The sequence below is a fragment of the Methanofastidiosum sp. genome (genome assembly GCA_020854815.1).
Taxonomy (GTDB): domain Archaea; phylum Methanobacteriota_B; class Thermococci; order Methanofastidiosales; family Methanofastidiosaceae; genus Methanofastidiosum.
In genome coordinates, this window is sequence record JAHKLW010000029.1 from 57,672 (window position 1) to 101,199 (window position 43,528).

Here is a 43,528-nt window from a genome sequence, read left to right on the forward strand (position 1 = left end):
CCAAGTAGTAATATTTACTTATTATGCCGATACTCTGAACTATATTTACAAAGAGATAAATTCTGATCCACAGTTTTCCAAGATAAAAATCCAAGCAATATCGAGCTCAGGCTTAACTTCAAAGAATCCCAATGAACGAGTGAGAATTCTTGAAGACTTTGCATCACATAAAGTTGATATTTTAATGAGTACGGATGTTTTATCGGAAGGGCAGAACCTCCAATCTGCACAGTTTTTGATTAATTATGATCTTCACTGGAATCCAACTAGAATGATCCAGAGAGCAGGTAGAATAGATAGGATAGGATCCCCATTCTCAAAGATTCATGTATATAACTTCTTTCCTGAAAAGGAGCTTGAAGCTCTTTTGAGATTATTAGAATATCTTCAAAAAAAGATATTAGATATTGATCACTCTGTTGGATTAGATCAAACCGTATTAGGTGAACAAATACATCCAAAAGTATTTGGAATAATGAGAAGGATAAAGAATAAAGATAATACGGTAATTGATGAAATTGAATCTGATGCATTTGGTGGTGGGGAGCAGTTCTATCAACCCCTTAAAGATTATTTAAAATCAAAGGCGAAAGAAGAAATTGAATCGATACCTAACGGCGTTTATAGTGGATTAAAAACTAAGAAACTAGCAGGGATTTTTTTCTATTACAAATATGATAATGATTTCCACTTCTGGTATCTTTATGATTTTAAGAATAATAGATTAATAAAAAACAAGACTGAGATACTTAATTATATAAAATGTCCTCCCGATGAAAAAAGAGTAGTGCCTGATTTCTTTGAAAAGGTCTACGAAGTAAATCAGGTTATTGTTGAGGATATAAGAAAAGTATATGAAAACTTATCATCAAGTCAAGAACAGGACTCACAACTAAAAGAATTGGCTAGCTCAAAGAGTACAAAATTTATTAGAGATATAAGAAACGAAATAGATAGATATATTGATGAATTCATGGATACTTATCAAGAGGGCAATGAGTTAGTAGAAAAATTAGAACAGATTAACGCTAAATTAGTAAAGATTCCTTATACAAAACAGAGAACTAGAGAGATAAGAAGATTGTGGTCTACTTACAAGAAAAATAATAATTTTGATCTATTGATAAAAGGGTTAGGAGAATTTCTTAAAGACAAATCAATTTTTGAACGAGTTAGTATATCCCCTTACAATGAAGATAAATTAAAATTGATTGTTGTGGACTTAGTTTCTTAAGTCGTATAAAATATTTAATAATTCATAATGCCTATATCTCAATCAATTATACTCAAATTAGTATCGTTTATTTTTCTTAATTAATCTAAGTTGATTCCTCGTTTTAATTTCTCCTTTAATTAGCTTGGATTCACATTCTTTTCTGAAAGAATTATCGTTAATATCTAATAATTCTTTATATTTGTCCCAACTGATTTTTTCGTTTATAGATTCTAACTTAGGATAAGTTGTTCTAAATTCAATTAAATAATTAATTTGTCTTGTAGATATTTCTAAATCTCTGGATAAAGCCTCTGTAATGTTGGCAAAGATAAAATCTTTATTTTCTAAATCTTTTGCAAATCTGTAAATATTGTCCGCTAAATGCCATTTCAAAATTGAATTACCTCTAGATTTATTATTTTGTTGGGTTTTATTGATAATATCTAATGATTTTATTATAAATTCTTGATACTTTGATTGAATTATAAAAGATTCTTTCTCTAAACTATTATTAGCAATTGCATGACTTAAGGATATTTTAATTTTATAACTATTTTTTTCATCATTCGATTTATGAATCTCTATAGGAATTTTCATGCGGTTTGCCCCCTTAGTCTTATTTGATGCCATTTAGTCAATAAATCAGAGGTAAGTCTCTTCGAATTTTGTTCATCTACTTCATTGGCCACTATACCAAAAACAGTAGTTACTAAATGATACACCCTAACATGCTCTGCCCTAGATTCTTTAGATAGCCCGTCAGCAATTTTCCATGTAGGATGTGCGACATTAATTGTTATACTTTTACTAAGTGGATCTACCCATCCTTCGGATAAGTTATCTGGTCTATCGTCATAGCTAATGCTAATTCCACCTTTGACTGTTCTTCTAATTCGTTCTATAGGAGTGTCGCCATCATCTTTATTTTCAACAATCCCTTCTTTTTCTTCATCATCACCGATTGTGATGATTCCACCACCATGATGACTTCCTCCAATCGTTCCCCTTGTTGTTTGTCCACCAGTAGCAATATTTCCTAATGATCCACCTTCATTTGATTTAATAGAAGTTTGTTTAGATATCAGATTTTGGAATAATTTGTCCGTGATATCATTAAACTCAGGCATTTTTAAAACATCGTTTATTGTTGATTCAACATCTTTATACAGTTTATCAATATCATCAACAGTAGTTTTTGGTTTTTGTATTGCTCCTACCTCTTGAAGCCATTTACCAAAAATACCCCCTACTTTATTATGATAATGTTTCCAGAGCATAGAAGTTTTATCGAAATCTGATTTAGAAGTTCTTAGCACTCCAATCAAATAATCAGATTTACATATGCCAGTTATACACTCTCCACATGAAGGATAAAGATTAAACCAAAAATTAGTCAATACTGTTTTCCCATGAACAACGACACTAATCCCTTGATATTTTTCAGGTAACTTATCTTTAGTTTTATATACATATAGTATAGGATAATTATTTCCGATTTTAGTAGTAATTTTTTTAGTGGATTCTATATCCTCTTTTTTAGGCGCCCAACCTTCAATTAGTTTATCATTAACATATACTTTTTTAACATTATAATGTCCTAAAAGGATAGTATTGTAATTATCCAATAACGCATTCTCAACAAATTCTTGATTAAAGTTTTTTTTGTCTTCTGGATGTTTTATTTTAACTTCTACATAAGTTCCATTTGATTTTAATTTATTAGAAGTTTCAATAATCTTCCATTCAGGTATTTTTTCAATGAATTGCCAAAATGAAGCTCCTTTGAATTTTTCAGATTTCGTTTCAGTTATAATATATTCCGCTCTGTCTAAATAAGTTTTTGCACCGACTCCTGCAAATCCAATTCCCTCACCTTTAGTTTTTGTTAATGATGCGATGTTGTGATATTGAGAAAACTGAAATTCATTCATTCCACAACCATTATCTATTACAATGAATTTATCTTTTTCAATGCATATTCTAATTTCTGTAGCCTTCGCGTCTATTGAATTGGCAAATGTTTCAACAATTAAGGCAGTGAGTGGATCGTAGGGAAATTGATCTCTAAAATCTATTATTAATTTTTTCCAATCACTTATCATGGACTGACGTATTTCTCCAACTTTCCAATTTTGACTCATTATAATCCCCAAAATTATTTTAAATTACAATCGATTTATTATCATTTTTCATATATAAGGATATGGAAAAAAATATGGGAAATAGAGAAAAAAATTTCTTTTCCATTGGAAAATTCACAAGCAATCATATTTATTACTCCTTGGAAACTTCTTCCCATGATTTCATAGAAAGAGCCTCTTCCTCTTCCATTCTTCGCTCGTGCTGCTTTCTTGATTCCTCTATTTTTCGTCTCCTCTGTTCTTCATTCGCCAGGTATTGTTTGTAGCCATCAGGATCTAGCTCTGTGTAAATCTCCTTGAAATCTAGAGGGTATTGATCCTTTTTTGATTCATAACTCATGCCTGCAATATAGTTAAGCTTTTCGCCTGATATCGCCCGCTCAAGAAACATCAGATCCTGAATATACTTGGCATTCTCATCATTATACTCCAATCCTTTCAGTTTGTTTCTAACATATCCAGTTTTAATATTCTTAAAATCTGTCATTCACTCATCCTCATGCATCCTACTCACAATCTGATTTCTGACTTCATCCAAATTATTTCGATTTTTCTTTATATTAAATTGAATCATCTTAATCTCATCCTCAATACTCATAATCTGCTCCTTGATTGACTTTATTTCTTCTTCTTTTAGACCACCTGCTTCAGATTCCTTTAATCTTTGTTCTTTTAATTCAAATTTGGCCCTTAGCATTTCTAACTGTTTCTCCCTCTTCATCATTTCATGGATTAGCTGCCTCTCCATTATATGTAGGTCCTCACTGGGGTCATTTTGGATTTCAATCATTTTGAAATTTTTTATCCACGGTTCGTAGGAGTACCCATCAGAGGAAAGCGATGTTATTATTATTTGCTCTTTTCTATCCAAAAGGTATTTCAAGAAAACAACACTTGCATCGTGATCAAGTCTTTCAAGTCCCTCATCAATCAAGATACACCCCCCATTCAAATTGATTCTTTCCCCGTAGACTTCACAGGTAAGTTTGTCTATCTGGTTAAAGGTGATTTTTATCTCCTCAGGCCCACCAAGGTAGTCCTCATAGGAGAAATCCTTTAGGCTATGGCTATTATCAAAGAACAGGAGGATGGATCTTACAATTGTAGTTTTCCCAGATGCAGTGCCCCCTACCATCATGTTATTCTGCTCAAAATCGATATCTATTTTTTTTAGAAATCTGTGATTGTCTATTTTTATTTTACTTATCTTGAAAGGTATCCTGTATGCAAGCCCCTTCTTTCTAAGATTCTCAAGGTATTTTGACGGATCAAACCTCTTGTTGTATCCGTTTATATTCAATTTTGTCTTGATGGCCTCCTCTGCAAGCTCTGATATATTGAAATTCATCTCTTTTGCCAGCTCCACTAGATTCTCATCAAGGTAGAGCAGGGTATTTTTCTTAGTTGATTTAGATTTCTTATCCATACTTTACATATGGACATATGGATATTTAAGGTTATCTGTTTATAAAAATTAAATTCAGGCATAGAGCTAAAAATTAGTAACATAGCATCAATCCAATATATCAGAAATTGGCTTATGCCCTTAACTACTTTTGATTTATCTCCTGAAGAACTGAAATCTCAAACTTGAGGCGATTTATCTCTGCATTCAAGGAGTCAATCCTTATATTCTGATCCAATATCGTTCCGTTTTTTGAAATGACTAAATCGTTTAGTCTTAGATTATCCTCTGAAAGCCTTCTATACGAATCCTTTAGAGCCTCAGCCTCTGAATCTGTCAGGCTGCATCCACCTATCTTGACAGTAGGCTTTTGGGCAGGCTGTTCTGAACTGCTCTGGGTAGTTGTGGTAGGTGTATAGCTATTTTGAGAGGGGTTTGCTATCGCGCTACCGACAAAAAGCCCTATTATAAATCCAATTAACATTAGAATCACAGCTATTTTAGTTATGTCATTAGTTGCCTCCATAATCACGCCCATTGAAAAGACCTCCCTACAATATCTTCACTATTGTTTTGTATTTGTCCTTTATAAAAATATGGAAAAATATCAAAAGAAAAAAGTAAGGCCAGTTATTTCCTGTATTCAACTGCCCCGCCGATTGCCGCACCCATTGCAATACCAATACCTATGCCAATAGATAATCCAATTGCAATGTCTTTAATTAAAATCCCGACTATAACTCCAAGGACAGCACCCGCTCCAAATCCAATAGAAACGCCCAGCGCCATCCTGTTCTTCTTTTCTTCCATAGGCAATATTAAAAATAATTATTATTTAAATCTTTCATTTTTCTTTTGGCCCTAAAAATAACTACTTTACCCCGGTAAAGATGAAATACCCAAATGAATCTCCTTCCAGCGCCTTCTGGAACTTCTTAACAAACTTTAGCATCGGGCCCAACTTCCGCCTAAGCTCTCTGTTTACCGCCATATGGTAAAGCACTCTAATCGAGATCATTATCTTCTCAGCAAAGGAATATTCCCTTACAAAAATATCTTCATAGTAGTCATTTATCTTGATATCATTAAATCCAGCTTCTTTGAATATATTCTCCCATTCATTAAGAGTTCTGATATCAGTTTCTGGCCCAATAATATTGGACATGATCATGATATTCTTCATCTCTTGATAAAATTCAGAGTCTAAAGATTCATTAGTGAAAAGATCAAGTGTGGCAACTTTTCCGCCTTTTTTTAGAACTCTTTTATAATCCTTCAAAACCATTACAGGGTCGCTGACTAATGCTGTTATTGCCTCCCCATAGACTATATCAAAGGAATTATCGACAAATGGAAGGCTCTCAGCACTTGCCCTCTCAAAACTAACATTTTTTAGATTTAATTTTTCTGACTCTTCCCTAGCGAGCTCTATAAGTATCTCAGATAGATCCACACCGACAATTTCACAATCGAACTTTTGGGCCACATGCCTTGTGATATAACCTGTTGAGCATCCAACTTCCAATATCCTTGGCCTTTCCATATCTTTGATATTAAGTAGCTCCAGTAATCTATCAGTTCCCTTCCAGCCACCAAATGTTGGCGAGGTCATAGCCCCGATGTAACCCTGAAACTCGTAGAGCCCAATCTTTCCAATTTCCTCGTTAGTTAACTTTCTCATTCCAACATAATAATGGAATTTATCATATAAATAGGTAATCTAAATTTTGCACTAAAAATAAATCCTATTAAAAAAATACCCGATTTTGTTTAATAAGAAGTGATCATATTAAAGGATCCTTTTGCATTCCCAACTTCTGTTAAAAGAAAAGGCCAGATCTAAAGATGAACTCTTAATATACGTCAATTTTATATATTCTTTATTAGTAATTAGAATGTATGAAGCTAACAGTTATTTTGGAACCTCAGGAAGAAGGAGGATTCACTGTTTATGTTCCGTCTCTTCCCGGGTGCATCTCTCAAGGAGAAACAAAAACTGAAGCGTTAGATAATATCAAAGAGGCCATAGAACTATACTTGGAGCCGGATGTAAATGAGCTTGTGGAATATTCCGGAGAAAGGCTCGAAGTGGCTATATGAACTCTGCTGTCCTTTCAGGCTTAGAAGTTATCAAAATTCTAAAAAAGGCAGGATTTATTGCAGTAAGGCAAAAAGGCTCCCATGTTAGACTTGAGAAACTAGGCGAAAATGGGCTTATCAAAGTCACGGTCCCACTTCACAAGGAACTTAAAAAAGGGACATTGTTAAAAATCATCAAAGATTCTGGATTAACACAGGAAGAGTTTGAACAGTATAGATAGTTTTTCTTATTAAAGGATCCTTTAAGATTCCCAACTTCTATTAAAAGACAGGGTCATTTTCTTTAATATGATCTGGCCTTAAAAATAGAGCAAAGATTTAAATGAGATAAGAATTATTGATAAATAGTATAATGGTGAAAACTATGAGAAAAATAATATCTTTATTGGTTAGCTTGTTATTTGTTGGAAGCACCTTTGGGGTGGCATCAATAACTGCCAGCGCCGTTGATCCAGACATTGAATGCTCTTCATGTGATGGTTCAGCTCCATGCCTATGTGAAGGGTCCTCTTATGGGATTAGTATGGGGACAGTTAAGGTTGGGGAAACATTTACCATTACTCATAACAAACGAGAGTCATATTGGCAATGGATAAAAGTCGATGATTCTACACGTACGGATATTTGGTATAATGAAATCGTTCCGAATGGACTTCCAGTTCGTTTGGGCCTTGTAGAACTAATAGACTTTAGAGCATATTATACTGATGGGTCATCATATAATTACAAAGAAGCGCCCAAAAAAGGAATCGGCGTTCTTGATCACACAGTATACACATTTAGGACAGTTCGCCCCGGTACAGTGTATTTCACATTCAAATGCAATCCCCGAGAAGAGCCATGTAGTTGCTGTGATAGGGTAGTCCCAGTCGAAATAACTCCAAAATCACATCCAATCGACTGGATACTGAGGAAGTTCGGGCTTGGCAAATTCAAAGAATAAATTTATTTTTTATATTACAATCTTTTCTAATCAATTATTTTTTTTTACCGGTAAATTTAGAAGATAAATCTTCATTAGGAAAGTGATTATAATGGATTGCGTATTGTGTAAGAAACCAATTGAGAAGTATAATGCAAAATTAAATCAGTTAAAGATTGATGAATCTAATAGGGTAGAGATATGTTCAGATTGCATTGATAAATTTCTCAACTGGCAAAAGACCATATTTGCAACTCTTTTCCCCACAAAGGCAGCCAAGAAGTGGGCCAGTAAGAAATGAACTTATGAAAAATTCTATAGTGCCCTATTTTGACTTTGAATCTCTCTTCTTCCCTTCACGATTGCACCCATAATGGTCATATCCGTCCCTATCATAGCCATCCTTGTCAAAGCCGCTGTACGCATATTTTGTCCCGTTTCTGTGAAGGCCGTTCCTATCAAATCCATTTTTGTCATAACCCTCTTTGTCAAAGCCTTCTTTGTCCCGGCCGAATCTGTCATATCCGCTTCTGTTATACCCTGCCCCATCAAATCCCTTGTCATCATATCCGTCTTTGTCAATATTCTGAAAGTTAAATTTCCTGCCTGTGTATCTATGGATCCCCTGTTTGTTGAAGTCACTTTTATCAAAGCCCGCTTTGGAATATCCAGATCTGTTGTAGCCCTCTCTGTCATAGCCAAGCTTATCATAGCCTTCCAAGTCATAGCCATGCTTGTCAAAGCCGTCTTTAGAATAGCCGCCGCTATCAAAAACTTCTGTATCAGAAATAGTCTCTAGATAAACATTGCATATAGGGCATTTTTCTATTTCCTTGACAAATTTAATCCCGCAGCTTGGGCATTTTTTGCCTAAAATATCGGACATGTTAGATCATTCTCTTAATAATTGCAATGGCAATTTGATATAAATTTCTTGTTATAGAGCACGAAAAAGTTGGCCCTAAAAATAAATCCTATTAAAAAAATACCGTGTTTTGTTTAATAAGAAGGATTCTTATTAAAGGATCCGTTAATATCTCCAACTTCTATTAAAAGAAAAGGCCTTTTTCTTTAATAGAAACTACTCCTATTAAAGAAATAATAGAAAATTTTAAATAGAATGGCCGCCTATATTAATATGTGGAAGAAGAATACTATAAAGATGCATTTGGTAAAATAGAGGCGGCAAAGGGTGAGGCCGGTAAAGAATACAACGTATTTATACCAAATCCCTTGCCCCCTAAGATTGAGTTTGACCAGGAGCTCGTCTTGATACTGTCAAAGGCTGAAGAGAAGCTAGGAAAGCTATCTGGTGTTGGTTTATCTCTTCCAAGCCCTAATCTACTGATCATTCCCTACCTTAGAAAAGAAGCTATAATGAGTACAAGAATAGAAGGTACAAGAATCTCTCTGCAGGAAGTATTGCTTTCAGAGACTAAAGAGGGGGAAGAAAAGACGCCTGATGCGAAAGAGGTAATAAATTACATCAACACGGTAAACTATGCTTTAAAACATGTTGAAGATAATCAGATTGATTTAAGCCTTATAAAAAAGATGCACAAAATACTGATGGGGGGCGTAAGAGGGGATGAGAAGTCTCCTGGAAAATTTAGAGATGTGCAGAACTGGATTGGATCAGAATTTTCTAACGTATCAGACGCCATCTTTGTTCCGCCAAATCCCGAAGCCGTTCCAAAATTGATGGATGACCTAATAGATTACCTAAATACGGAGCACAATATTCCAGTTCTAGTAAGATGCGCATTGATGCATTACCAGTTTGAGACCATCCACCCATTCTGTGATGGCAATGGCAGGATAGGGCGAAGCCTGATATCAGTTTATTTGTGCAAAAAGAAGAAGATAATAAAACCATTACTATATATCAGTGAATTTTTTGAAAAGTATAGGCTTAATTACAATGAACTCTTGCTTAAAACTGGGCAGACGGGAAAATTTGAAGAGTGGATCAAATTCTTCTTAAAGGCCATTGAAGTTCAATCTGAAGATGCCCTGTTAAGGGCGCATAAACTCCTTCTGCTAAGAGAATCTTATAGGAAGCGGATACAAAATGAAACACAGACCTCTGAGATTCTAAACATAATAGACTACTTGTTTTCTAATCCATTTGTTACAGTTGCTAAGGCTGGAAAGGTATCGGCCGTTACCTATCCCACAGCAAAGAGGTATATCGATAAATTAATCAAATATGGAATATTAAAGGAAACAAAACATCTGCAGAGAGAAAGAACTTATGTTGCCCATGAGATCTACGAGATAATAAAAGAGATTTAAAACTATAAAGTTGTTCTAATTTTAAAGTAACTTGGCCCTAAAAATATATCCTATTAAAAAAATACCGTGTTTTGTTTAATAATAAGTGATCATATTAAAGGGCCCGTTAATCTCCTCAACTTCTATTAAAAGATAGGGCCAATTCGTTTTAATGGAATCTGGCCCTAAAAATAAGGTCTGATTGCTTTCTGGTAATCGATTTGGAAACTCCAAATGAAAGAAAGGGGTATAAAAATAAGGCCAAAAAGAAAGCGTGGCCCATATCAAAAGAAATAAAAGTCAATTACGTCTTTAATAATAGAACATAAACTTTACAGGAGATAAAAATATGTCAGTTACTGATGAGCTAAAGAATATAGTTTCAGGAATACCTGCAAAAATCAGCGAGAAAAAGGGAATTTATGGATTTGAAGTGCAGTTAGCTGAAAGGAAGGCATTTCTAGCTAAACAAAAGTTAATTTATTCAGCAAAGTTTAGAGTCGATGAGCAGAATAAGGAAGTTAGATTCACTGAAATGCTAAAAGAATCAGGGGCAGGGATGTCGTCTGGTGGCATTGACAGTGGAATGAGCCCTGGATTTGGTTTCAAGAAAGAATCTTACAACACAATGTCTGGTGCAAGAGAGGGAACAATAGAAGAACAGTCTAATCTTTTTGGAAAAAAATATGAATATAAATTTGACTATGGGGCTATCAGAAAAAAATTTGAATCGAAGGCAACAGAACACGGATATAAATTTACCTACAAAGTTACAAGCGTCGGATTGTAGCAAGAGAAGATTAATTTATTTTTTATATTTCAACTTAGAATAACTGGCGCTAAAAATAAGGCCAATTCCTTTTCTATATATTTAAATATGAGAATAACAAATCTTTAGTAATTGATGGTGTTTTAATTGAAATCTGATTTACTTACTGAATTAAACTCCCAACAGAGGAAGGCCGTTGAATCAACAGAAGGGCCAATACTAATCATTGCCGGTGCTGGTAGCGGAAAAACTGGCGTTATAACAAAAAAGATTGCCTACCTCGTAGAGTCAGGGATACCTCAGGAGAATATTCTGGCTCTGACATTTACAGACAAAGCTGCAGCTGAGATGCTTGACAGGGTGAACAAGCTTGTTGGCTCGACAGAGGATATAATCATAACAACATTCCACTCATTTTGCAAAGAGTTAATTGAAGATAATATCTTAGAACTCAAAATGAACTCCCCACTAAAGGTCATAGAGGATACGGCGCAACTAGTGTGGTTTATCAAAAACATAGATTCGTTCAATCTTGAATTCATCAAAGTCGGGTTTAAGCCCGTCACTTTAGTTGAAGAGCTAAGAAAGATTATCTCAAAGTTTAAGGATGAGTTTGTTACAATTGAAAAGCTTGAAAATTATATCGAAAACAAATCAGAAGAAAAACTAGACCTTGAAAACTACGAGCGACTTGAAACTCTAAAGGATATCCTAAAGGCCTACAAATTCTATGAGGATTACAAGGCGAAAAATAATCTCGTGGATTTCGGGGACATGCTTACAAAAATCTATGAGCTTTTTAAAACTAGACCAACTATCCTAAAAAAGTACCAGGAGAGGTTTAAGTACATACTCATAGATGAGTTCCAGGATACAAACTTCATCCAGCTTCAAATTGTAAATCTTATAGCAGGAAAACACCAGAATCTCACAGTCGTTGGTGACGATGACCAGAGCATATACCGGTTTAGGGGTGCATACCTCACAAACATCTCTGAGTTTAGGCAAACTTACCCCTCCCATCAAGAAATCGTCCTGGAGCAGAACTACCGAAGCACCAAGAAAATCTTGAGCGTTTCAAACAAATTAATATCGAACAAGCCTGATAGATTTGTGAAGAAGCTTTTCACAGAAAATGAGGAGGGTGAAAAGGTAACGGTGGCCCGGCTTGAAAATGAAGAGGAGCAGTCGCACTTCACATTAAATCAAGTTGAAACTCTTTTGAAGGACCATGACTATAAGGACATTGCCATCCTAGTTAGAAGGAAAAAGGATGCGCAGCCAATAATAGACACATTTGACAAGCACAAGATGCCCTACGAGTTTGTCGGGAACTCTGATTTCTTCAGAGAGCCGCTGATAAAGGATGTCGTCTCATTTATCAAAATCGCATCAAAACCTATTGAGTCAAACATTGAGATAGCAAGGGTCCTGCAAAGAAAGCAGAGCTCGATAAGACCAGTTGAAGTAACTAGATTCACAAGGTATGCCTACAAGAACAAGTTAAGCCTATATGAAGCGTTTGATAAGATTAAAGAAATAGATATAGAACAGGAAAAGTTTAATCACATAAAAGAAAAGCTAAACTTGATAGTATCACAAAAAAAGGTCCTTAATCTTCCTGAGTTAATTTACAAGATCCTCTTTGATATTGATTTTTACAGGTATGAGTTAAGCCTTAATAACAAGAGGAACATATCGCTTCTAAATCAGTTCTATAAGTTCACAGTTGACTACTATAATCTTTACAGGGATAGCGAGCTAGAAGATTTTATTGATTTTATTAATTACGCATCAAACTTTGAGATAAAGACCGAGACTGGAGAGGAAAATAACGTCATCCAGATCATGACTATACACACTGCAAAGGGCAAGGAATTCCCGGTCGTCATTGTCCCAGACCTTGTGAGCGGCAAGCTTCCAACAAGATATAGGAGTGACAAGTTTGAAATTCCAAGAGAGCTACTAAACGGAGCAGAGAGCGAGTTTGATGAGAGGGAGCTGCACCTGCAAGAAGAGCGGCGCCTGTTCTATGTTTCTATGACCCGTGCTATGAAAAAGCTTTTTATAACATATGCCAATAGGTACGGCGATAACAAACGTGATTCAAAAGCAAGCCAGTTTCTTGAGGAAATAGAATATACAAAAAATCCCGATATAAATTTCCTGACTCCAAAGACAGATCCCATCTCAATAAAGGAAGATTCGGTCAAGGGGTTAATAAGGCAGAACTATATCGGTGAGATAATATCGGATCTCCATAGAAAGGATTACAGAGGGATTATACCAAAGCTCATGCTCCTAGAAAAGCTAGAGGGGAATGATCACAAATCAATTGTCCAAAATCTAAAGGAGCTTGACTACGATGCGATACTAAAGCAGATAGAGGATGGCGAGATAAAAAAGGAAAAGATTATAGAAGAGGAGCTGACATTTTCAGCCTCACAGTTTAACACCTATAAGAGGTGCCCAAGGATTTACAAGTATAACTATGTATACAGGATCCCTACACTCCCAAAGCCTTACTTTGATTTAGGTGGCACTGTCCACAGCGTCATTGAGGAGCTCTCTAAAAAAATAATGGAAGGGGAATCCATAGATCTAGAGCTTGCAATAAAATACCTTGATGCCTTCTGGAAGAGCAGCGGGTATTCAACAGAGCTAGAGGAAAAGCAGGCAAAGAAAGATGCGATTGATATTTTAGAGATATTTCTTAGAGAGCAGGAAAAGATGGATACAAAGATAGTTGAAACAGAAAAAAGATTTACAATAAAGCTTGATGAATACAGCATAAACGGGGTTATTGATAGAGTTGATAAGGATGGAAATGAGTACATAATCTGGGACTATAAGACCTCTAAGACCCCTATTTCAGAAAGCGATCTAAGACGAGACATTCAGCTTTTAACTTACGACATGGCAGTAAAAGAGCTTTTTGGGAAGAGGCCAAAACAGGTGGGGCTATGGTATTTACGGCAAAACAAGAAGGTCGCTATTCAACCAAAGGATGAGGATATTGAAAAGATAAAACAAGAACTCCTTGAGACAATAAACAGGATAATGAATGAGGAATTTGATCCAAAGGCAGGCTGGGAGTGCTACAACTGTGACTATGCTCTACTGTGCGATCTTAAGGAGAAGAGTGTATGACGTATCTTTTCATTGACACAGAGACTACCGGCCTTCCAAGGAAAAGGTATGCCCCTTATACCGATACGAATAACTGGCCAAGGCTCGTCCAGATTGCCTGGCTCTACTGTGACCAGAACGGAGAAATATTGTCCTCAGAAGAGTACATAATTAAACCGGAAGGTTTTGTCATCCCATTTGATTCTCAGAATATACACGGAATATCAAATGAGCGAGCCCATATGGAAGGAAAAGAACTGATATATGTCTTGAACAGATTCTCTGAATTTTTGAACAGATCAAATTACCTAGTTGCCCATAACATCGATTTTGATTTCAATGTGATAGGGGCAGAGCTTGTTAGAAAAGGCATTAACACTAGATTAAACTCCATCAATAGATTCTGCACGATGGTTGGCACAACGGAATATTGCCAGATCCCAGGTGGCCAGTATGAGTTTAAGTGGCCAAGTCTTTTTGAACTTTATTACACCTTATTTAATCAAACTTTTGAAGAAAAGCATGATGCCCTTTATGATGTAAAAATTTGCAGAGAGTGCTTCTTTGAGTTAAAGAAAAGAGGAATTATATAAAGTTACTATTTTGAAAAAGAAAAAATATTTGAGTTTAAGGAACAACAGTTACTCTGACGCTTGCGTATTTGGCCACATCTTCTGCAACGTGGCCCATTGTAAGTCTCTTAATTCCAGTTAATCCTGTTTTCCCAATGATTATATGATTGCAACATTTTTCATCTTCGGCTGTTTGTATTATGGTGTCGACAACCTTTCCAAGTTTCATGTCTGTCTTGACTTTCACGCCTTGTTTTTCTGCATACTTTGACATCTCTTTTAGAATATTGCTGCCTCTTTTGCATAGTGGGTCGTCCATCATGCAACTCAGCTGCTCTTCAAAGAATGGGGAGTACCTCTTTATGTCGTCTGTTCCTTTTATTTTATCTTCCCATTCAGGAAGAAATCTGTCCATAGCTTCATAGGATAGCTTTAATTTATCTACATCTACTACATGGAGCAGCATTACACATGCTCCAGTTTTGCCTGCTACCCATGCTGCATACTCTACAGCTTTTTCTGAAGCTTTAGATCCATCTACTGGGACCAATATTCTTCTTATCAATTCAGTCATTTTCTCACCGGATATTATAGAATATTTATCTATTTAAATGTATCGATTTTTAATAATTATTTGAATTTAAAATATTTCTTATATACTGGATATAAATAATAACATTTTTTTATCTAGAAATTATGGTAAGATAAGTAAAGCTTGAAAAGAACAAAAACGAATAATATTAGAGACTTTATCTCGATGACCTTAAAGGTCCTTTAAATTTAAATACCCTAAAATTCTCTCTAAAACTGGAAGATAAAATGGAAGATGAACAATTAGAGATGTACAGGAACCCAACAAAAAAAGAAATTGAAAAACTTGAAAATGCAAAGCCTGGTGACACAATCTCTTTTGGGGATGAAGTGGAGCACTATGAGCCCAGATGGCTCAAAGAAGATGAAACACCGTTTGGCGCCGTTCTATTTGACACAAGAGAATATGCAATTAATATGAGGTCTCACACAACGAATAAGGATATCTTAGAAAAATATATCGCCATGCAGGCCTCAGACGGGAAAGAATACCTAAAGGATAATTTTGAAAATGGTGTCAAGATAAAGTGCAATGTTGATTTTCCCTTTCCGGATGCTTCCCTCCCTGATGGAATACTTTTTAGATCAGAGGCTATGGAAGAAAAGTGGAACATCTACAAGTATGACGGCCACATATTTTTTGTAAGGAGCTGGACTGGTGAACTTAGATACATTGCAGACTACGAAGAAACAGAAGAAGGTTTTCTAGTAAAGGAAATCGCCATGGGCAAAGATGCATTCCATGAAGATAAAATCGGCTTTTATGTGAATGAAGTCCACTTTCTAATTGTAAGCCATGCACTCGGGTATTTGATCCCGCACCCCCTCCCACATGACATTCAGGATAAGCCTGAAGAAATACTAAAGTTTTCATTTGGGGAGTTCGGGAACAGAGGATACTTTGGGTATTTCTCATTAGAATGATTGCCATAAAATCTACACCAACAGCAAAAGGCATAACATTAAATACTTTTCTCTCAAATAATTAATGTTTCTTATGCCTCAAGAATCTGTCCTGCCAACGAAGGAACAGGTCTATAAGATCCTGGAATATCTCCCCTACTTTGAAGACAAGGAAAACGGCTTCTTTGAATTTTTCCCCAATAGGGAAATAAAGCCTAGCATCATACACCGTCCGTACTATACATACTCCAGCGTTGTCAGTGATTTCATAAAGTGTCTAGAGGATCACAAATTCTTAGTCGCCCCATACGACCACAAATGCGTCAGAAAGTACTTTAGTCTTCTAAAAGGGGAATTGGATTTTTCTGATCTAAATATGCTTGATATCAGAAACATATTTTCATTTGTATTGAATGCAGAATACTTCTGCGAAGGTCAGATCGCAAGGGCGATTGACAAAGATATTTTCCGAAAGATGCTCCAGAGGCTAAACGAGATAATTGAGGAAATACAAATTTCCTCTGATTAATCATTAAAATGGCCTTGCGTGTTCTGATACAAGACCCAGATTACTATCATCTCGTAAACTCCCCGATTTATATCTGGGCCTTTATATCAAATATTCTTTATGGTTTCCATATTTTAAATAAATCTAAATTTTCAAAATCTTTATCGTTAGTTGCTATATTTGTAATTTTGTATTCCTTGCATGTAGCTGCATGTATTGCATCTGAAAATAATAGTTTAGAAGAAAAAGACAATGCAATTTGTAATGTTTCAGGAGCGATATTTGCTATTTTCAAATTATTAAAAGCCATTATGTCTTCAATTGTTTTTCTCGGTGTATTCACTTCTTGTAAGACTTCAGACTTGTTTTTTATGTAACTTGGAACATCTAGCGGGGCAATATTATACTTCTCCGATATTTCCATTATGAGTATCTTATGATAGATTTCATCCAATACTATCCCGTTAATTATTCCATTTATCTCCATTTTCATAAGTTTAAAAAGAAAATTCTTAGTTTTTTCCTTTAGCGGATGGGAGTGGGAGTTTGAATAAATAAAAATATTTGAATCAATGAAAATTTCTCCAGAAGTAAAATTTACTAATCTCTGAAACATTAATCCACCAAAAGATCTATGTCTAGATCTACTACTTCATCAATTATTTTATTAGATGCATTTATAGATTGCCTAAAGAGTTCCTTATTTTTTGTCTTATACTTGGGGGTTTTAATCTCTAAAATAACTTCCCCATCTTCAATCCCTAGTTTAGAGATATCCTCAAGTGGTTTTAGTACTCCTTTTTCTACTTTTGCATGAACAATAATTGACATATGAACTAACTATACAAGTTAATATAAATAGTTTATGTATCTATTTTCAAAATTGATGTTAAAAGTATTGGCTCCTATCTAAATATTTTCCCCAATATGTAATATATTTTTGACAAAATCGAAACCTTTATAAATAAAATGTAATATATTTTTTACATATTGGAGGTATGTAAAATGACGAGCAAAAAAGTTGTGACAAAGAAAGGTATGATTTACAGGATCATCTTCATAGCAGTTTTGATGATTTCGGGAATGCTATTAAATTTCTACAATATTGGGGAAAACGAGTTATTTGGGTATTCCACTGTTGGGAATTACCTCATCTTCATAGGATTTGTTATGATCCTTGCAACTGCAATGATCTACTTCACAAAGCGAGAAAAGATTGTTGACGAAAGGATAGAGATGTTAAGGTATAAGGCCGGGACAATGACCTTTATGGTCTTTATCTTCGTTGCTTTTGCCATAATAATCCTTGATGGCATACAGCCGATTACGATGAGATACTCGCTATTCATAAGCTACATGGTATGTGCAATACTTGTCTTCTATGTCATTGCATACAAAGTCTTAGATAGGAAGTATTAAAGTTAAAATGAGGACTATATGAAAACAAAGATCAAGGAATTCCGAAAAGAGCAAAAGATTACCCAAGAAGAGCTTGCGGCGATTGTAGATGTAACAAGGCAAACCATTAACTCTCTGGAGCAGGGGAGGTATAATCCATCGCTAGAGCTTGCCTATAAGATTACCAAAGCACTTAACAAAGATAAAATAGAAGATGTATTCATAATGGAATAAAGAGTATTAAAGTTTATAAAAACTCTAAAAAATCTTCTTTTTCTATTTCTGCTTCCTTTAAAATTTTTCTTAGAAGGCCTTTTCCAATCTCTTTGTCATGAATAGGAACGATTACAATTTTTCCTTTGGCATTACCTAATATTAAATGACTCCCTTTTTGTCTTATTTGTCTGAATCCAAACTTTTCTAAAATTTTAATAATTTTTTCAGGATTTAAAGGTATTAGTTTTTCAGACATTTACTTCGACTCTCTGAATGCCCAAAAATTTAATATCCTCTTTTTGTTCTTCCTTGACTTCTAAGTAAAGTTCTATAGCTTCTTTAATCCTAATCAAAAGCTCGTCTATTGATCTGGCTTGAGTATGGCATCCAGGGAGTAGTGGTACACTTCCAACATAATACCCATCTTCGTCCATCTCTATTACTACATCATAAGTTTTTCCCATGATATCATATTTTTATGATGACAACATGTATTTAAGATTAATGAACCACTTATTTGGCAAAATAATTACTCCATAAACTGGTCTAGTGTTTTATCTATACCCCTCTCATCGACTATGTGCTCTATTATTATATCATAGCTATTTTCCAAGATTATTTTTTCTAGGTCTTCAGAGATAAATCTCCTGTGACAGTTATTATAGTCTCTCTCGCTGCACATTAGCGCAACGGTCTTGTTTGACATCAATATTTCTCTCAGAAGCTGATGCAGTGCATCGATGTACTTTTGAGTTCTGCGATAGTTATCAAAGCCTTCAGGATGAAGACCACCAAGTATATCGCCCCTGTAGAGATATTCTATATCGTTTCCTTTTAGAAATCTGAAGAGATTTTCTTTGTTGTAGTCAGGGACATATTTGCTCGTTGGATAGGTCCTTATATCTATCAAGAGCTCAATATTGAATTTTTTCAAGATGAAAATAAAATCAGAGATCTTTCTATTACTATGGCCTATAGTATAGATAACTAATAGGTCTCTAGCTACTTTTCCTCCAAATAGTATCTTTGATCCTCCGATTTCACCCTTCTCTTCAAGTATTTTAATATCCACGTAATACTATTAAGAATGATTGTATATATTTTTATGCATTTTGAAAATATTTATCTGAGTTGCATATGCTTATATATTTAGAATGAAAGTACTCTACGATGAAAACTCTTAATAAGGTTCTGATTATATTTGCAGTTTTCGGGGTATTGATTAGTGCAGGGTGTCTTGGGTCAACTCAAACTGGGACAACAAAAACTGCAGAGTCATATTACACTGCAGGCGAGCTACTTTTCAATCAGGCGAGATATAAAGAGGCAATAATAATGTTTGATTCTGCTTTGGAGATTAATCCAAATTTTAAAGAAGCTTGGGCCTACAAAGGCGTGTGCCATGACCAACTTGGCGAATACCCTGATGCCATTAAATCCTATGACAAGGCGATTACATTGGATCCAAATGACCCTCTTCCCTGGTACAATAAAGGTGTGATACTTGGAGGCCAGGGCCACTACCTTGATGCAATCACCTGTTTTGACAAAGTTATCTCCATAGATCCAAAGGATGCAGGGGCATGGTATAACAAAGGTGTTGCACTTCAACTTCTTGGTAGACCTTCTGAAGCTCAGGTGTGCTTCAATGAAGCCAAAAGACTAGATCCTTCTCTAACATAATTTATTTTTCCATGTTTTACCTGATTCTTTACATATTCCTAAATATAGGTAAAGCTATCGTTAAATTTACCGGAGATTTGATTAAATGATGGAGAAAGAAAATCCCATATGTAGCTATTGCAGCTCTAATAAAGTAATCCCGATATTTTACGGATACCCAACTTCTAGAGACTACCAGCAGTATGAGAGGGGCAATCTAAAGTTTGGCGAGAGTATCATTTTAGGGCCAAAACCTGACTGGTACTGCAAAAAATGTGGCAGAAGCTTCTAAATCTCTTATCTTTTTTGCATAAATTTTTATAGGGGTAAATTAACTTATAAATGGACTAATTTGTATTAGTGTAACTGGAGGTAAAGAAAATGAAGGAAGAAACAGAGTATATGTTGTTAAAGCTTATGACGGAGATCTTAAAGGAAATGAAGGCGATTAATAAAAACCTTGAGACTATGAATGAAACTATTGAAGATGTTGGATTCATTGATTTCTACGACGATGACGATGACGAAGAAGAGCCAGAAGATCTGGAAGAAAATTAAAAGACATCACAATTTTAATAATAATAGACTCTGCAACAATGATTGGGTGAAAAGAAAAGGCCCGGTTAAAGGGGGTAGTTAAATTAGAGGATGACTCTATTTTCCGGGCCTGTATTCGTTATATGTAAGATATTTTAATTAGTAATCGTGGCGTATTTGTACTTTCACTATTTCTATCCATAAAACTTAATAAAATGACTGCCTTTGGTAGAGTATGGACGAAAGAGAGCTCTTCTATGTAAGGGAAAGGAGAGAGCCAAGGCTAGTCCCAAGAAAGACTAAAGAAAAGATACTCACCGACCCATTTATTTTGACGTGCCTTATAATTCAGCTTATTATGATTGTAATTGTCCTTATTCTTCATCTTACATAGTTTTTACTGGCGCTAAAGGTAAAATTATAATTGTTCTGACTTTTTCTTGTTCTTTAGAAAAATTTTAAATAGTAAAAACATCTAATAGATACAGCATAATAGCTTCTAAACGGAGACTCAAATGACAAAAATATCTGATCCTAAAAAAATCAAGAAGAAATACGAGGTTATATTTTCTCTACTTGATGAACTAAAAATAAAAGAAGCTAAAGAGAAGATTGACAAACTCTTAATCAGGAATAAAAAGGATTCTTTTCTCCATTGGCTAAAGGGTTATGTTCTTTTGTATGAAGGAACAGATAACTTTGAGGATGCGATAGTCTCTTTTAATAAGGCGATAGAAATTGACCCAAACAATACCTTTGCCTGGGAGTTTAAGGCTATAGCTTTGAGATCCCTTGGGAGATATGAAGAGGCCATAGAGTGCTATGACAAATCGATGGAGTTTGACCCTCTTGACTATGCAGCAATCTATAACAGGGCAGTCCTTTTAGAGAGAATCGGGAAGAATGAAGAAGCCCTTGACTACTACTCTCTTGCAACTAAGATTGATCCAGAAAATATCCTTGCCTGGGAAAGTAAAGCAAATCTTCTGGAAGATCTGGAAAGATTTGATGAGGCTGAGGAGTCTAGAGGCAAGATAGAGAAGGACTACACAGCAAGGATCGTTGAGAAGGATCCTGCTACGCCTGAAGAATGGATTCACAAGGGTGAGACGCTTGAAAAACTTGGGAAATACCTCTGGGCAAATCAGTGCTATGATATGGCCCTAAAAATTGACGAGAATCATCAGAAAGCCCGTGACCTAAAATATATGCTCCTTGAAAAGCACAGGATTGACGCAGGCTCAAGGAAAAGCTATCTCAGATCCATAATTGGTTCAGATAGGTTTGCAGTTTAGTACTTTAAAGAAAGATTAATTATTATTTTAGATTCTTAAATTGAAAATTTTTATTGTTAATATCTCGCTTTAACTTCGTTATATTTTGTATCGACGTTATTCTGGATTTTATTTAATAGTTCGTATAACTTTTGGATATCTTGATCGCTAAGCCCATAAAACAGCGAGCTTATGAACGCAACATCATCAGTGGATTTTGACTCCCAGTACTCTGTATTTTTTTCAGTTAATCTTATCCTCAAGACTCTCTTGTCTTTTTCATCCTTATCAATTGAAATAAATCCCTTCTTTTGAAGTTTCAGTGCTATCTGCTTCACATTTTGATGTGTTGTGCTTAGTACCTCTGCTACTTCACTCACGGAAGGGGGAAGGGTAAAATATTTTCCGGTGACTGCAATCAGCTGCCACTGCTTTGTTGTGAGCCCTTCTTTTCGTAGTTCGTTATCACCTAAATATTCTAGCCTATTGCTTAAGAAAAATATTTTACCAAAGATTTCAAATGCTTCAGGTTTTAGAATTTTTTCCATTTTAATCTCCCTATATCCTGCCTAGAACATATTTAGCAACTACATACGGCCCTACAGTTGTCCAGATAAGCACAAGTGACCAAAGTCTTCCTTCCAAGAAATTATAATCGTGCAATAGTTTTGCCCAGCTGTGGCCCATGATATAATGTCCAAATATGAATTCAAATATAATTGTTGCAATCAGGAAAGATATACCTATGACTATTAAATTATTTCCGGTATAGGATGAACCTGTGAACTTAAGCCACAATAACATGACCAAGAAAAACAAAGAGATCCCTGTAAAGCAGCTTATCTGGTGAGCCGTAAGTTCATTTACTCTTGGCAATATTAAGAATTGTCTTATTGTTCCATTTAATATCGCCACAAAAACAAATAATATCCATATTCCAATCGCCTGTAAATATATTTTTTCCATGATTTTCCTCCTAAATAGGTAATACATTACCTTTATCAAGCTGATATATGACCTATTTATAAATCTTTCTATTAGGTAATATGTTACCTATATTTAGAATGAATTTAGCAAATTTTATTAACTAATAATCCTATGCTACTTTGGAATGGATTTATGAGGAAAAAAGAAGAAGGCACGTCAACGCTAAAAAGTCAAATACCTAAAGATATTGACGAATATATCCAAATCTTTCCCAAAGAAGTTCAAGAAAGATTAAAGAAGATAAGAGAAATAATTAAAGAACTGGCACCTAGCGCAGAGGAGACGATAAGCTATGGAATACCAACATTTGTTCTTAAAGGCTATAACTTAGTTCACTTTGCAGCTTATAAGAATCATATAGGATTTTATCCTACGCCCTCAGGAATTGAAAAATATAAAAGTGAGATCTCAGTTTATGAATGGTCAAAAGGCACAGTAAAATTCCCTCTCGATAAGCCAGTTCCATTTGATTTAATCAGAGAAATTGTAGCCTTTCGAGTAAGGGAAAATTGCGAAATTGCAAAATCAAAAAAATAGTGAATCCTGAATAGTATAAAATCCAAAAAGAATTTTAACAAAAAAAACAATATTTTTTTATGAAAGATAATGTCTTTGATAGGGCTAGAAACGATCTTTATCTTTTACTGAATAGAAACTATCCGAAAACCTATGCCTTAAGGTTTGTAGGTGATCACTATGGCCTTAAAAATGAGGAAAGATATGCTCTGTCTAGAATTGTTTTCTCCAAGTCTTACATTAAGAAAACCAAAGAGAAAAAGAGGAGTTTAAAGGACATCAAAGGGAAATCTCTATTCATTGACGGCTATAATGTCATAATTACAACTGAGTCTGTTCTTATGGGCAAGGCCTTTGTTTCTATGGATGGTCTTTTAAGAGACACACGGAATGTTTCTAAAAAACATAAGATAACAAAAGAGACTTTGGAGTCAATTGATCTTATATTGGGCCTTTTGAAGAAATATCCACCAGAAAATACTCAAGTTTACCTAGACAAGATGATGAGCAAGAGTGGGAAGATTTCTGAAACTATAAGAGATGGGTTAGAAGAAAGAAATCTAAGAGGAGATTCGGAAACTGTTTCAAGCGTTGATCATATCCTAAAGAATAGTCGGGGTATAGTAGCAACAAATGACTCGGCCATAATACTGGAGATAAACGAATTTATTGACCTGCCATCAAAAGTTAAAATTTCCAGGGGAACTTAACGCATCCCTTAAACTCTTCTAGGGAGTAATCGCCCTTGCCAATTAGGACAAGAGATTTTATTTCAGAAGCGCCTTTTTCTATAAGAATCTTTTTTGCAAATTCTATTGTTTCTCCTGTTCTCGAGAGATCGTCAACAATGAGTATCCTTTTGCCATAGACATCATGATCAAAGGGGCGCATGAGTTTTGGTTTCTCATGAACTTTTTCAGGTGGCATCCCCTCGCCATAAAGATTCAACCATAACAAGAAAAGCTCTTTTTCGTAAATAAATGATAAAATTGAGGAAGGGATTATCCCGCCTCTTGCTATTCCAACTATTATATCAAAATTAAATGGGATTTTAGTTTCCTTTAAAGAATAAAAAATACTATGGAAAGTATATTCTTCCACAGTTTATGCAGCCTCTTTTGCTTTTGGCTGGTCAATGAGCTTTATCTTTGTGACCTCTACCCTCTTTAGTGGGAAGACCTTCCTTGCTTTCTTGTAAATTTCGCTTGACATCTTGCCGCTTGTGACTTCGTCCAAGAACTGTGCGAAATCGTTGTTTGTGCTAATTGTTGTTAGCTCTTGATTGATTATTTCTCTTATAGCCTTCTTCTGTGAAGTAAGTATCCTTGTTGTAAGTATTGCTGAAGTGGATGCCCTGAGGGTGTATCCATCCTTTGTCTTTATGTTGAAAATTGAGTCGACTTTTGAGTTTCTTCTTCTTATCTGACTTCTAAGGTATGATCTTGAAAGTTCCTGTCTAAAGAATTCGGTGTAGGCATTTTCGCCTGTGACCTCTTTAACTCTAAAAATTAGTTTTATGTGACCTTTCTTCATGTCCCCAGTAATTTCCTTCATATTTGTCTCAATCTTTCTCCCCAAAACCTTCTCGGGTTTATCAGATATCGTCTCACCAATCTCTCTTTTATCAAAAATATCTGGAGCGTAAATAGTGTACCATGATTTTGCCTTCCATGGATCTTTTCCTGCTACTCTTTTTCTAGCCAATAAAATTCCTCCTATAATACTAATGTTTTTCTAATTGCCTCAACACATGCGATAACATCATCTACAGTATTTTTAAGAGTCCCTATAGATTCAGACTCAGACTCTACCTCTAAGGTCTCTTTATATATTCTAGTAGAGATGGAAGTTCCTTTAAAAGGTTTGTTATCAACGTAAATTCCGTTGTAATAAGCCTGAGCCATCTTTTCGCTGTCTAAAAAAAAAGAAAGTTTAACTTTAATTCTAGACACCAGCTGCTTCCATTTCTCCGCTCTGGCCCTTAAATGAAAGTACCTTTAGGTTAACTGACTTCTTTGTTATATTCCCAGTCTTTACGCCTACTAAGAATTTGACACCTTTCTCACCCGCTATATCGACAAGCCTCTGTGTTACGACTCCATCAAAGACTACTGCCTCGTAGTCCTCAGTGTATCTCATTGCATCAACTAAATCCCTTACTGAAACCTTGTGCTTTACATTGCCATCTGCGTCCAATAGGTATGCGTCTAGTGTTCCTGGCAACTTTTCAATTATCTCGCCAAATCTGTCTAGGTCGGAGTATGGTTTTTTTGGCTGTACCGGCTCTACTGGCTTTTGTGACTCATGATTTTGATGCTTATGTTGTGGCTCTTTTTCTTCAGGTTTTGCGTGAGGTTTATGATTCTCTGTTCTTGGTTTATCTAAATTCTCAACAATCCACTGCTCTGCTGGGATCTTATTTCTTAAGGCCTTAATTATCTCTTTTTTTGTAAGATCTTCTACTTCCTTCCCCATTGGCGCCCTTGCAATGTAGTCTATCTCTGCTATCTGAAAAAGCTCTCTTAGTATTAGTTCTCCGCCTCTGTCTCCATCAACAAATGCTGTGACTGTCTTTTCATGAGATATCGCTGATATTGTCTTTGATACGCTTGTCCCTTCAACGGCTAGAGTGTTCTTAATTCCGTATTTCAATAAATTTAAAACATCAGCCCGTCCTTCGACAACGATGATTGCGTCACTTTCCTCAACGTTAGGCCCTGCTGGGAGCTGATCTTCTCCATAGGCCTTAATCTCTCCCATCCTCACAGATTCCTTTACCTCGTCTGTAAGCTCAGAGCTTTCAGGTGTTATCTCATCAACCATTGTTGTTAGTATAATCTTGGCTCTATCAATGACGTAATTTCTTTTTGATTTTCTGACATCTTCTATTGTTGATACATCTATCCTGGCGTTGCACGGACCAACTCTATCGATTGTCTCTAAGGAAGCAGCAAGTATTGCAGTCTCAACCTTATCAAGACTTGATGGAACTATTATCTCCCCAGTGCTTTTCCCATTTTTTGAAGTGATATTAACTCTAATCCTTCCTATTCTCCCTGTCTTTTGTAACTCCCGTAGATCCAGATCATCGCTTAACAAACCCTCAGTCTGGCCAAATATAGCCCCTACAACATCGGGTCTTTCGACGATACCGCTTGCTGTAATTTGTGCTTTGATGATGTATTTAGTTGTACCAACCTCTTCTTTTATATCCTTAAAATAATCCTCACTTTTCTTCGATACAATATCCTCAATAAAATCTTTATCACTCATAATTAAATTCCCTCCCTCAAAAGAATTATAGAATGCCCATAGCCTTGTTTGTCATTTCGATTGACTCATCTCTCTTCTTAAGGTCAAACATGGCTCTTATGGCATCTACATTTTCTGGGACAATGTCTGATTCCTGATGAATAGCCTGGATATAGTAAAGTGTTCCGTCTTTAATATTAATTGAATCTTTCCAGACATTAATTTCATACATGTCCCCTCTATTTCTACCCAGATTCTTTGCAAATTCCATTATATCTGCGGTAGAATCAATTCCATCTTCTTTACTTACTAGAATAACTCTCGATCTGTTATTGAATAAGTCTATTACTTCCTCCCTCTTAATGTCTTTCTTTAAATCGACCATTATTGTGTGAAGGTGCATCAGTGTTGTTGGCACCTTTACAGCTATGGTTTCAATATCTATCGGAAGAACAGTCTTTAAATCAGGGCCGTGATGGGATGGTACCTTAACTTCAGGTACGATAGCATTTATAGGGCCTCTTTTGTTATCTCCTGGATCTGCTGCCCTTCTTATCATTACAGCCTTCACCTTACTAATGGCGTCGGCCTCGTTTAGGCAGCTTAAGGTCCTTGCAAGTCCAGTTGTATTGCAAGAAACAACCCTTATGTATTTTTGACCTACATTTTTATCAAAATTAGCGTGAGCATTAAAAGAGGTACCAATAGAAGCGTCTTCTCCTCCTTGGAAAATGGCATTTAACCCAAGTGATTTATAGAGCTCCATGTTCTTGGCACCCTGTTTTCCAGGGGCGCCGTCTATGACTACGTCTACGGAGTCTTTGATATCCTTTAGGTAACCGCTTGTTTCCAATCCCCTCTTCTTGAAGGCATCAACATCGGCCCCCTCAACACAATAAAGGTCAAAGCCCTTCTTTATTGCCTGTTCTGCATCAAAATCGGGCGTTCTCTTTGAGACGCCAATAATCTTCATATCTTTCTGGAGGGCGACTGCATCTGCTACCCTCTTCCCAACTGTACCGTATCCATTTATGAATACATTGATCATGAAATTCACCTTTGTTAGAAGTTATTGATAAGTAAATTAATTTCACCTTAAAGATATTTGAAAGTGGACGTTTATAAGCGTTTGCTATACAATTTTTGGCAAAAAAGTTCTATATCAATAACAAATTTTATATAAACTATACTTCATTGCAAAGTTTATGAAAAGTATAATGGTCTATGGTACAGTTCAGGCTGTAGGTTTTAGGCCGTTCGTTTATAGGATTGCCATTGAAAACCGAGTCAGTGGCTATGTAAGAAACAGGGGCGAGTATGTGGAGGTTGTAATTGATGGCTCGGTAGAACAGATAAATAATTTTATCAACGACCTTAATCAAAAAAAACCTCCTTTGGCTAAAATTGATAGGCTTGACATATCTGACAAATCCTCTGATGAAAACTTTAAACCTAGCCTCTTTTATATTAAGGAGAGTAAAAGCGGGAGCTCTGGCTCAGCTTCTATGATACCTCCCGATATATGCTTGTGCAAAGACTGTGAGAGGGAGCTTTTCCAGAGGGCAGACAGAAGGTTTCTTTACCCATTTATTAACTGCACAAACTGCGGCCCAAGATTTACCATAATCAAAAAGACCCCATATGATAGAGAAATGACCACTATGGGTAAATTTAAGCTATGCCCTGACTGTCTTAGGGAATATAAGGATGTTCTTGATAGGCGTTATCATGCGGAGCCTGTGGCGTGTCCTGCATGCGGCCCCCATTACTCGCTATTTGACCGATCGGGGAAAGAAATAGAGAATCCTATTGAGGCTGCAGCAAAGTTATTTGAGAAAGGCAAAATTATCGCTATAAAAGGTCTTGGCGGGTATCACATCGGATGTGACGCCCTAAACGAAGAAGCTGTAACAGAGCTTAGGAGAAGGCTTGGGAGGCCATATCAGCCTTTTGCAATTCTTGCTAGGGATATAAAGTCTATAGAAAAGGCATGCCATGTAAGTGATGAGGAAAAGAAGTATCTCTCATCTCATGAGAGGCCGATTGTTGTTCTAGAAAAAAAGAAAGCGGAGCCATTTGAAAAGGCTGCACCGTATCTGCATAACGTCGGCATAATGATCCCATACTCTCCCCTCCACTTTCTATTGTTTAATTACACTTCACTTGATTTTTTTGTCATGACCTCGGCCAATATGCCAGGAGACCCAATGATAATCGAAAATAGCTCTGCTTTTAACTCTCTTGATGTTGATTACTTCCTTTGCCATAATCTAAATATCTACAACAGATGTGATGACTCAGTCATACGCGATGGGAAGTTCATCAGGAGATCGAGGGGTTTTGTACCACAGGGGATTGAGATACCTCATGACAAAAAGGTATTGGCCTTCGGTGCAGAACTTAACAATGCTTTTACACTTACAAAGGAAAAGAAGGCATTTATCTCACAACACGTCGGAAATACTACACACTATGATACACTGCTTTTTTTTGAAGATGCGATAAAAAAACTGATGACCCTTCTGAATATGAAGATGGATGAAATTGAGCTTTTGGCATCTGATCTGCACCCACAATATGAGACTACTAAAATTGCCGAGAGATATTCTAAAGAAACTGGTATACCTTTGATGAAGATTCAGCACCATATCTCTCACGCAAGGGCAGTTTTTACTGAAAATGGACTACAAGAGGGCATTGCAATAGTGTGTGATGGAACAGGCTATGGCCTTGATGGTAACTCTTGGGGGGGAGAAGTCTTCTATGTCACAGAAAATAATGAAGAAAGAATAGGCCATTTGAAGGAATACCCACTTTTAGGTGGGGACAAGGCTGCAAAAGAGCCATTAAGGGTACTTGTATCCCTTCTAAAAGATGAAGATTTTTCTGATTACTCAGACTCTTATAGATATGGATCTCAAGGTATCGATGCATTAAAGAAAATTCTAAAAGATGAAAAGAACTTTTCAACTTCGTGCGGCAGGATACTTGATATGTTTTCAGTTATGCTCTTTTCATGCTCTGAAAGAACATACGAAGGTGAACCTGCGATGCGGCTAGAATCTCTCGCATGGAAAGGGGATGACCTTAATATACCGATCGAAATTGATAACAACATAATAATGGTAAAAGATTTTGCAAAAAGAATATTTGACTTAAGAGATAAGCACAGCAAAAAAGACCTTGCAAAAACTGTGCATGTTTCCCTTGCTAGGGCATTTTCAGAGATTGCAATTGAAGAGGCGAAAAATGATCATCTTCCTATCGCTTTTTCAGGTGGTGTGGCCTACAACAAAATATTTTCAGATACTATCAAAAAATATGTTGAATCAAATAACCTAAAGTATGTCGAGCACAAACTCATCCCGTGCGGTGATGGAGGCGTTTCCTTTGGTCAGTCTCTTTTCGCACACAAAAACATATAAGATTTTAGTCGAAGTATTATTTTATGGAGATAGAGTTCATCGAGATTGAAAAACTAAATACACATGAGCGTATAGTTCCTAGTGTTCTAAACAGGTTAATGATTAAGATAGAGAGGGAAAAGAAGTTTTCTGTTGCCATCATCGTGGATTTAAATACTATGACAATACTCGATGGACATCACAGATTTGAGGCCGCAAAAAGACTTGGTTGCAAGAAGGTACCGTGCCTCCTTGTAGACTATAATGACCCTGAAATAAAACTGGGCCAGTGGTTTCCAGTTATATATGGGGATATAGGGAAGATAGTAGAAATACTAGAAAAAAATGGTATGACAGTCAGGTATGAAAAGACTTTAAAAAAAGCCTACTGGTTACTCTACTCTGAAAAAGCCGATGCTATTCTAGTTCCAAAAAGAGTAACAAAGGAAGAAGTTGTGAAGACTGCAAGGCGCGGAAACCTATTCCCCCCTAAGACTACAAGGCATATGCTCCCAAAACTGAATAAGTTTGTTGATATACCGCTGGATGAGTTGGTATAGCTATCTTGCCGCTGAAACTATCTTTATTATGTCACCATTTTGAAGCTCGTAGTCATCTTTTATCCTTCTTTTAGTTCTTGCATTGACTGCATAAAGGAAGTTCTTCCCTATGTCTGTGTGTACCCTAAAGGCAAGGTCTCTTGGGGTTGAACCTTTATCCATTAGATATGCATCAGGCAAAATATTGCCTTTACCGTCCTTCATGTGGGTCTCATCCTCGACAGGGTAGACCACTATTTTATTCAAGATATTGAACACTACCTGATTTATAGTCTTCTGAACGCCAGTGCCATCATTTTTTTCCATGAAGTTTTTGATTCTGTTTAGGGCCTCTTTCTGTTTGTCATTTAGATCTCCAGTTATCTCAAAAGAGGGTTGGGAAGGCACGTATTTAACTAATCCCGCACTTGTTGCCTTTCTTAAGACCAATTCTGCCTCAGCGCTTATTGTAAAAATATCCCCTAGTTTTTCTTTCAAAGCTTTAATATTCTCTTGTGGGGCTATGTCTGTCTTGTTTAAGACAATCGTTATTGGCTTTGATATCTTTCTAAGCGATTTGGCAAAGACCAATAGCTCTTCGTCCTTCCAGTGTATGCACTGCTCAGGGTTTAGCTCAGTCTCCCTTATTGATGCTATGACATTGCCCTCAGTTATCCCAATCCCGGTAAACTGCTCAGCAACTATCTTGCAGAAATCATGATGTCCGGAGCATATCTTTCTTGCAAATCTAAACCAGTTGTCATTTAGTATCCCAAAAAACCAGAGGTTGATTTCTTCCTCCAAGAACTCAATGTCTTCTATTGGGTTATGGGTCCCTACGGGAACTGGATTTCCTTCTATATCTGTTGAGCCTGAAGCATCAACTATGTGGATTAAGGTTTCAGCTCTTGAAAGATCATTTAGGAATTTGTTTCCAAGACCTCTGCCTGTATGCGCACCTTTTACAAGACCTGCAACATCTATTATCTTCAATGGTACAAGTCTTGTCCCATCAATGCACTTTGAATTTTGGGGTGAACATTTTATATCAAGCTCCTTGCAAGGGCAGTTATAAGTAACATAAGTAGCCCCTATGTTTGAGTCAATTGTTGTGAAAGGATAATTAGCAATTTCTGCCCCTCCGAGTGTGACTGCATTAAAAAAAGTTGATTTTCCTACATTTGGTTTTCCAATAACACCTACATCCATTAAATTCCTCCCTTAAGATAAATAAAGACGTGGAAAATTCATAGTTGACACTGCACTTGCCCCATAGAAATCCCTTATGTATAAAATTGATTTCAGATGGAGGTCTTTTTTGACATCGCAACATGCGTTTGTCAGCATGATGCACTTATAATCCCGATAATATGCATCTGCAGCAGTATGTCTTACAGACAGTGATGTTGATAGACCCGAGAATACAAGATTTTTTATATCCTTCTTTTTCAAAAGCTCATCAAGTTCTGTGCCGAAAAATCCACTGTACTTTTCTTTCTTTACGATGAAATCCCCATCACTTGGGGCAAGATCATCTATTATCTTCTCACCAATATCTTTCTCTCCACAATCATTTGTTTTAGAATCACATATGTATACCACAGGGAACCCATTCTCCCTAAAAATAGAAGATATCTCTTTTATTGGTCCTATTATCTCTTTAGGATTTTCGCATTTTTTATTCCCGTAGACAAACTCATTTATCATGTTAATGATGAGAAGAGCGTATTTTTCCATGTTAGTTAATCTGGATGGGGGATATATAAAATTTGGCTTTATAAAAAGAAATAAAATTAAAAATATTTTATTGAACTACTTCCTTGTCAGAAATCTCAAGGGCTTTGTCAACTACATCAAGCGCTTCATTTATCTGTTTCTCATTGATTGAAAGGGGTGGTGCAAATAAGAGGGTTGAAACCATCTGCAAGAAAAAGACTCCGTTCTTCATACATTCTCCGGCAACTTTGGCAGGGATTGAAGCATGACCCCTCATGAACTTTTCTTCTCTAGTTCCGGCCTGCTCTTTTGTCTTTGTGTTCTTGATTAATTCGATTCCCCAGAACAATCCTTTTCCTCTTACATCTCCAACTGACTTGTGATCTTCCTTCATCTCGTTTAATCTCTTTTCCATTACCTTTTCCATCTTTGCAGCGTTTTCAACTAGGTTATTGTTCTTCATGTAGTTTATTGTCGCAACTCCTGCAGCACATGCAAGTGGGTGGCCTGCATAAGTATGACCCTCAACAAACCAGTGATCTTCAAAGTAGTCAGAAATCTTCTTTGAGTATGTTGTTCCACCAAGAGGAACGTAAGTTGCAGATAAGTTCTTTGCGGATGAGATTATATCGGGCTGGAAGTTATAATGTTCAAAAGCAAGCCATTTTCCAGTTCTACCAAATCCGGTCATTACCTCATCGGCAATTATAACTACATTGTACTCATCACAGATTTCCCTCAACATCGGGAAGTATTCTTTAACTGGAGGAATTATACCGTTTGAACCCACAATAGGCTCAGCAATAAATGCGGCTACTGTTTCCTTTGCCTCAAACCTGATCATGTCCCCAATATATCTGGCGCACATGATATCGCAGCTTGGGTATTCCAATTTGAATGGACATCTGTAGCAGTAACAGTCAGGACCGTGTAATATACCTGGGTAACCTGGCTCGTTTGGATATCTCCGTGGGTCCCCTGTTAGCATCATGGCTATACCAGTTGCACCGTGGTAAGACTGGTAACGAGAAATAATTTTGTACTTTCCTGTGTACCATTTTGCCGCTTTGACTGCAGCTTCATTTGCTTCGGTACCGCTTGAAGAAAAGAATGTTTTTCTAAAGTTTGGGCCTGCTATGTCAGCTACCATCTTTCCAAGTTTTGCCCTAGCATCGCTTCCAAGCCCTGGACCGATGTAAGCATATTTATTAAGTTGCTCTACAATCCCATCATTTATTTCTTTCACGTTGTGACCACAGCTTGTACTCATAAGCTGGGAAGAGAAGTCTGAATATTGTTTACCTGATTTATCCCAGAAATAGATTCCATCAGCCTTCTCTATCATGTTAACTTTGACATCAGCTTGGCACGACCAAGACCTCATGACATATTCTTTTTCCATCTGTGCTAAATCTTCCATAAAAGGCCTCCTATATCATAATAGGCACATTTACTTAATGTTATTACAGATTTATATAACTTTCGATTATAACTTGGAATATAAAGAAAATAGTTTAATAACATTTAATTAATTAGTCAATTATCCAATGAAAAATTGGTATTTTAAAAATTAAATAAAAATTAATTATTTTATAAAGGATAGAATCTTTCTCTCTTTATGAATTTGCCCCATCCTTTTTCGCCCGCGAGTTTGCCATCTTCAACAACTACCTTACCTCTTGAGAGTACTGTAACTGGATAACCCTTTACTACCATACCCTCCCAAGGGGTATAGTCTGTATTTTGATGGAGATTCTTCACAGAGATTGTGACTTCTTTTTCTGGATCGAAGACGACTATGTCTGCGTCTGATCCAACTGCTATTGTTCCCTTTTGTGGGAATAATCCAAAAAGCTTTGCAGGGTTTGTTGAGTTAAGTTCAACAAACTTGTTTAGCGTAATCCAGTCCTCAAGAACTCCTGCAGTGTACATTACTGGCATCCTTGTTTCAATTCCTGGAGCGCCATTTGGTATCTTGGCAAAGTTGTCTTTACCCATCTCTTTTTGGCCTTTGAAGAAGAATGTGCAGTGGTCAGTTGATACTACCTGAAGATCTCCCCTCTCAATTGCAAACCACAATGCGTCTTGGTCGAACTCTGACCTTAGTGGTGGAGACATGACATACTTTGCACCATTGAAGTCAGGCTCAGTATATCTTTCTTCGTCCAGAGTAACGTACTGCGGGCATGTTTCTCCATAAATTGGAAGCCCTCTTTCTCTTCCTTCGTGGATGGCTTCAACTGCCTCAAGGCAAGAATTATGTACAATGTAAAGTGGCGCCTCTGCCAAATCTGCAAGGGTAATTGCCCTCTGACATGCTTCCCCTTCTAGAATTGAAGGTCTTGATACGGCGTGGTACATAGGCTCAGTCTTGTTCTCAGCCAATAGCCTTTTTGTGTATAAATCTATTATATGGCCATTTTCGGCGTGAAGCATGATAAGCCCACCAAATTCGCCTGCCTTTTCAAGTGCCATATAGAATGCATCGTCATCTACCATAAGTGCCCCTTTGTAGGCAAAGAATAGTTTAAAACTTGGGATACCCTCTTCTAAGATCATAGTTTCCATTTCTTTTAGTGTATCGTCATTTACATCTGTCATGGCCATATGAAATCCATAATCGATGTAAGCATTACCAGTTGCTCTTTTGTTCCATTCATCAAGGGCTGCTCTTAGAGTTCCCCCCTTTGATTGAATAATAAAATCAACGACACAAGTTGTTCCACCAAAGGCTGCGGCCCTTGTTCCTGTTTCCCATGTTTCAGAAGAATATGTGCCCATAAATGGCATTTCAATATGTGTGTGCACATCTATAAATCCTGGGAACACCATCATTCCTTTTGCATCAATTTCCTTAGAGCCAGAAAGCTCTTTGCCAATGGCAACAATCTTTTCTCCTTCAATACCAACGTCTGCTTCATAAATATCTGTTGCAGTCACTATCGTTCCGTTCTTAATAACGAGATCCATAACTATACCTTCCCTATACTTCTGCGCCTTTATAATTTATAAAACTTGTGATTTCTAAAATTTAAAAAAAATATTCTATTTTTCTAGTAGAATAATATTATCTTCGGTAAGAAAATTAAAATGATTTCCATTTCTTAGAGAATTCCCTTTTCCTTTTATGATTCTCATTATCTCTTGAATAGTTTCTTCAACGTTCTCACTCAAGACTTCATAGATATCTTCATCACTGAATATCTCTTTTACAGCATATATTTCATAGTCAAGAATCTCTGACAGAAGATTATCCTTTATTTTTTTCTCTGAGTATCTTCTCTGGTGAAGCCTTTCAATAAGAACATTAGGATTGCAACGCAAGATTATTGCTTTGTCAGCTTTGAAGGGAATATGAGAATCAATAACTATGTTGTCTAATTCTTTCAATTTTTCATCAACTAAAGATTCTTCTATTATGACCTCACCCTCTTCAATTGGGAAGTCAAAGTTCTCTTTTGCATACTCACCTATGTTAATATAGACGAAATTTAACAGCTCGGCTATTTTTTTTGAGATAATTGTCTTACCTGTGCCGGGCACACCTGTGATCAAAAGCTTCATAATTATAAATATGAACGAAAATCTTAAATACGTTGTTAATATTTGCGTGATATACATGGGCCCGTGGCTTAGATTGGTTATAGCGTCCGGCTGATAACCGGGAGGTCCTGAGTTCAAATCTCAGCGGGCCCACTATCTATTCTTTTATCTATGCTTTGTTACGCCTATCTTTGGGCAGTATCTATCGATTGGGCAGATACTGCATTTTGGACTGATGGGTGCACAGACATTTTGCCCATATGTTACAAGGATATCATTGTACTCAATCCAGTGCTCTTGTGGAAGCTTTTCCCTTAATGCAAACTCAGTTTGAATTGGATTTTTTGTCTTGACGTAACCCCACCTATTTGATATCCTGTGGACATGGGTATCAACACAAACGCCAGGCCTTGAATAGCCAAGTGTTACCACAATGTTTGCAGTCTTTCTGCCTACACCTTTAAGCTTCAAAAGCTCATCAATTGTATCGGGGACTTTGCCATCGTATTCATCTAATATTCGATGGGACATTTCAATGATCCTTTTAGCCTTGGTCTTGTAAAATCCAACTGGATATATCAATTTCTGAATCTGAATTTCGTCCATATTAATCATCTTATTAGCGGTGTCAGCATATTCAAAGAGTTTAAGTGAAGCCTTCTTCGTCACTTCATCTTTAGTTCTAAGGCTCAAGACGCATGAAATTAGAACTTTATATGGATCCCTGTCTGCAGCTACTTCTGAAACAATAGGAACGGTGAACTTTTTTATCTCTTCCCTTAAGACCCCTAAAACTTCTGAAATATTCTTATTATCAATTATAGTTAGCCCCCCTATAGGCTTCAAAAAAATCTTGGATTATTTTATTGTGATCAAAGGCAAGATTGTTTGGTATTTGATTAAAATCAAATAAGGATAGCTCCTTTGCATCATCTCCTGCCTTCGGGGTTCCAATTCCCACTCCATGAAAAACTACACTTACTGTGTGCCCTCTTGGATCTCTGTCAGGTTTTGAATAAACCCCTAATAGAGTTAGTTGTGTAACATCAAGCCCTGTCTCTTCCTTTGCTTCCCTTGTTGCAGCGCTTTCTATAGTCTCTCCGTATTCAACAAAACCACCGGGGAGTGCAAAACAATTTTCAAACGGGCCTCGGCTTCTTTTAATAAGGACTAATTTATTATCAAAAAAAATAATTATGTCAACTGCAAGTGAAGGCGACCTTCTCATATCCTAACTCCAATAAGGCGTTTAAAGAAAATTGTCACATAGCCGAGTTTAGGTATCTTCATTATACTTACACCTAGGACAGCATGCTCTGGCACACCAGGAAGTTTCTTACCATTATCAAAGTAGGAATCCTCAAATGGATTATTGTCTCCTTTTGTTACAAAGTATAGATTGCCCTCTTCTTCAATTATGTTTATTGCCCTGTGAACAATAGGGATGTCCTGATAAGGCCTTTTGTATACAACGATGTCGCCAATCTGGATATTACTTGGCTCCGTTCCTTTGATTACAATGATATCCCCTCTATAGTAGACTGGCTCCATACTACCAGAAATAACTACGGCTACCGGATTATCAACTTTTAGGGCATAAGACAGTGTCAAGCTAATGACTAGGTAAAGCATAACGGCAATTATAATGCCTTCAATTATCTCCTTACCTTCTTTCTTGTAATCCACTTCTTCACATCCAAAAACAATAAGTATATTATAATATGAGATATAAGAAACCTTTTAAAAGTTTATTGATAGGTTCAATTGGTGATTTAATGGATGAGATGAATGACGATTATGCTATTGAAACTGCCCATCCTGACGAGGTCAGAGGCAGGATGATTTTTGAGATATCTTATCAGGAAGTATTTCTAGATTTGCTCTTACAAAAACTTGAAGAAAAAGGAATGCTTAAAGCAGAAGAATTCAAAAACGAAGTTCAAAAAGAAATAGAACGGAATTACGGATTCTATATGGAAAAATACTACGCAAGAAGGTAGTTATTTCACAAGTCCATAGATAACTGATGCCCACAAAACAGCACATTTTTCTAAATTTTCTATTCTTACATATTCGTCTGAAATATGCCATGCCATATCAGAGTCTGGTGAATGTGCTATAGTAGGTATTCCGTTTAAGTTTAGTATTTTTGCAACTGTTATCCCTGAAGAAGTTTCAAGTTGCATTGGCATTCCTATCTCACGGGCTGTATTCTCAAAAATTTCAATTAATTTATTGTTGGTATCCACTATATGTGGTAAGTGTCTTGTTTTGACTTCACCGACTTTAATATCAATGTTCTTGTCTTTTTTATTAAGAGAGTCTATCTCATCTGCCAATCTTTTTTTGACCATCTCTTCTGTTATGCCACAGGGGTATCTTATATCCAATGTGGCTTTGCATCTTGATGCTACAACATTTGGTGCATTTCCTCCAGATATCATGCCTACATTGATTGTAGGAGGGGTGAATCTAGAGTCGTATTTAAGATTAAACTCAAATTTTTCAAAGTCAGAGATCAATTTAGACATTTTAATTATGGCGTTTATTCCAAGCTCAGGTGTTGAGCCGTGAGCTTGTTTGCCAAAGCTTTCTATTTCAAGCCACGTGGCCCCCTTCTCACCGATAATTGCTTTATCTACTGAACCGCTATCGGGCACAATTGCATAGTCTGGTTTAAACCCTCTCTCAACGATATATTCTACCCCATAATCTGAGCCCATCTCCTCATCGGAAACTGCACAAAAATAAATAGTTCCTTTAAACTTTAATCCACTCTTAATTAATGCCTTTATCCCAGACCAAGATGCTGCGAGACTTCCCTTGTTATCAAGTGCACCCCGGCCGTAAACTTTACCATCTTTTTCATAAGGTTGAAATGGATGCTGTGTCCAACCTTCTCCTGGGGGCACAACATCTGTGTGGGAAATAATGGCAACTGAAGGTTGTCCAGAACCTATTCTTCCAATGTAGTTTGGTCTTTTTTCATCTTTTGAAATAATCTCAACTTCAGCGCCTATATCATTCATGCATTTCATAATAATATCGTGTAAAAGATATTCATCGCCGGGAGGATTTACGGTTTCTACTTCAATCAAGCTAAATAAAAAATCAAGCATTTCCTCTTTATTAAAATTTGAATTAATTCTAGAGGCTATCTCCTTTATCTCCACTAAAACTCCCCCGCATACTTTAAGGCCAAATAAAAGTATTTTTTTGTAAGTTCTTTGGCAGAACTATCTATCGATGCCCTGTAACCATTGACTTTTGCTCTGACGCATGCTCTATAACATTTATAAAAAGATAGAAGGGCGGCCATATCCTGATCGCCGCTTTCTAAAATATATTTATCTGAGAATGCCTTTGAAAGATCATCCCTTCCAAGAAACTCTAGATCCATACATAGAAAGGCTATCTCAGCAGTAACGTCTGTTGTATTTATGGCTGGATTGAATTCTATGGCATCAAATATATAGATTTTATCAGGCAGGACAAAAATGTTTCCAGAATGAAGATCGCCATGAGTTTCAATGATTTTTCCTTCCTTCACGCGCCTATCAAAAAGAACGACATTATTGTTGATAAAGTCAAGATTTTTCCCAATAAGCGTATTGAACTCCTCATTAGAAAATAGATCAGCAATAAAACATTCGAGGTCTTTAAAATTGTCCATTACATTTTTTTTAAATTTATCAATCGCCCCATATTTTCCGTCTAAGTCTATCCCAGTCTTTTTATGAAAGGTCAATATTTCCAAGGCTATTTGTTCGATAATATTCTTTGTAATTTCGTTTTTCTCAACGAGATTTTTCATTATATATTCTTCAGGCACCCTCTTCATCACGACTGTATATTCCAAAGGCAGCCCCGCCCCGGACAATACCAAGTTACCACCGTCTTTGGTAAGAGGAGAAACTTTGACATAGATATCAGGACTTAACAAGCTATTTATTCTAAGCTCCTCTCTGCAGTAAAACTCTCTTTTTTCGAGAGTTGAATAATCAAGGAATGAAAACTTTGCATCTTTCTTAATTTTATACGCATAGTTTTTAGTGAGAAATACATATGAAACGTGAGTTTCCTTAACTTCTTCTATCTTTTCATTGAAAGTATTATCATCAATCATGGATTTAAGATGCTCGTTCATTAAAAATATAGCAATATCTATATTTAAAAGGTTTTATGGCACAAGATGGCCCTAGAAATTGAAAGAAGCTCTAATTAGCTTCTTTTTTGATTTATTTAGCTTTATTCTTTTAGATTAAAATTTAAAAATAAGTGTTTCACCCGAAACTTTAAAATAGACAGAAAAAGCTTGATTAATGTGGTTTAATGTGTGGAATCGTTGGCATTATCAATGATGGCAAAATATCGATAAAAAATGACCTCTTAAATTCTTTAAAGAGACTTGAATACAGGGGTTATGATTCAGTAGGCTACGCCGATGTCAAGGGCAATGTGGAAAAGGATGTAGGCGAAATATCAAAATTCATTGAAACTCTAAATGATTCAAATACTTCATGTGCGATTTCTCACACGAGATGGGCAACGCATGGTGGAGTTACAAAAATAAATTCCCACCCCCACTGGGACTGTAACAAGAACATATTTACAGTTCATAACGGTATAATTGAAAATTATCAGGAGCTAAAGAAGGAGCTTACAGAAAAGGGCCACGTTTTTATCACAGAGACAGATTCAGAAGTTATTCCACATTTTTTTGAGGAAGAGCTGAAATCAAAGAGCATGATTGATGCAATAAAGAGTTTCATGAAAAGAATTGAAGGTACATATGCTATTCTTATCATTGAAAAAGATAAAAACATTATATACGCAATTAAGAAAGATTCTCCCCTTGTTTTGGGACTTGGCAAGGACAGATTATATCTGGCATCTGATATCTACGCATTTTCTGATTCCACAAATAAGGCCATATTTTTTGAAGATGAGGAGTTTGCGGTAATTGAGCCCAAAAAATACACTTTCTATGATAAGGAAGGTAAGGAAATCAAAAAAGAAATTTACGAGTTCACCTGGGCAATCCCCCAAGAAGAGTCAATCCAGAACTACCCCCATTATATGATAAAGGAGATCCATGAGCAGCCCATATCCTCTCAAAGACTGATTAACTCTCTTGACGGTGAGCAACATGATAAGATTAATAAAATTGCCCAGCTTGTCAAGAATTCAAAGAGAGTTGTTTTTACAGCTGCAGGAAGCTCGTATTATGCTTCTCTTCTAGGCATATATTTCCTCAATAGAGTTGGGGTAAATGCCCACACACTTATTGCAAGTGAGTTCCAAAATTTTATGCTCGTTGACAAGGATACTCTATTTATCGCGATATCACAGAGTGGGGAAACAATGGATGTTGTTGCTGCCGCAAAGTGGGCAAGAGAGAGAGGGGCCAAAATAGTATCCCTTGTAAACGTCCCACATTCGACACTACAAAGGATTTCAGATATTTCTCTTGAGATACATGCGGGACCAGAGATCTGTGTGGCGGCTACAAAGACCTTTACAAATCAGGTAGTTGCACTTTTGTATTTATCTTATCTATTAGGATTTTCTGTCAATATGAAGACAATCCCTCAAAAAATTGATTATGTAATTAAAGAAAATGAAGAGGCTATCAAAAAAATGGCCGATGAGCTTTATGAGAAAAAAGACATATACATCATCGGAAGGGGGCTATCCTATCCGCCTTCAAGAGAGATGGCCTTGAAACTAAAGGAAATTTCATACATACATGCTGAAGGTATGATGGGTGGAGAGCTAAAGCACGGCACCATCGCTCTAATAGAGCCAGGCACACCAGTCATTGCATTGATCCCTGGTAAGGATTTTGATATGTTCTCAAATGCCAAGGAAGTTGAAGCAAGAGGGGCTAGAGTAATTACAATTGCAAATATGATGGACTCTGACTTCAAAATTGATGTTACAATAAATGACGGAAAGTTTGCCATTTTGTCAGTTGTGATAGGGCAACTGCTTACATACTATATTGCAAAGAAAAAAGGACTTCCAATAGATAAGCCAAGAAATCTTGCAAAGTCAGTGACCGTCAAGTAATCAAAGCCCTTGCCATATTTTATCTCCGACGTAATGAAGATTTTTTACTACTTTTCCTTCTTTCATCGAAGAGATATCTTCGAAAGAATACATTGCGATGCCAACTGCTATTGGCTTTCCATGTTTTTCATCTATAATAATTACTGGCCCGTTTTTTTCGATTTGACTATCAACTTCTCTAATTCCTGGTTTCATTACATCCGCACCCTTTGTAATGAATGGGACAGCCCCCATATCTACGATAATTTTTCTAGGTATCTCATCTTTTCTTAAAGAAACTAAAAGTTTCAAAGAAGGTATGAAATTATCTTTCAATTTCAAAAAAGATGGAGCGTCGTTCACGTATATTATGTCGATGTTTTCATCTAAATTTGAGATCTTAAAAGAGGATTTGCTGTCAATGTTTTGCAAAATATTATCTCCAAAAAGGTTTCGAATAGAGTTTAAAACTTCTTTTATTTCTCCTTTTTTTAAGTCATGAACCGGTTTTTTCTTCATATAAGTTTTATATGCCTTTATTATGTATTTAAGTTTATAGGGAAATCTTTTTAGAGTATTTCGCCGTTAACTTTAAATACTATTTTATTCTGATTCCATAATAGGTGATATATTGGCTCAAAGACCACTCGACATCATACACAGAGCTTTGGATTCAAATGTCCTAGTAGAGCTTAAAGGCGGTAGAGAGTTCAGAGGAACTCTTAAAGGTTATGATATTCATATGAATCTTGTAATGGAGTCAGCCGAAGAACTTCAGAACGGAGAATCAGTAAGAAAGCTGGGACATGTAGTTGTAAGAGGAGACAACGTTGTTTTGATTTCACCAAGTTTGGAGGATTAATATGAGTAAAGGAACACCTTCCTACGGTAAGAGGAACAATAAAACACATGTAAGATGCAGAAGGTGTGGAAATCATTCATATCATGCTTCTCATGGTATCTGTGCATCATGTGGCTTTGGTAAATCTGCAAAGATGAGAAGCTACAATTGGTGTAAACGGAAATGATTGACACAAGGATTATAGTTGAAGGAGTTTCTGATGTTGAGACCTTGTCAAAGGCTATTCAAGATTTAGCCTTAGGTTCTGAATTTGGAGTTACAATTTCCTCTATAATTCCTACTACTAACATTGAAATTGCTAAAAAATCAATAGTTGGTTCTGATATTGTTTTAATTGCAACAGATGCAGATAGATCAGGTAGGGAACTTGCCGAAAGACTTTTTGAAGAACTCAAAGGGAAAGAAATCATAATTGAGAGGGTAAAATTCCCTAAAGGACGTGACCTTGAACACGCTGATCTTTTTTTGGTATCAAAGGAGATAAAAAATAGTCTTGTTAGAATTGGTTTGAAATCTCTTAAATCAATTGATATGTTGATTGAAAAAGAAAAATTTGTGCGCGCTCTTGAGAAGGATATGTATTCTCTAAAGACTGAAAATGAAGATTTAAAGAAGAAAACAAGAAATTTTGAGCAGACTTTAGAAGGTATTGAAAGCGAAAAGGAATTAATCAATAAGCTTGAAGAAGATATCGATAGACTCAATGTTGAAAAGAATGAAATAGAACTTGAGAACTCTGAGATCAAGAAAGAACTATTATCCAAAGATGGCAGGATTTCAGAACTTGAAATAAGGTATAAAGACCTTGAAGCAAAGATTTTGAATATATTTGATCTTGAGAGCTACTGGTCAAAAATCTCTAACGATGGATCTCCAGGTGCCTTAGAGATAAGAAAGGCCATAGAAATTTTAGGCCTTGACCGTGTTGTGGCTTCAGATGACTTTATCGTCTCTCCATCTGAGGAAAATGTCTACAGGGTTTTGAAGCTCATAAAGATGGGACGAGAACTAAATAGGGACTAATAATGAATTATTTTGGTA

The 43,528-nt window shown here is 36.2% G+C and carries 59 protein-coding genes and 1 tRNA gene (1 of these 60 running past the window's edge); 28 read left to right on the plus strand and 32 right to left on the minus strand.

The window, feature by feature from the left end; genetic code table 11:
* A protein-coding gene (locus KO464_03660) for a DEAD/DEAH box helicase family protein (GenBank protein ID MCC7572468.1) crosses the window boundary here: on the plus strand, nt 1-1,234 show its 3' end. 1,931 nt of this gene lie to the left of the window's left edge; 1,234 of the gene's 3,165 nt are visible here — the last part of the coding sequence; its start codon lies off the left edge, out of view; its stop codon occupies nt 1,232-1,234.
* A gap of 57 nt (nt 1,235-1,291) precedes the next feature.
* Here KO464_03660 and KO464_03665 read toward each other — a convergent pair whose 3' ends face one another.
* The 7 genes from KO464_03665 to KO464_03695 all read right to left on the minus strand — a co-directional run bounded on the left by KO464_03665 (nt 1,292) and on the right by KO464_03695 (nt 6,443).
* Nucleotides 1,292-1,813, minus strand: coding sequence for a hypothetical protein (locus KO464_03665; protein MCC7572469.1), 522 nt, complete (start codon nt 1,811-1,813; stop codon nt 1,292-1,294).
* A complete protein-coding gene (locus KO464_03670) occupies nt 1,810-3,357 on the minus strand; it encodes an ATP-binding protein (GenBank protein MCC7572470.1) in 1,548 nt (515 codons plus the stop codon). The genes KO464_03665 and KO464_03670 overlap by 4 nt, the downstream gene beginning before the upstream one ends.
* A gap of 133 nt (nt 3,358-3,490) precedes the next feature.
* Complete coding sequence (locus tag KO464_03675) at nt 3,491-3,844, minus strand: hypothetical protein (GenBank protein MCC7572471.1); 354 nt, start codon at nt 3,842-3,844, stop codon at nt 3,491-3,493.
* Nucleotides 3,845-4,783, minus strand: coding sequence for an ATP-binding protein (locus KO464_03680; protein ID MCC7572472.1), 939 nt, complete (start codon nt 4,781-4,783; stop codon nt 3,845-3,847).
* A 124-nt stretch (nt 4,784-4,907) separates the two neighbouring features.
* The gene (locus KO464_03685; protein ID MCC7572473.1) at nt 4,908-5,300 is read right to left on the minus strand and encodes a hypothetical protein; all 393 of its coding nucleotides are present in this window, start codon (nt 5,298-5,300) and stop codon (nt 4,908-4,910) included.
* Nucleotides 5,301-5,392: 92 nt separating this feature from the next.
* Nucleotides 5,393-5,572 (minus strand): hypothetical protein, encoded by a 180-nt coding sequence (locus KO464_03690; GenBank protein MCC7572474.1) that lies wholly within the window; start codon nt 5,570-5,572, stop codon nt 5,393-5,395.
* A gap of 61 nt (nt 5,573-5,633) precedes the next feature.
* Nucleotides 5,634-6,443, minus strand: coding sequence for a methyltransferase domain-containing protein (locus tag KO464_03695; GenBank protein MCC7572475.1), 810 nt, complete (start codon nt 6,441-6,443; stop codon nt 5,634-5,636).
* 218 nt (nt 6,444-6,661) lie between these two features.
* Here KO464_03695 and KO464_03700 point away from each other — a divergent pair, with 218 nt between their 5' ends.
* The 4 genes from KO464_03700 to KO464_03715 all read left to right on the plus strand — a co-directional run bounded on the left by KO464_03700 (nt 6,662) and on the right by KO464_03715 (nt 8,085).
* Nucleotides 6,662-6,862: a type II toxin-antitoxin system HicB family antitoxin gene (locus KO464_03700; GenBank protein MCC7572476.1), complete on the plus strand. Its 201-nt coding sequence runs from the start codon at nt 6,662-6,664 to the stop codon at nt 6,860-6,862.
* Nucleotides 6,859-7,083 (plus strand): type II toxin-antitoxin system HicA family toxin, encoded by a 225-nt coding sequence (locus KO464_03705; protein ID MCC7572477.1) that lies wholly within the window; start codon nt 6,859-6,861, stop codon nt 7,081-7,083. The genes KO464_03700 and KO464_03705 overlap by 4 nt, the downstream gene beginning before the upstream one ends.
* A 143-nt stretch (nt 7,084-7,226) precedes the next feature.
* Nucleotides 7,227-7,805 (plus strand): hypothetical protein, encoded by a 579-nt coding sequence (locus tag KO464_03710; protein ID MCC7572478.1) that lies wholly within the window; start codon nt 7,227-7,229, stop codon nt 7,803-7,805.
* 91 nt (nt 7,806-7,896) lie between these two features.
* Nucleotides 7,897-8,085 carry a hypothetical protein gene (locus KO464_03715; protein ID MCC7572479.1) on the plus strand — a complete coding sequence of 63 codons (189 nt, stop codon included), beginning with the start codon at nt 7,897-7,899 and terminating at the stop codon, nt 8,083-8,085.
* 24 nt (nt 8,086-8,109) lie between these two features.
* Here KO464_03715 and KO464_03720 read toward each other — a convergent pair whose 3' ends face one another.
* Complete coding sequence (locus KO464_03720; GenBank protein MCC7572480.1) at nt 8,110-8,670, minus strand: hypothetical protein; 561 nt, start codon at nt 8,668-8,670, stop codon at nt 8,110-8,112.
* 254 nt (nt 8,671-8,924) lie between these two features.
* Here KO464_03720 and KO464_03725 point away from each other — a divergent pair, with 254 nt between their 5' ends.
* From KO464_03725 to KO464_03740, 4 genes are all read left to right on the plus strand, one after another.
* Complete coding sequence (locus KO464_03725; protein MCC7572481.1) at nt 8,925-10,079, plus strand: Fic family protein; 1,155 nt, start codon at nt 8,925-8,927, stop codon at nt 10,077-10,079.
* 412 nt (nt 10,080-10,491) lie between these two features.
* The gene (locus KO464_03730) at nt 10,492-10,848 is read left to right on the plus strand and encodes a hypothetical protein (protein ID MCC7572482.1); all 357 of its coding nucleotides are present in this window, start codon (nt 10,492-10,494) and stop codon (nt 10,846-10,848) included.
* A gap of 126 nt (nt 10,849-10,974) precedes the next feature.
* A complete protein-coding gene (locus KO464_03735) occupies nt 10,975-13,977 on the plus strand; it encodes an ATP-dependent helicase (protein ID MCC7572483.1) in 3,003 nt (1,000 codons plus the stop codon).
* A complete protein-coding gene (locus KO464_03740) occupies nt 13,974-14,549 on the plus strand; it encodes a 3'-5' exonuclease (GenBank protein MCC7572484.1) in 576 nt (191 codons plus the stop codon). Before KO464_03735 ends, KO464_03740 begins: the two co-directional genes overlap by 4 nt.
* A gap of 34 nt (nt 14,550-14,583) precedes the next feature.
* On the opposite strand, the gene KO464_03745 is transcribed toward KO464_03740, so the two are convergent.
* Nucleotides 14,584-15,102, minus strand: a complete 519-nt coding sequence (locus KO464_03745) for a universal stress protein (GenBank protein MCC7572485.1) — start codon at nt 15,100-15,102, stop codon at nt 14,584-14,586.
* 245 nt (nt 15,103-15,347) lie between these two features.
* On the opposite strand from KO464_03745, the gene KO464_03750 reads away from it, so the two are divergent.
* Nucleotides 15,348-16,043 carry a hypothetical protein gene (locus KO464_03750; GenBank protein ID MCC7572486.1) on the plus strand — a complete coding sequence of 232 codons (696 nt, stop codon included), beginning with the start codon at nt 15,348-15,350 and terminating at the stop codon, nt 16,041-16,043.
* Nucleotides 16,044-16,107: 64 nt separating this feature from the next.
* Entirely contained in the window at nt 16,108-16,551 is a 444-nt protein-coding gene (locus KO464_03755; GenBank protein MCC7572487.1) for a hypothetical protein, read from the plus strand.
* A 97-nt stretch (nt 16,552-16,648) separates the two neighbouring features.
* Here KO464_03755 and KO464_03760 read toward each other — a convergent pair whose 3' ends face one another.
* On the minus strand, nt 16,649-17,146 hold the full coding sequence (locus tag KO464_03760) for a type II toxin-antitoxin system VapC family toxin (protein ID MCC7572488.1): 498 nt from the start codon (nt 17,144-17,146) through the stop codon (nt 16,649-16,651).
* Nucleotides 17,146-17,361 (minus strand): DUF104 domain-containing protein, encoded by a 216-nt coding sequence (locus KO464_03765; GenBank protein ID MCC7572489.1) that lies wholly within the window; start codon nt 17,359-17,361, stop codon nt 17,146-17,148. The genes KO464_03760 and KO464_03765 overlap by 1 nt, the downstream gene beginning before the upstream one ends.
* A 174-nt stretch (nt 17,362-17,535) precedes the next feature.
* Between KO464_03765 and KO464_03770 the strand changes: the two genes are divergently transcribed.
* Nucleotides 17,536-17,949, plus strand: a complete 414-nt coding sequence (locus tag KO464_03770) for a hypothetical protein (GenBank protein MCC7572490.1) — start codon at nt 17,536-17,538, stop codon at nt 17,947-17,949.
* A gap of 18 nt (nt 17,950-17,967) precedes the next feature.
* A complete protein-coding gene (locus KO464_03775; GenBank protein ID MCC7572491.1) occupies nt 17,968-18,162 on the plus strand; it encodes a helix-turn-helix transcriptional regulator in 195 nt (64 codons plus the stop codon).
* Nucleotides 18,163-18,175: 13 nt separating this feature from the next.
* On the opposite strand, the gene KO464_03780 is transcribed toward KO464_03775, so the two are convergent.
* The 3 genes from KO464_03780 to KO464_03790 all read right to left on the minus strand — a co-directional run bounded on the left by KO464_03780 (nt 18,176) and on the right by KO464_03790 (nt 19,216).
* Complete coding sequence (locus KO464_03780) at nt 18,176-18,400, minus strand: type II toxin-antitoxin system HicA family toxin (GenBank protein ID MCC7572492.1); 225 nt, start codon at nt 18,398-18,400, stop codon at nt 18,176-18,178.
* Nucleotides 18,393-18,608 carry a type II toxin-antitoxin system HicB family antitoxin gene (locus tag KO464_03785; GenBank protein ID MCC7572493.1) on the minus strand — a complete coding sequence of 72 codons (216 nt, stop codon included), beginning with the start codon at nt 18,606-18,608 and terminating at the stop codon, nt 18,393-18,395. The genes KO464_03780 and KO464_03785 overlap by 8 nt, the downstream gene beginning before the upstream one ends.
* 65 nt (nt 18,609-18,673) lie before the next feature.
* On the minus strand, nt 18,674-19,216 hold the full coding sequence (locus tag KO464_03790) for a DUF488 domain-containing protein (protein MCC7572494.1): 543 nt from the start codon (nt 19,214-19,216) through the stop codon (nt 18,674-18,676).
* A 98-nt stretch (nt 19,217-19,314) separates the two neighbouring features.
* Between KO464_03790 and KO464_03795 the strand changes: the two genes are divergently transcribed.
* The 5 genes from KO464_03795 to KO464_03815 all read left to right on the plus strand — a co-directional run bounded on the left by KO464_03795 (nt 19,315) and on the right by KO464_03815 (nt 21,638).
* On the plus strand, nt 19,315-19,827 hold the full coding sequence (locus KO464_03795) for a tetratricopeptide repeat protein (protein MCC7572495.1): 513 nt from the start codon (nt 19,315-19,317) through the stop codon (nt 19,825-19,827).
* Nucleotides 19,828-19,912: 85 nt separating this feature from the next.
* Nucleotides 19,913-20,098 carry a hypothetical protein gene (locus KO464_03800; GenBank protein MCC7572496.1) on the plus strand — a complete coding sequence of 62 codons (186 nt, stop codon included), beginning with the start codon at nt 19,913-19,915 and terminating at the stop codon, nt 20,096-20,098.
* Nucleotides 20,099-20,187: 89 nt separating this feature from the next.
* Nucleotides 20,188-20,364 carry a hypothetical protein gene (locus KO464_03805; protein ID MCC7572497.1) on the plus strand — a complete coding sequence of 59 codons (177 nt, stop codon included), beginning with the start codon at nt 20,188-20,190 and terminating at the stop codon, nt 20,362-20,364.
* A 214-nt stretch (nt 20,365-20,578) separates the two neighbouring features.
* The gene (locus KO464_03810; protein MCC7572498.1) at nt 20,579-20,737 is read left to right on the plus strand and encodes a hypothetical protein; all 159 of its coding nucleotides are present in this window, start codon (nt 20,579-20,581) and stop codon (nt 20,735-20,737) included.
* 121 nt (nt 20,738-20,858) lie between these two features.
* The gene (locus KO464_03815; protein ID MCC7572499.1) at nt 20,859-21,638 is read left to right on the plus strand and encodes a tetratricopeptide repeat protein; all 780 of its coding nucleotides are present in this window, start codon (nt 20,859-20,861) and stop codon (nt 21,636-21,638) included.
* A 56-nt stretch (nt 21,639-21,694) separates the two neighbouring features.
* Here the strand turns inward: KO464_03815 and KO464_03820 are convergent, their stop codons facing one another.
* Together KO464_03820 and KO464_03825 are read right to left on the minus strand one after the other, a co-directional pair.
* Nucleotides 21,695-22,165 carry a MarR family transcriptional regulator gene (locus KO464_03820; GenBank protein ID MCC7572500.1) on the minus strand — a complete coding sequence of 157 codons (471 nt, stop codon included), beginning with the start codon at nt 22,163-22,165 and terminating at the stop codon, nt 21,695-21,697.
* A 10-nt stretch (nt 22,166-22,175) separates the two neighbouring features.
* On the minus strand, nt 22,176-22,583 hold the full coding sequence (locus tag KO464_03825) for a hypothetical protein (protein ID MCC7572501.1): 408 nt from the start codon (nt 22,581-22,583) through the stop codon (nt 22,176-22,178).
* 153 nt (nt 22,584-22,736) lie between these two features.
* On the opposite strand from KO464_03825, the gene KO464_03830 reads away from it, so the two are divergent.
* Both KO464_03830 and KO464_03835 read left to right on the plus strand, forming a co-directional pair.
* Nucleotides 22,737-23,141 carry a DUF1801 domain-containing protein gene (locus KO464_03830; protein ID MCC7572502.1) on the plus strand — a complete coding sequence of 135 codons (405 nt, stop codon included), beginning with the start codon at nt 22,737-22,739 and terminating at the stop codon, nt 23,139-23,141.
* A 59-nt stretch (nt 23,142-23,200) separates the two neighbouring features.
* The gene (locus KO464_03835) at nt 23,201-23,830 is read left to right on the plus strand and encodes a DUF434 domain-containing protein (protein MCC7572503.1); all 630 of its coding nucleotides are present in this window, start codon (nt 23,201-23,203) and stop codon (nt 23,828-23,830) included.
* Here KO464_03835 and KO464_03840 read toward each other — a convergent pair.
* From KO464_03840 to KO464_03860, 5 genes are read right to left on the minus strand one after another with little or no spacing between them, the layout of a single operon-like run.
* Entirely contained in the window at nt 23,808-24,221 is a 414-nt protein-coding gene (locus KO464_03840) for a phosphoribosyltransferase (protein ID MCC7572504.1), read from the minus strand. The two genes, KO464_03835 and KO464_03840, sit on opposite strands and share 23 nt — an antisense overlap.
* A 3-nt stretch (nt 24,222-24,224) precedes the next feature.
* A complete protein-coding gene (locus KO464_03845) occupies nt 24,225-24,830 on the minus strand; it encodes a 30S ribosomal protein S3ae (protein MCC7572505.1) in 606 nt (201 codons plus the stop codon).
* Nucleotides 24,831-24,835: 5 nt separating this feature from the next.
* On the minus strand, nt 24,836-25,072 hold the full coding sequence (locus KO464_03850) for a hypothetical protein (GenBank protein MCC7572506.1): 237 nt from the start codon (nt 25,070-25,072) through the stop codon (nt 24,836-24,838).
* On the minus strand, nt 25,065-26,393 hold the full coding sequence (locus KO464_03855) for a DNA primase (GenBank protein ID MCC7572507.1): 1,329 nt from the start codon (nt 26,391-26,393) through the stop codon (nt 25,065-25,067). Before KO464_03855 ends, KO464_03850 begins: the two co-directional genes overlap by 8 nt.
* A gap of 25 nt (nt 26,394-26,418) precedes the next feature.
* Entirely contained in the window at nt 26,419-27,420 is a 1,002-nt protein-coding gene (locus KO464_03860; GenBank protein ID MCC7572508.1) for a type II glyceraldehyde-3-phosphate dehydrogenase, read from the minus strand.
* Nucleotides 27,421-27,577: 157 nt separating this feature from the next.
* Here KO464_03860 and hypF point away from each other — a divergent pair, with 157 nt between their 5' ends.
* Both hypF and KO464_03870 read left to right on the plus strand, forming a co-directional pair.
* Entirely contained in the window at nt 27,578-29,797 is a 2,220-nt protein-coding gene (gene hypF, locus KO464_03865) for a carbamoyltransferase HypF (GenBank protein MCC7572509.1), read from the plus strand.
* Nucleotides 29,798-29,820: 23 nt separating this feature from the next.
* Nucleotides 29,821-30,336, plus strand: coding sequence for a ParB N-terminal domain-containing protein (locus tag KO464_03870; GenBank protein MCC7572510.1), 516 nt, complete (start codon nt 29,821-29,823; stop codon nt 30,334-30,336).
* Here KO464_03870 and KO464_03875 read toward each other — a convergent pair whose 3' ends face one another.
* From KO464_03875 to KO464_03895, 5 genes are all read right to left on the minus strand, one after another.
* Nucleotides 30,337-31,524: a redox-regulated ATPase YchF gene (locus KO464_03875; GenBank protein MCC7572511.1), complete on the minus strand. Its 1,188-nt coding sequence runs from the start codon at nt 31,522-31,524 to the stop codon at nt 30,337-30,339.
* A gap of 12 nt (nt 31,525-31,536) precedes the next feature.
* Entirely contained in the window at nt 31,537-32,052 is a 516-nt protein-coding gene (locus KO464_03880; GenBank protein ID MCC7572512.1) for a cysteine hydrolase, read from the minus strand.
* 67 nt (nt 32,053-32,119) lie between these two features.
* Nucleotides 32,120-33,451, minus strand: coding sequence for an aminotransferase class III-fold pyridoxal phosphate-dependent enzyme (locus tag KO464_03885; GenBank protein MCC7572513.1), 1,332 nt, complete (start codon nt 33,449-33,451; stop codon nt 32,120-32,122).
* A gap of 170 nt (nt 33,452-33,621) precedes the next feature.
* Entirely contained in the window at nt 33,622-35,001 is a 1,380-nt protein-coding gene (hydA, locus tag KO464_03890) for a dihydropyrimidinase (GenBank protein MCC7572514.1), read from the minus strand.
* 75 nt (nt 35,002-35,076) lie between these two features.
* Nucleotides 35,077-35,595, minus strand: coding sequence for an AAA family ATPase (locus KO464_03895; protein MCC7572515.1), 519 nt, complete (start codon nt 35,593-35,595; stop codon nt 35,077-35,079).
* Between the two features lie 57 nt (nt 35,596-35,652).
* Between KO464_03895 and KO464_03900 the strand changes: the two genes are divergently transcribed.
* Nucleotides 35,653-35,727 (plus strand) — tRNA-Ile (locus KO464_03900).
* Nucleotides 35,728-35,739: 12 nt separating this feature from the next.
* Here the strand turns inward: KO464_03900 and KO464_03905 are convergent.
* From KO464_03905 to KO464_03915, 3 genes are read right to left on the minus strand one after another with little or no spacing between them, the layout of a single operon-like run.
* On the minus strand, nt 35,740-36,393 hold the full coding sequence (locus KO464_03905) for an endonuclease III (GenBank protein ID MCC7572516.1): 654 nt from the start codon (nt 36,391-36,393) through the stop codon (nt 35,740-35,742).
* On the minus strand, nt 36,389-36,802 hold the full coding sequence (locus KO464_03910) for an NUDIX hydrolase (GenBank protein MCC7572517.1): 414 nt from the start codon (nt 36,800-36,802) through the stop codon (nt 36,389-36,391). The genes KO464_03905 and KO464_03910 overlap by 5 nt, the downstream gene beginning before the upstream one ends.
* Complete coding sequence (locus KO464_03915; protein ID MCC7572518.1) at nt 36,799-37,260, minus strand: signal peptidase I; 462 nt, start codon at nt 37,258-37,260, stop codon at nt 36,799-36,801. The genes KO464_03910 and KO464_03915 overlap by 4 nt, the downstream gene beginning before the upstream one ends.
* 89 nt (nt 37,261-37,349) lie before the next feature.
* On the opposite strand from KO464_03915, the gene KO464_03920 reads away from it, so the two are divergent.
* The gene (locus KO464_03920; GenBank protein ID MCC7572519.1) at nt 37,350-37,574 is read left to right on the plus strand and encodes a hypothetical protein; all 225 of its coding nucleotides are present in this window, start codon (nt 37,350-37,352) and stop codon (nt 37,572-37,574) included.
* Here the strand turns inward: KO464_03920 and KO464_03925 are convergent, their stop codons facing one another.
* Together KO464_03925 and KO464_03930 are read right to left on the minus strand one after the other, a co-directional pair.
* The gene (locus KO464_03925) at nt 37,575-38,747 is read right to left on the minus strand and encodes a M20 family metallopeptidase (protein MCC7572520.1); all 1,173 of its coding nucleotides are present in this window, start codon (nt 38,745-38,747) and stop codon (nt 37,575-37,577) included. It abuts the gene before it with no gap.
* Nucleotides 38,747-39,721 (minus strand): hypothetical protein, encoded by a 975-nt coding sequence (locus tag KO464_03930; GenBank protein MCC7572521.1) that lies wholly within the window; start codon nt 39,719-39,721, stop codon nt 38,747-38,749. Before KO464_03930 ends, KO464_03925 begins: the two co-directional genes overlap by 1 nt.
* 185 nt (nt 39,722-39,906) lie before the next feature.
* Here KO464_03930 and glmS point away from each other — a divergent pair, with 185 nt between their 5' ends.
* A complete protein-coding gene (gene glmS / locus KO464_03935; GenBank protein MCC7572522.1) occupies nt 39,907-41,646 on the plus strand; it encodes a glutamine--fructose-6-phosphate transaminase (isomerizing) in 1,740 nt (579 codons plus the stop codon).
* On the opposite strand, the gene KO464_03940 is transcribed toward glmS, so the two are convergent.
* The gene (locus KO464_03940; protein ID MCC7572523.1) at nt 41,647-42,144 is read right to left on the minus strand and encodes a DUF1947 domain-containing protein; all 498 of its coding nucleotides are present in this window, start codon (nt 42,142-42,144) and stop codon (nt 41,647-41,649) included.
* A 112-nt stretch (nt 42,145-42,256) separates the two neighbouring features.
* Between KO464_03940 and KO464_03945 the strand changes: the two genes are divergently transcribed.
* Genes KO464_03945 through KO464_03955 form a run of 3 tightly spaced genes read left to right on the plus strand, consistent with a single transcriptional unit; the run spans nt 42,257 to nt 43,510 of the window.
* A complete protein-coding gene (locus KO464_03945; protein MCC7572524.1) occupies nt 42,257-42,487 on the plus strand; it encodes a small nuclear ribonucleoprotein in 231 nt (76 codons plus the stop codon).
* A 1-nt stretch (nt 42,488) separates the two neighbouring features.
* Entirely contained in the window at nt 42,489-42,653 is a 165-nt protein-coding gene (locus KO464_03950; GenBank protein ID MCC7572525.1) for a 50S ribosomal protein L37e, read from the plus strand.
* Nucleotides 42,650-43,510, plus strand: coding sequence for a topoisomerase (locus tag KO464_03955; GenBank protein ID MCC7572526.1), 861 nt, complete (start codon nt 42,650-42,652; stop codon nt 43,508-43,510). Before KO464_03950 ends, KO464_03955 begins: the two co-directional genes overlap by 4 nt.
* Nucleotides 43,511-43,528 lie beyond the last annotated feature (18 nt).

Coding starts and splice junctions, on each gene's coding strand:
- KO464_03665 (MCC7572469.1), bottom strand. CDS start 1,813: ATGAAAATTCCTATAGAGATTCATAAATCGAATGATGAAAAAAATAGT.
- KO464_03670 (MCC7572470.1), bottom strand. CDS start 3,357: ATGAGTCAAAATTGGAAAGTTGGAGAAATACGTCAGTCCATGATAAGT.
- KO464_03675 (MCC7572471.1), bottom strand. CDS start 3,844: ATGACAGATTTTAAGAATATTAAAACTGGATATGTTAGAAACAAACTG.
- KO464_03680 (MCC7572472.1), bottom strand. CDS start 4,783: ATGGATAAGAAATCTAAATCAACTAAGAAAAATACCCTGCTCTACCTT.
- KO464_03685 (MCC7572473.1), bottom strand. CDS start 5,300: ATGGGCGTGATTATGGAGGCAACTAATGACATAACTAAAATAGCTGTG.
- KO464_03690 (MCC7572474.1), bottom strand. CDS start 5,572: ATGGAAGAAAAGAAGAACAGGATGGCGCTGGGCGTTTCTATTGGATTT.
- KO464_03695 (MCC7572475.1), bottom strand. CDS start 6,443: ATGAGAAAGTTAACTAACGAGGAAATTGGAAAGATTGGGCTCTACGAG.
- KO464_03700 (MCC7572476.1), top strand. CDS start 6,662: ATGAAGCTAACAGTTATTTTGGAACCTCAGGAAGAAGGAGGATTCACT.
- KO464_03705 (MCC7572477.1), top strand. CDS start 6,859: ATGAACTCTGCTGTCCTTTCAGGCTTAGAAGTTATCAAAATTCTAAAA.
- KO464_03710 (MCC7572478.1), top strand. CDS start 7,227: ATGAGAAAAATAATATCTTTATTGGTTAGCTTGTTATTTGTTGGAAGC.
- KO464_03715 (MCC7572479.1), top strand. CDS start 7,897: ATGGATTGCGTATTGTGTAAGAAACCAATTGAGAAGTATAATGCAAAA.
- KO464_03720 (MCC7572480.1), bottom strand. CDS start 8,670: ATGTCCGATATTTTAGGCAAAAAATGCCCAAGCTGCGGGATTAAATTT.
- KO464_03740 (MCC7572484.1), top strand. CDS start 13,974: ATGACGTATCTTTTCATTGACACAGAGACTACCGGCCTTCCAAGGAAA.
- KO464_03745 (MCC7572485.1), bottom strand. CDS start 15,102: ATGACTGAATTGATAAGAAGAATATTGGTCCCAGTAGATGGATCTAAA.
- KO464_03750 (MCC7572486.1), top strand. CDS start 15,348: ATGGAAGATGAACAATTAGAGATGTACAGGAACCCAACAAAAAAAGAA.
- KO464_03755 (MCC7572487.1), top strand. CDS start 16,108: ATGTTTCTTATGCCTCAAGAATCTGTCCTGCCAACGAAGGAACAGGTC.
- KO464_03760 (MCC7572488.1), bottom strand. CDS start 17,146: ATGTTTCAGAGATTAGTAAATTTTACTTCTGGAGAAATTTTCATTGAT.
- KO464_03765 (MCC7572489.1), bottom strand. CDS start 17,361: ATGTCAATTATTGTTCATGCAAAAGTAGAAAAAGGAGTACTAAAACCA.
- KO464_03770 (MCC7572490.1), top strand. CDS start 17,536: ATGACGAGCAAAAAAGTTGTGACAAAGAAAGGTATGATTTACAGGATC.
- KO464_03775 (MCC7572491.1), top strand. CDS start 17,968: ATGAAAACAAAGATCAAGGAATTCCGAAAAGAGCAAAAGATTACCCAA.
- KO464_03780 (MCC7572492.1), bottom strand. CDS start 18,400: ATGTCTGAAAAACTAATACCTTTAAATCCTGAAAAAATTATTAAAATT.
- KO464_03785 (MCC7572493.1), bottom strand. CDS start 18,608: ATGGGAAAAACTTATGATGTAGTAATAGAGATGGACGAAGATGGGTAT.
- KO464_03795 (MCC7572495.1), top strand. CDS start 19,315: ATGAAAACTCTTAATAAGGTTCTGATTATATTTGCAGTTTTCGGGGTA.
- KO464_03800 (MCC7572496.1), top strand. CDS start 19,913: ATGATGGAGAAAGAAAATCCCATATGTAGCTATTGCAGCTCTAATAAA.
- KO464_03805 (MCC7572497.1), top strand. CDS start 20,188: ATGAAGGAAGAAACAGAGTATATGTTGTTAAAGCTTATGACGGAGATC.
- KO464_03810 (MCC7572498.1), top strand. CDS start 20,579: ATGGACGAAAGAGAGCTCTTCTATGTAAGGGAAAGGAGAGAGCCAAGG.
- KO464_03815 (MCC7572499.1), top strand. CDS start 20,859: ATGACAAAAATATCTGATCCTAAAAAAATCAAGAAGAAATACGAGGTT.
- KO464_03820 (MCC7572500.1), bottom strand. CDS start 22,165: ATGGAAAAAATTCTAAAACCTGAAGCATTTGAAATCTTTGGTAAAATA.
- KO464_03825 (MCC7572501.1), bottom strand. CDS start 22,583: ATGGAAAAAATATATTTACAGGCGATTGGAATATGGATATTATTTGTT.
- KO464_03830 (MCC7572502.1), top strand. CDS start 22,737: ATGAGGAAAAAAGAAGAAGGCACGTCAACGCTAAAAAGTCAAATACCT.
- KO464_03835 (MCC7572503.1), top strand. CDS start 23,201: ATGAAAGATAATGTCTTTGATAGGGCTAGAAACGATCTTTATCTTTTA.
- KO464_03855 (MCC7572507.1), bottom strand. CDS start 26,393: ATGAGTGATAAAGATTTTATTGAGGATATTGTATCGAAGAAAAGTGAG.
- KO464_03860 (MCC7572508.1), bottom strand. CDS start 27,420: ATGATCAATGTATTCATAAATGGATACGGTACAGTTGGGAAGAGGGTA.
- hypF (MCC7572509.1), top strand. CDS start 27,578: ATGAAAAGTATAATGGTCTATGGTACAGTTCAGGCTGTAGGTTTTAGG.
- KO464_03870 (MCC7572510.1), top strand. CDS start 29,821: ATGGAGATAGAGTTCATCGAGATTGAAAAACTAAATACACATGAGCGT.
- KO464_03875 (MCC7572511.1), bottom strand. CDS start 31,524: ATGGATGTAGGTGTTATTGGAAAACCAAATGTAGGAAAATCAACTTTT.
- KO464_03880 (MCC7572512.1), bottom strand. CDS start 32,052: ATGGAAAAATACGCTCTTCTCATCATTAACATGATAAATGAGTTTGTC.
- KO464_03885 (MCC7572513.1), bottom strand. CDS start 33,451: ATGGAAGATTTAGCACAGATGGAAAAAGAATATGTCATGAGGTCTTGG.
- hydA (MCC7572514.1), bottom strand. CDS start 35,001: ATGGATCTCGTTATTAAGAACGGAACGATAGTGACTGCAACAGATATT.
- KO464_03895 (MCC7572515.1), bottom strand. CDS start 35,595: ATGAAGCTTTTGATCACAGGTGTGCCCGGCACAGGTAAGACAATTATC.
- KO464_03910 (MCC7572517.1), bottom strand. CDS start 36,802: ATGAGAAGGTCGCCTTCACTTGCAGTTGACATAATTATTTTTTTTGAT.
- KO464_03920 (MCC7572519.1), top strand. CDS start 37,350: ATGGATGAGATGAATGACGATTATGCTATTGAAACTGCCCATCCTGAC.
- KO464_03930 (MCC7572521.1), bottom strand. CDS start 39,721: ATGAACGAGCATCTTAAATCCATGATTGATGATAATACTTTCAATGAA.
- glmS (MCC7572522.1), top strand. CDS start 39,907: ATGTGTGGAATCGTTGGCATTATCAATGATGGCAAAATATCGATAAAA.
- KO464_03940 (MCC7572523.1), bottom strand. CDS start 42,144: ATGAAGAAAAAACCGGTTCATGACTTAAAAAAAGGAGAAATAAAAGAA.
- KO464_03950 (MCC7572525.1), top strand. CDS start 42,489: ATGAGTAAAGGAACACCTTCCTACGGTAAGAGGAACAATAAAACACAT.
- KO464_03955 (MCC7572526.1), top strand. CDS start 42,650: ATGATTGACACAAGGATTATAGTTGAAGGAGTTTCTGATGTTGAGACC.